General features: G+C 64.4%; 48 protein-coding genes, 1 tRNA gene and 1 pseudogene (1 of these 50 running past the window's edge). 21 read left to right on the top strand and 29 right to left on the bottom strand.

Annotated elements, in window-relative coordinates:
* Positions 1 to 916, bottom strand: the 5' portion of a protein-coding gene (locus AB4097_RS12940; RefSeq protein ID WP_442040110.1) for a glycosyl transferase. The gene continues 98 nt to the left of window position 1, outside the view; the window shows 916 of its 1,014 coding nt (coding positions 1–916); the start codon lies at positions 914 to 916; the stop codon falls past the left edge of the window.
* 1 nt (position 917) lies between these two features.
* Entirely contained in the window at positions 918 to 1,925 is a 1,008-nt protein-coding gene (locus tag AB4097_RS12935) for an NAD-dependent epimerase/dehydratase family protein (protein ID WP_442040108.1), read from the bottom strand.
* Between the two features lie 519 nt (positions 1,926 to 2,444).
* On the opposite strand from AB4097_RS12935, the gene AB4097_RS12930 reads away from it, so the two are divergent.
* Positions 2,445 to 2,792 carry a hypothetical protein gene (locus AB4097_RS12930; protein WP_442040106.1) on the top strand — a complete coding sequence of 116 codons (348 nt, stop codon included), beginning with the start codon at positions 2,445 to 2,447 and terminating at the stop codon, positions 2,790 to 2,792.
* 31 nt (positions 2,793 to 2,823) lie between these two features.
* Here AB4097_RS12930 and AB4097_RS12925 read toward each other — a convergent pair whose 3' ends face one another.
* The 3 genes from AB4097_RS12925 to AB4097_RS12915 all read right to left on the bottom strand — a co-directional run bounded on the left by AB4097_RS12925 (position 2,824) and on the right by AB4097_RS12915 (position 8,775).
* A complete protein-coding gene (locus AB4097_RS12925) occupies positions 2,824 to 3,762 on the bottom strand; it encodes an MBL fold metallo-hydrolase (RefSeq protein WP_442040104.1) in 939 nt (312 codons plus the stop codon).
* A gap of 94 nt (positions 3,763 to 3,856) precedes the next feature.
* On the bottom strand, positions 3,857 to 6,403 hold the full coding sequence (locus AB4097_RS12920) for an ABC transporter ATP-binding protein (protein WP_442040102.1): 2,547 nt from the start codon (positions 6,401 to 6,403) through the stop codon (positions 3,857 to 3,859).
* Positions 6,404 to 6,636: 233 nt separating this feature from the next.
* Entirely contained in the window at positions 6,637 to 8,775 is a 2,139-nt protein-coding gene (locus tag AB4097_RS12915; RefSeq protein ID WP_442040100.1) for a hypothetical protein, read from the bottom strand.
* 220 nt (positions 8,776 to 8,995) lie between these two features.
* Here AB4097_RS12915 and AB4097_RS12910 point away from each other — a divergent pair, with 220 nt between their 5' ends.
* The 3 genes from AB4097_RS12910 to AB4097_RS12900 all read left to right on the top strand — a co-directional run bounded on the left by AB4097_RS12910 (position 8,996) and on the right by AB4097_RS12900 (position 13,798).
* Positions 8,996 to 9,469: a DUF992 domain-containing protein gene (locus tag AB4097_RS12910; RefSeq protein ID WP_442040098.1), complete on the top strand. Its 474-nt coding sequence runs from the start codon at positions 8,996 to 8,998 to the stop codon at positions 9,467 to 9,469.
* 282 nt (positions 9,470 to 9,751) lie between these two features.
* The gene (locus AB4097_RS12905) at positions 9,752 to 11,791 is read left to right on the top strand and encodes an elongation factor G (RefSeq protein WP_442040096.1); all 2,040 of its coding nucleotides are present in this window, start codon (positions 9,752 to 9,754) and stop codon (positions 11,789 to 11,791) included.
* Positions 11,792 to 12,070: 279 nt separating this feature from the next.
* Positions 12,071 to 13,798: an AMP-binding protein gene (locus AB4097_RS12900; RefSeq protein WP_442040094.1), complete on the top strand. Its 1,728-nt coding sequence runs from the start codon at positions 12,071 to 12,073 to the stop codon at positions 13,796 to 13,798.
* Positions 13,799 to 14,069: 271 nt separating this feature from the next.
* Here AB4097_RS12900 and AB4097_RS12895 read toward each other — a convergent pair whose 3' ends face one another.
* From AB4097_RS12895 to AB4097_RS12885, 3 genes are all read right to left on the bottom strand, one after another.
* Complete coding sequence (locus AB4097_RS12895) at positions 14,070 to 14,960, bottom strand: LysR family transcriptional regulator (RefSeq protein WP_442040092.1); 891 nt, start codon at positions 14,958 to 14,960, stop codon at positions 14,070 to 14,072.
* Positions 14,961 to 15,075: 115 nt separating this feature from the next.
* A complete protein-coding gene (gene trxB, locus AB4097_RS12890) occupies positions 15,076 to 16,038 on the bottom strand; it encodes a thioredoxin-disulfide reductase (protein WP_442040090.1) in 963 nt (320 codons plus the stop codon).
* Positions 16,038 to 17,051, bottom strand: coding sequence for a mitochondrial fission ELM1 family protein (locus tag AB4097_RS12885; RefSeq protein ID WP_442040088.1), 1,014 nt, complete (start codon positions 17,049 to 17,051; stop codon positions 16,038 to 16,040). Before AB4097_RS12885 ends, trxB begins: the two co-directional genes overlap by 1 nt.
* A 163-nt stretch (positions 17,052 to 17,214) precedes the next feature.
* On the opposite strand from AB4097_RS12885, the gene AB4097_RS12880 reads away from it, so the two are divergent.
* Positions 17,215 to 17,715, top strand: coding sequence for an Lrp/AsnC family transcriptional regulator (locus AB4097_RS12880; protein ID WP_442040086.1), 501 nt, complete (start codon positions 17,215 to 17,217; stop codon positions 17,713 to 17,715).
* A 98-nt stretch (positions 17,716 to 17,813) separates the two neighbouring features.
* On the opposite strand, the gene AB4097_RS12875 is transcribed toward AB4097_RS12880, so the two are convergent.
* The 3 genes from AB4097_RS12875 to carB all read right to left on the bottom strand — a co-directional run bounded on the left by AB4097_RS12875 (position 17,814) and on the right by carB (position 22,404).
* The gene (locus tag AB4097_RS12875) at positions 17,814 to 18,317 is read right to left on the bottom strand and encodes a twin-arginine translocation signal domain-containing protein (protein ID WP_442040084.1); all 504 of its coding nucleotides are present in this window, start codon (positions 18,315 to 18,317) and stop codon (positions 17,814 to 17,816) included.
* Positions 18,318 to 18,350: 33 nt separating this feature from the next.
* Complete coding sequence (gene greA / locus AB4097_RS12870) at positions 18,351 to 18,827, bottom strand: transcription elongation factor GreA (RefSeq protein WP_152713297.1); 477 nt, start codon at positions 18,825 to 18,827, stop codon at positions 18,351 to 18,353.
* 106 nt (positions 18,828 to 18,933) lie between these two features.
* Entirely contained in the window at positions 18,934 to 22,404 is a 3,471-nt protein-coding gene (carB, locus tag AB4097_RS12865; RefSeq protein ID WP_442040081.1) for a carbamoyl-phosphate synthase large subunit, read from the bottom strand.
* 206 nt (positions 22,405 to 22,610) lie between these two features.
* On the opposite strand from carB, the gene AB4097_RS12860 reads away from it, so the two are divergent.
* The 3 genes from AB4097_RS12860 to AB4097_RS12850 all read left to right on the top strand — a co-directional run bounded on the left by AB4097_RS12860 (position 22,611) and on the right by AB4097_RS12850 (position 25,245).
* Positions 22,611 to 23,396, top strand: a complete 786-nt coding sequence (locus tag AB4097_RS12860; RefSeq protein ID WP_442040079.1) for an SDR family NAD(P)-dependent oxidoreductase — start codon at positions 22,611 to 22,613, stop codon at positions 23,394 to 23,396.
* 31 nt (positions 23,397 to 23,427) lie between these two features.
* Positions 23,428 to 23,823: a GtrA family protein gene (locus AB4097_RS12855; protein WP_442040077.1), complete on the top strand. Its 396-nt coding sequence runs from the start codon at positions 23,428 to 23,430 to the stop codon at positions 23,821 to 23,823.
* A 177-nt stretch (positions 23,824 to 24,000) separates the two neighbouring features.
* Positions 24,001 to 25,245, top strand: coding sequence for an MFS transporter (locus AB4097_RS12850; protein ID WP_442040075.1), 1,245 nt, complete (start codon positions 24,001 to 24,003; stop codon positions 25,243 to 25,245).
* Here the strand turns inward: AB4097_RS12850 and AB4097_RS12845 are convergent.
* From AB4097_RS12845 to carA, 4 genes are all read right to left on the bottom strand, one after another.
* Positions 25,209 to 25,931, bottom strand: a complete 723-nt coding sequence (locus tag AB4097_RS12845; RefSeq protein ID WP_442040073.1) for a class I SAM-dependent methyltransferase — start codon at positions 25,929 to 25,931, stop codon at positions 25,209 to 25,211. The genes AB4097_RS12850 and AB4097_RS12845 overlap by 37 nt on opposite strands.
* Positions 25,932 to 26,050: 119 nt before the next feature.
* Positions 26,051 to 26,599 carry a cupin domain-containing protein gene (locus tag AB4097_RS12840; protein ID WP_442040071.1) on the bottom strand — a complete coding sequence of 183 codons (549 nt, stop codon included), beginning with the start codon at positions 26,597 to 26,599 and terminating at the stop codon, positions 26,051 to 26,053.
* 81 nt (positions 26,600 to 26,680) lie between these two features.
* Positions 26,681 to 27,055 (bottom strand): hypothetical protein, encoded by a 375-nt coding sequence (locus AB4097_RS12835; RefSeq protein WP_442040069.1) that lies wholly within the window; start codon positions 27,053 to 27,055, stop codon positions 26,681 to 26,683.
* A gap of 129 nt (positions 27,056 to 27,184) precedes the next feature.
* The gene (carA, locus tag AB4097_RS12830) at positions 27,185 to 28,390 is read right to left on the bottom strand and encodes a glutamine-hydrolyzing carbamoyl-phosphate synthase small subunit (RefSeq protein WP_442040067.1); all 1,206 of its coding nucleotides are present in this window, start codon (positions 28,388 to 28,390) and stop codon (positions 27,185 to 27,187) included.
* A gap of 142 nt (positions 28,391 to 28,532) precedes the next feature.
* On the opposite strand from carA, the gene AB4097_RS12825 reads away from it, so the two are divergent.
* From AB4097_RS12825 to rpoD, 5 genes are all read left to right on the top strand, one after another.
* On the top strand, positions 28,533 to 28,991 hold the full coding sequence (locus tag AB4097_RS12825) for a GatB/YqeY domain-containing protein (protein ID WP_442040065.1): 459 nt from the start codon (positions 28,533 to 28,535) through the stop codon (positions 28,989 to 28,991).
* Positions 28,992 to 29,620: 629 nt separating this feature from the next.
* The gene (locus tag AB4097_RS12820; RefSeq protein ID WP_442040063.1) at positions 29,621 to 30,244 is read left to right on the top strand and encodes a LysE family translocator; all 624 of its coding nucleotides are present in this window, start codon (positions 29,621 to 29,623) and stop codon (positions 30,242 to 30,244) included.
* Positions 30,245 to 30,344: 100 nt separating this feature from the next.
* Positions 30,345 to 30,773 carry a low affinity iron permease family protein gene (locus AB4097_RS12815; RefSeq protein WP_442040061.1) on the top strand — a complete coding sequence of 143 codons (429 nt, stop codon included), beginning with the start codon at positions 30,345 to 30,347 and terminating at the stop codon, positions 30,771 to 30,773.
* Positions 30,774 to 31,181: 408 nt separating this feature from the next.
* A complete protein-coding gene (gene dnaG, locus AB4097_RS12810; RefSeq protein WP_442040059.1) occupies positions 31,182 to 33,071 on the top strand; it encodes a DNA primase in 1,890 nt (629 codons plus the stop codon).
* Between the two features lie 198 nt (positions 33,072 to 33,269).
* A complete protein-coding gene (gene rpoD / locus AB4097_RS12805; protein ID WP_442040057.1) occupies positions 33,270 to 35,267 on the top strand; it encodes an RNA polymerase sigma factor RpoD in 1,998 nt (665 codons plus the stop codon).
* A 41-nt stretch (positions 35,268 to 35,308) separates the two neighbouring features.
* On the opposite strand, the gene AB4097_RS12800 is transcribed toward rpoD, so the two are convergent.
* Complete coding sequence (locus AB4097_RS12800) at positions 35,309 to 36,568, bottom strand: MgtC/SapB family protein (RefSeq protein ID WP_442040055.1); 1,260 nt, start codon at positions 36,566 to 36,568, stop codon at positions 35,309 to 35,311.
* 167 nt (positions 36,569 to 36,735) lie between these two features.
* Between AB4097_RS12800 and AB4097_RS12795 the strand changes: the two genes are divergently transcribed.
* The 3 genes from AB4097_RS12795 to AB4097_RS12785 are packed head-to-tail and all read left to right on the top strand — an operon-like array spanning position 36,736 to position 38,357.
* The gene (locus tag AB4097_RS12795; RefSeq protein ID WP_442040053.1) at positions 36,736 to 37,137 is read left to right on the top strand and encodes a CidA/LrgA family protein; all 402 of its coding nucleotides are present in this window, start codon (positions 36,736 to 36,738) and stop codon (positions 37,135 to 37,137) included.
* Positions 37,130 to 37,852, top strand: coding sequence for an LrgB family protein (locus AB4097_RS12790; protein WP_442040051.1), 723 nt, complete (start codon positions 37,130 to 37,132; stop codon positions 37,850 to 37,852). The genes AB4097_RS12795 and AB4097_RS12790 overlap by 8 nt, the downstream gene beginning before the upstream one ends.
* Before the next feature lie 37 nt (positions 37,853 to 37,889).
* Complete coding sequence (locus AB4097_RS12785) at positions 37,890 to 38,357, top strand: DUF1801 domain-containing protein (protein ID WP_442040049.1); 468 nt, start codon at positions 37,890 to 37,892, stop codon at positions 38,355 to 38,357.
* 198 nt (positions 38,358 to 38,555) lie between these two features.
* Here AB4097_RS12785 and AB4097_RS12780 read toward each other — a convergent pair whose 3' ends face one another.
* Positions 38,556 to 39,791 carry a CAP domain-containing protein gene (locus tag AB4097_RS12780; protein WP_442040047.1) on the bottom strand — a complete coding sequence of 412 codons (1,236 nt, stop codon included), beginning with the start codon at positions 39,789 to 39,791 and terminating at the stop codon, positions 38,556 to 38,558.
* 281 nt (positions 39,792 to 40,072) lie between these two features.
* Between AB4097_RS12780 and AB4097_RS12775 the strand changes: the two genes are divergently transcribed.
* Complete coding sequence (locus AB4097_RS12775; protein ID WP_442040045.1) at positions 40,073 to 41,293, top strand: MFS transporter; 1,221 nt, start codon at positions 40,073 to 40,075, stop codon at positions 41,291 to 41,293.
* Between the two features lie 10 nt (positions 41,294 to 41,303).
* Here the strand turns inward: AB4097_RS12775 and AB4097_RS12770 are convergent, their stop codons facing one another.
* The 4 genes from AB4097_RS12770 to AB4097_RS12755 form a co-directional block, all read right to left on the bottom strand.
* Positions 41,304 to 42,068 carry an isocitrate lyase/PEP mutase family protein gene (locus tag AB4097_RS12770; RefSeq protein ID WP_442040043.1) on the bottom strand — a complete coding sequence of 255 codons (765 nt, stop codon included), beginning with the start codon at positions 42,066 to 42,068 and terminating at the stop codon, positions 41,304 to 41,306.
* A 5-nt stretch (positions 42,069 to 42,073) separates the two neighbouring features.
* Complete coding sequence (locus AB4097_RS12765; protein ID WP_442040041.1) at positions 42,074 to 43,129, bottom strand: bifunctional transcriptional activator/DNA repair enzyme AdaA; 1,056 nt, start codon at positions 43,127 to 43,129, stop codon at positions 42,074 to 42,076.
* Between the two features lie 73 nt (positions 43,130 to 43,202).
* On the bottom strand, positions 43,203 to 44,531 hold the full coding sequence (locus tag AB4097_RS12760) for a cytochrome c peroxidase (protein WP_442040039.1): 1,329 nt from the start codon (positions 44,529 to 44,531) through the stop codon (positions 43,203 to 43,205).
* A 4-nt stretch (positions 44,532 to 44,535) separates the two neighbouring features.
* Entirely contained in the window at positions 44,536 to 45,390 is an 855-nt protein-coding gene (locus AB4097_RS12755) for a hypothetical protein (protein WP_442040037.1), read from the bottom strand.
* A gap of 121 nt (positions 45,391 to 45,511) precedes the next feature.
* Here AB4097_RS12755 and AB4097_RS12750 point away from each other — a divergent pair, with 121 nt between their 5' ends.
* A complete protein-coding gene (locus AB4097_RS12750; protein WP_442040035.1) occupies positions 45,512 to 46,171 on the top strand; it encodes a Fe2+-dependent dioxygenase in 660 nt (219 codons plus the stop codon).
* A gap of 118 nt (positions 46,172 to 46,289) precedes the next feature.
* Here the strand turns inward: AB4097_RS12750 and AB4097_RS12745 are convergent, their stop codons facing one another.
* The 3 genes from AB4097_RS12745 to AB4097_RS12735 form a co-directional block, all read right to left on the bottom strand.
* Positions 46,290 to 47,123, bottom strand: coding sequence for a universal stress protein (locus AB4097_RS12745; RefSeq protein ID WP_442040034.1), 834 nt, complete (start codon positions 47,121 to 47,123; stop codon positions 46,290 to 46,292).
* A 405-nt stretch (positions 47,124 to 47,528) separates the two neighbouring features.
* Positions 47,529 to 47,792, bottom strand: a complete 264-nt coding sequence (locus tag AB4097_RS12740; protein WP_442040032.1) for a hypothetical protein — start codon at positions 47,790 to 47,792, stop codon at positions 47,529 to 47,531.
* A gap of 159 nt (positions 47,793 to 47,951) precedes the next feature.
* A tRNA-Ile gene (locus AB4097_RS12735) sits at positions 47,952 to 48,027 on the bottom strand.
* A gap of 317 nt (positions 48,028 to 48,344) precedes the next feature.
* Between AB4097_RS12735 and AB4097_RS12730 the strand changes: the two genes are divergently transcribed.
* Positions 48,345 to 49,331, top strand: a complete 987-nt coding sequence (locus AB4097_RS12730) for a glutathione S-transferase family protein (RefSeq protein WP_442040030.1) — start codon at positions 48,345 to 48,347, stop codon at positions 49,329 to 49,331.
* On the opposite strand, the gene AB4097_RS12725 is transcribed toward AB4097_RS12730, so the two are convergent.
* Complete coding sequence (locus tag AB4097_RS12725; RefSeq protein ID WP_442040154.1) at positions 49,319 to 50,494, bottom strand: adenylate/guanylate cyclase domain-containing protein; 1,176 nt, start codon at positions 50,492 to 50,494, stop codon at positions 49,319 to 49,321. The genes AB4097_RS12730 and AB4097_RS12725 overlap by 13 nt on opposite strands.
* A 177-nt stretch (positions 50,495 to 50,671) precedes the next feature.
* Here AB4097_RS12725 and AB4097_RS12720 point away from each other — a divergent pair, with 177 nt between their 5' ends.
* Positions 50,672 to 51,292: a TIGR02466 family protein gene (locus tag AB4097_RS12720; RefSeq protein ID WP_442040028.1), complete on the top strand. Its 621-nt coding sequence runs from the start codon at positions 50,672 to 50,674 to the stop codon at positions 51,290 to 51,292.
* Positions 51,293 to 51,355: 63 nt separating this feature from the next.
* Here the strand turns inward: AB4097_RS12720 and AB4097_RS12715 are convergent, their stop codons facing one another.
* Both AB4097_RS12715 and AB4097_RS12710 read right to left on the bottom strand, forming a co-directional pair.
* Positions 51,356 to 52,198: a universal stress protein gene (locus AB4097_RS12715; RefSeq protein ID WP_442040026.1), complete on the bottom strand. Its 843-nt coding sequence runs from the start codon at positions 52,196 to 52,198 to the stop codon at positions 51,356 to 51,358.
* Positions 52,199 to 52,260: 62 nt separating this feature from the next.
* Positions 52,261 to 53,244 carry a zinc-dependent alcohol dehydrogenase family protein gene (locus AB4097_RS12710; protein ID WP_442040024.1) on the bottom strand — a complete coding sequence of 328 codons (984 nt, stop codon included), beginning with the start codon at positions 53,242 to 53,244 and terminating at the stop codon, positions 52,261 to 52,263.
* A 461-nt stretch (positions 53,245 to 53,705) separates the two neighbouring features.
* Here AB4097_RS12710 and AB4097_RS12705 point away from each other — a divergent pair, with 461 nt between their 5' ends.
* Positions 53,706 to 55,103, top strand: a complete 1,398-nt coding sequence (locus AB4097_RS12705) for an MFS transporter (protein WP_442040022.1) — start codon at positions 53,706 to 53,708, stop codon at positions 55,101 to 55,103.
* A gap of 21 nt (positions 55,104 to 55,124) precedes the next feature.
* Here AB4097_RS12705 and AB4097_RS12700 read toward each other — a convergent pair whose 3' ends face one another.
* Both AB4097_RS12700 and AB4097_RS12695 read right to left on the bottom strand, forming a co-directional pair.
* Positions 55,125 to 55,766 carry a nucleotidyltransferase family protein gene (locus AB4097_RS12700; protein ID WP_442040020.1) on the bottom strand — a complete coding sequence of 214 codons (642 nt, stop codon included), beginning with the start codon at positions 55,764 to 55,766 and terminating at the stop codon, positions 55,125 to 55,127.
* A gap of 209 nt (positions 55,767 to 55,975) precedes the next feature.
* Positions 55,976 to 56,702 (bottom strand): annotated as a pseudogene (locus tag AB4097_RS12695) (hypothetical protein); the annotation flags it as partial.

The raw sequence follows: 56,702 nt of genomic DNA, 5'->3' as shown, positions 1-56,702 counted from the left end.
GCACAGCGCCCGAGGGCCAGACAAGGGTCATAGCGGCCAAGCCGGCCAGGACAAGGTTCAGGCCGAAAACATGGGCATTGACCTGAAGGACGGAGAAGCCGTTGTCGGTGGCCTTCTGGTAGAAATGGCTGCGATGCGCCTCCCACACCTTTTCACCGCGAGCGAGGCGGCGCAGCAGGGTGATGGTGGCATCCATCAGATAGTAGAGCGGGAGCAGGAGCGCCGCCGCGAGTCCTCCCGAACCGGCGAGCTGGAGCAGCATCCAGCCGACGAGGAGCCCGATGGAAAGAGAGCCGACGTCTCCCAGGAAAAGCCGGGCGACCGGTTTGTTGAACGGGGCAAAGCCGAGGAGGGCGCCGCAAAGCGCTGCTGCAAGAACTGCGATCCACATAGGAATGACGCCGATCAGCCCCGAGCCTGCGATGAACGCGGTGATTGGGATCATTTCCGCGACAGAGATCCAGTCCAGCCCATCCATAAAGTTGACGAGGTTGACGAACCAGACGCCACCTATGATGAGCAGGACCCGTTCCGCCGCCAATGGAATGTAATCCGGAAATATCCGACTCTCCGGTTCAAGAACGACTGCGGCCACGACGATGAATTGCATGACGAGACGGATCCAGGCCGGCAATGGCCGGATGTCGTCAGCCGTCCCTAGAACTGCAAACGCGACAGCTGCAGAAGCTACGATCAGGAAATAGGTGACGGGCAGCACAAGCCAGATCGACAGGAAGCCCACGACGCAGAGAGTTGCGGCCAGAACCGCAATGCCCCCACCCTGAGGTGTCGGTGCCCTATGGCTCGAACGCGCATTCGGTCGCGCCAGCGCGTAGCGGATGAGCAGGGGCTTCAATGCAAGGATCAGAACGATCGACAGAAACATCGAGGCAAGGAGGGCGAAGACGACGATCATCTCAGGCCCCGTGATAATCGCGGTACCAAGCCACGAAGCGGCGAATACCCTCTTCCAGCGACGTCGACGGCGCGAAGCCGACGTCGCGGCGTAGATCCGTCACGTCCGCGCGCGTCTCCAGAACGTCGCCGGGCGGCAGCGGCACGTCCACGCGTTTCGCTTGTCTGCCGAGGGCATTCTCGATGATCGCGACCAGACGGTTCACCTCTTCGGGCGCATCGTTGCCGATGTTGTAGATCCGGTGCGGCGCGGGGCCGGTGGCGGGATCGGGATGCTCGGCGTTCCAGGCGGGATCGGGTCTGGGCACTTTGTCGACCAGCCGCACGACTCCTTCCACGATATCGTCCACGTAGGTGAAGTCTCGCCAGACCTGCCCGGCATTGGCGACATGGATCTCGCGGCCCTCGGCAATGGCATGGGTGAACTTGTAGACCGCCATGTCGGGCCGTCCCCAGGGGCCGTAGACGGTGAAGAAGCGCAAGGCCGTGCAGGGCAGGCCGAAGAGATAGGCGTAGGAATGCGCCATCATCTCGTTGGCCTTCTTGGTGGCGGCATAGAGGCTGATCGGATGCTCGGCACTGTCGTGCTCGGAGAAGGGCAGCGTGCGGTTGGCGCCGTAGACCGAACTCGACGAGGCATAGACGAGGTGCCGGATGCTGCCGTTGCGGCAGGCTTCCAGCATGTTCACGAAGCCGACGAGGTTCGACGCCGCATAGGGCTGCGGATCGACGAAGCGCACGCCCGGCTGGGCTGCGAGATGGATCACCTTCTCGAAACGGTGGTGCTCGAACAGGTCGCGGGTCGCCTGCGCGTCGGCGAGATCCAGGCGCTCGCCCACGAAGGTGTTGTGCGGGGTCAGCTTTCCGAAGCGGGCTTCCTTCAAGCTCACGTCGTAATAGGGCGTGAAGCTGTCGACCCCGACCACCTGATGGCCGTCGGCCAGAAGCCGCTGCGCCACATGGAAGCCGATGAAACCGGCCGCACCGGTGACAAGGATGGGAGCTGACATGAACAGGCCTGCCTGATGAAGTGGCCGGCACCTTATCGCATCGCACGGAAAAGTGGACCCGGTTTTCGGCAATGCCCCGTTTGACGTTCTCCTGTCATTCCGGGGCGAGCGATAGCGAGAACCCGGAACCCATAACCGCTGACGATTCTGCGGAAGGCGCGACGCTGATCGCTCCTTCTTGAACCCTCAGCGCTTATGGGTTCCGGGTTCCGCTGCGCGGCCCCGGAATGACAGGGGAGTGTGCGGCAACGCTCTCAGATCACCCATTGACCCCGCACCCCGGTTGCGTGTTACCTCGTCACCGGAGCCGGGCGCACCCGGTTCCGGGGCGTGAGAACCCCGATCCGAGGCGGCCGGTATCGGCCGTGAACGATGCCTTCCCAACCTTACGGTCGGGGAGGCGATGGCGCATGTCCAGGGCGAAAGCCTAAAGGTCATCGCGGCCGCCCTCGGACGGCTTCTCAACTCCCCGGCCACCAGGGCTCCTGGTGGTCGCTTCACCTCAAGGGAGTTGCCGCGATGGACCAGCCTTATTCCGCGTGGGCCGATTGGCTCTCGAAGTTCCACACCTCGTCCGAATTGATCCAAGGGTTGTGGCTCGTCGCCATTCCCGTCACCGTGCTCGGCCTTGCATGGCTGGTGATGCGCGGGGTGCGCGATCTCGTCCGCCTCGCGCGCGGCGCGTGGCGCGGCCACAGCGGGTGGCGCGGCCACCTGATCTACGGCGTCTACCAGGACCCGCAGGGCCGCTGGATGGTCTATTGGCACGACCGTCAACCGCAGGAAATCGACTGGACCAACCCGCCGCCCGAGCTCATCGGGCGCGGGCAGGTGGTGCAGGGCGTGTTCCGCAGGCCGCAAGAGTGAGGATGTGAATGATTGACCTGTGGATCGACGCTTAGGTCGCGTAATCCTTCAAGGAGGCGAGTCTTGCCTCTTCGGCTTCTGCCGGAGATTCCGCGCAGTTGCCGTCCAGATCGTCTTCCAACGGCTCGAAAGCGAAGGACTGGCGCTCGCGGGCCATGAAGGCCGTGGGCATGACGGCCTGCATCTCGGCCTCGGCGGCTTTCAGGAAGGCGTCGTCGTGACCGGGATAGAGGTGGAAGATCGCCAGCGCCTTCACGCCGGCGCTCTGGGCGAGTTCGACGCCCTTCTGCCAGGTGGAATGACCCCAGCCGCGGCAATAGGAATATTCGGCGTCGGAGAACATGCCGTCGAAGACCATGAGGTCGGTGCCGCGCACGAATTCCGCGAGGCTGGGATCCGGCCACGGATCGCTGTGCTCCACGTCGCTGATGTAGCAGATGCTGCGGCCCCGGTGGCTGATGCGGAAGCCCGTGGCGCCGCCGGGATGGTTCAGGAGGTGGGTTTCGATCCGCGTTCCGTCGTCGAGAACGAGCGGGTCGCCCGCTCTGAAGCCGTGGTGCTCGAAACGGGCGGGAAGCTGGCTGAGGCGCACGGGAAAGAGCGGCGGGGCGAAGATGCGGTTCAGGGGCTCCATGGCGCTTTCCCCCTCCAGATGGCCGCAATAGGTGCGGATCACCCGTTCCTTGGAGAGGAGGGCCGGCTTGAAGAAGGGAAGGCCGCTGATATGGTCGAGATGAAGGTGGCTGAGGAGAATGTCGATCTTGTCGGGCGCGGCGGCGCCGAGATCGGTGCCGAGGGCGGAGAGACCGGTTCCCGCATCGAGGATGAACAGGCGCTCCCCGCAGCGGACCTCGACGCATGGCGTATGCGAGCCGAACTCGACGAATTGGGGGCCGGATGCGCAGGTGGAGCCGCGAATGCCCCAGAACCGGACCCGCAACGCGTCAGAGGATGCAACACGCCTTACCATTTCAGGATCATGACCAATCGAAAACCCTGCTTATGTGCGCCAGCGCACATCAATAAGCTGCCCCCGAGCGGGACGGCAGGTCAAGGTAAATATATCACGCACTCAGCGCCTCGATAGGCCTGATGCGGCGATCCACCACCGGCTCGCCCCGCTCGAAATGGATAACGACATCGAAGGGCGGTTGATCCATGGCCGGCGAGATCGACGGCGTCACGAGGATCAGCCCGCGCCCGACGAAGGCACGGCGCAGGTTGGTGACGAGCCTGTCGGCGGCAGGGCCCGGCAGGCCGTCGAGCGCCCGCTGCACCACGAGGATGCTTGGACGGCGCACGAGGCCGCGCACCAGATCGATGGCCGCAATCTCGCTCAAGGTGAGGTCGTCGCCCTGCGGATCGACCGGCGTGTCGAGCCCGATGCGCGAGACCTCGCCGTCGAGGCCCCGCTGCGTCAGGATGCGGCGTGTCACCTCCTGCACCGCCTCGAGCGCACCGGCCTGATCGGCCACGATGCGTCCGAAGAGCAGGTTGTCCTGAAGGCTGGCCGCCGCACAGAAGCGTCCCTCGTCGTAGAACTCGATCGCGGATTTCAGGCTCACCGGCAGCATGCGGGCGAAATCCGCGCGGGCGACGAGGATCTGCTCTTCCATGGAAGGTTCGAGCAGGCCGAGGCGATGCCGGCTCTCGTTGTAGCGCAAAGCGAGGCCGATCAGGCGCTCCCGGTCCCGCGAGGTCTGGTCGCTGCGTCGCTGCTCGTTCCTGCGGTCGACGAGATCCTGGAAATAGGGACGGTCCGCCGCCGAGAAGAACGAGAAGCGTTCGAAGAGCGGGGATCCGTCCGGAATGTCGGAGAAGATCTCGATCATGCTCGTGGCGATCGACAGACCCATCCGGGCCAGCGGCTTGGTGAGCTCGTTCGCCTCCAGGATTGCCCGGACGAAGGGGTGGCTCGACAGGTGGTCTTCCTGGAAGGAATCGCCGATGGGCTTTCCGAACAGCAGGTTCTCGCCGACCGTCGCATAGCGGTTGTAGCGCGTGGCGCTGAAGGGATCGACGAAGCGGTCGATCTGTTCGGCGGCGAGCGCCGCCTGCACGGCGCCGCGCGCTTCCACGATGGCGGCGGCCAGTTTCGGCTCCCGCTCCGGATCGAGGGTTCCCGAGAGGCCGCGGGCATGGGTCAGGCGGTCGAGGCCCGCGACCATGATGGCCTCGGAGAGGCGGTGCTGGAGCTCGGCCTCCGGGGCCGAGGCGCCGTAGAGCATGTTGTCCCGCAAGCTGCCCTCGATCAGCACCGTGTTGCCCGTGAAGGCGATGCGCCGGCTGCGTTCCACCGGATCGGCCGCCGAGAGTTCGATGCCACCATAGGTCAGACGTCCGAACGACGGAGGAAGCTGGCCGCTCATGAGGGCTGCGAGCAGCCGTGGGCCCGCATCCCCGTCGCCCACCAGGGCCACGTGGGACGGGAAGGCGAGGTTCAGGTTGACCGAGGTCACCCGCGCGCCGCTGGCGGGGTCGTAGGCCGAGACGCCCTGGGCCACGAGCGCGCCGCTGTCGGGGAGGCCGGCCTTGCCCTTCAGGGCCGCGCGCAGCTTCAGCGGTCCCAATCCCTTGCCGAGATCGATGAGGAGCGCCCGCGCCCTCAAGGCGAGCCGGTGCCACTGGACCACCTCGCGGGTGCCGTAGGAGGCCAGCGCCGCCGCGAGGACGCAGGCCGCGACCGTTCCGGCCGTGATGGGACGTTCCTGCGAGAACCACGCGCCCAGCGCGAGGATCGACAGGGGAGCCACCATGAGCACGGCCGCGGAGGCCGCTTCGGCCAAGGCCAGGCGGTATTCCCATCGCATCACGGGCCGATGGCTCGACACCAGCGCCTCGCGCACCCGGTTGCGCTCGTAGGGAGCGGTGCCGTGGGCGCGCAGGGCCGGGATGCGATGTTCCAGGGCCTCGAACACGGTCTCGGCCTCGTCGCCCTCCCGGTGCCGGGCGGCGGTGGCGTCGAACCGCAGCAGGGAACGCCGGGCGCTCACGATGGCGCCGAGCGACAGGACCACGGCCAGGGTGGCGCCGAGGTGCCAATCCATGACGAACACATAGGCGCAGGCAAGGCCGATCATGCCGCCCAGCTTCACCGGCATGAGAAGGCTCGAGCCCAGCACGCCGCTTTCCCGCGCCAGTCCACGGCCGGCCAGGGCCGTCACCATGGCGATCTCGTCATGGGAGGCGGACGGCACCTTGAGGATGACGTCGAGGGCGGCCGACTGGGTTTTCGTGAGCATCCTCAGGCCGATGCCGGCCACCAGCCATTCGAAGCCGACCAGGATCAGGCCGAGGAGCAGGGGGATGAGCAGGATGCCGACGATCGATGCCAGCGCGAAAGCCTCGGAACCCAGCAGGATGCCCGGGAACAGGACGAGGGGATCGGACCGGAGACCGGCCGGCGGCGAGATAATGACCCGCAGGAAGGATTCCGGGGTGTCCCAGCCGCCCGCTCCCCCGGTCGCCCGGTCGACGATCACGTGGACGAGGTCGAAGCCCACGAGGATGAGAAGGCCCGCCAGGGCCAGAAGTCCAAATCCGACGAGATGGCGAACAGGAGATGTTTTCCACGCCAGGCGCAGCGGATCGCGCTCCACGACAACTCCCAAGGGCAACTCCAACGATCAGGTTCAGGTAACGTAGATGGAACCTAAAGCATTTTTCGGCGAATGGGACGACCTTGGCTGTTAAAAAGTGCGTTGCAGCACCAGATGGCCCGAACAAGGCCGAGGGAGCAGCCCCGAAGGCAGGCTCAGGAAGGGCCGGCAAGCTCCTTCCGTTCCCGCGTTCCTGGGAGGGACGGCCGGTTGAGACCTTTCCGTCATCCCGGTCGGCCGGATCCTTAGAGCACGAACCAGCCCTTGCTGAGTTCGAGGGAGCCTTTCAGCTTGATCACGGCCTCCGCCGCCTTGTCGTTGTCGGTGTTGAGATAGACGTAAGTGGCGCTCTTCGTCTTCTCGAAACGCACCTCGCCCGCCTTGCTGAAGTCCTTCCTGCCGATGAAGGCGAACTTCTGGTCGCCGCGCTTGCGTGTGTCAGCGTCGATGGCGGAGAGGTCGATCCTGTCTCCCTGCCGCCGCGAGAAATCGAGGATGATGTCCGCCTTCTTCTTGGACGCACTTGTCTCCCGGTCGTCGAACGCGAACACGTCGCGGCCGACCCCGCCTGTGAGCCTGTCCTGGCCGAGGCCGCCGCTCAACCGGTCGTCGCCGGCTCCGCCGTTCATGACATCCGCATCCGCACTGCCGTTCATGGCGTCGGCATCCGCACCGCCATCCATGACGTCGGCGCCTGTACCGCCGTCCATGACGTCGGCACCCGCACCGCCATCGAGCCGGTCGTTGCCTCCTGCTCCGTTGAGAATGTTGCGGAACGCATCGCCGGTGAGAGTATCGTGGCCCGCGCTGCCCGAGAGCGTGTCGGCGAGCGCGGTGTTGCGCACCATGGTGCCGGTACCGACGTCAATGGTATGGGCCACGTTCCAGGTGAGCGCGCCCTCGACCAGGGTGACAGTGGCGGCCTTGGAGCCGGTCGAGGCATAGGCGTGGTTGAACGCGGCGCGTCCGGCGGTGGGTATCACAACGCTGCTGGTGCCGTCGCCCCAGGCGATGCTGGCGCTGGAGGCGTTGCCGACGGCGAGCGTCGTCTCGAGGAAGCGGCCTTCGGCGATGGCCGCCGCATGTTCTTTGTAGAACAGATCGACGCGGAAGATGTCGAATGCGTCGTTCATATCGCCAGCGATGAGGTTGGAGGCGAGGCTGCCGAATGTTACGTATCGTCCATCTAGGCTGAACTGGGCTTCTGCGCTGAGGTCATTTGCCTCTGCTCCAGTGGCGGTGGTGGAGAGACGGGTGACGGCACCGGTGCTCAGGTCCTTGACGAAGATGTCCTGTTCGCCATTGAGATCGTTGGCAACCAAGTTGGATGCGTCACTTTCAAACACAATATAACGCCCGTCCGGACTGAAGCGAGCGTTGGTGCTGCTGCCGTTTGCCTGTGTGCCATTGGCGGTGGTGGACAGGCGGGTGACGGCACCGGTGCTCAGGTCCTTGACGAAGATGTCATATTTACCGTTGGTGTCGCTACTGGCCAGGTTGGTGGCCAGGCTTTCGAACACCACGTAGCGTCCGTCGGGGCTGAACTGAGGGTTCGAGCTGTCTCCGTTGGTCTCAGCTCCGCCTAAGCCGGTGGACAGGCGTGTGACGGCGCCGGTGCTCAGATCCTTGAGGAATATATCGCGGCTATCACGATCTGTCGTGCCGGTGCCATCGCCGTCCAGGTTGGAAGCCGAGCTTTCGAACACCATGAAGTGGCCGTTTGGGCTGAACCGAGGATTCCAGCTGTCGTCGTTCGCTGCAGTTCCGTTGGCGGCGGTGGAGAGGCGGGTGACGGTACCGGTGTTCAGATCCTTGAGGAAGATATCACTTATTTTGTTGTTGGTGTCGTCGGCGACGAGGCTGGGGGCCCTGCTTGCAAACACCACATAATGTCCGTCCGGGCTGAACCGAGCATCAAAGCTATCAAGCTCTCTTCCATATTGCGGTTCTTCAACGGCTCCAACCGGGGTCGATAGACGCGTGATGGCGCCGGTGATCAGGTTCTTGAGGAAAATGTCGGTACTACGATTGTTGTCGGCACCGTCGACCAGATTGGTGGCCGTGCTTTCGAACACCACATAGTGCCCATCCGGGCTGAACCGAGGGTTATAGCTGTCTCCGTTGGTCTCAGCTCCGCCTAAGCGGGTGGACAGGCGTGTGACGGCGCCGGTGCTCAGATCCTTGAGGAAGATGTCGCTGTTATCCCTGGTGTCGCCGGCGACCAGGTTGGTGGCGCTACTATTGAACACCACGAAGCGTCCATCGGGGCTGAAGTGAGGATTACTGCTGCTCTCGTTTGCCTCGGCTCCATTGGCCGCGGTCGAGATCCGTGCCAGGACATTGGCATTGGTTGGACGGAAGACGGATTGCACGGACAGGAACATGTTGGGCCTCCTAAAGCCGCTCAAGAATCAAGGTGCTAAGCTAGGCCGATTGTCCCGTGGACCACTCTCTGAATGGAGGGGGATGGGTGCGCAGGCGCACGTCACGCCGAGGCAAGCACCAGGATTCCCATCCCCCTATCCAGGATTGACATCCTTCACATGGAACGGGGCCGTCCCTGCGCCGTTAAGCGCTAAGCTTGACCATGCTCAGGAGATCAATATGCGCCGCGCCGTTCTCTCCGTTGCCGCCCTTGCTGCTCTTGCTGCCTTCGGTGCCACCGAGGCCCAGGCTCAGAACCGGGGGCGTGTCGGTGTCCTGTCCTGCAGCGTCTCGGGCGGGATCGGCCTGATCGTCACGTCGCAGAAGACCACGCTCTGCACCTTCAATCCCCGGCGTGGGCGGCCCGAGCGCTATGTGGGGGCGATCCGCCGGTTCGGGCTCGATATCGGGGCGACGAGGCGCGGCATCCTGACCTGGGCCGTGTTCTCCCGCGGCAGCGTGGCGCCGGGGTCCCTCGCCGGCAGCTACGTGGGCGGAACCGCCGAGGCGACGGCCGGTGCCGGCGTCGGCGCCAACGTCCTGGTCGGCGGCTCGAACCGGAGCATTTCCCTCCAGCCCCTGTCCGTCAGTGGCCAGACCGGCCTCAATTTTGCCCTTGGGGTAGCCGATTTCGAACTGCGCCCGGCGCGATAGGCGGCCTGCGCGTCAAAGCCCGGCATTCCGTGTCATCCCTGCGGATGCCACAGCGGAATGACGCCGCCATGTCATCACCGGCCTTGTGCCGGTGATCCCGATTGAATGAAACGCTGAGCCTCTCAGTCCCGCCCATTTCTACGTCCACCCTCCCGCGTACAATCCCTCTTGCCATTCCGCATCGAGAGGCAGAGCATCGGTTGACGCGCCGGCTAAAAAGGGCGTCGGGTCCGATGCTTCAGAAGAGCGCGCCGATGAATGGGGCAGGGAGGATGACGTCCTATGGCACCCAACGGCAGACCAGGTTCGGGCCCGCGATGCATTGCAATCGTCGGCCCGTTTCAGAGCGGCAAGACCACGCTTCTCGAAGCCATCGTGGAGCGGTGTGGAGCGATCTCGCGCGCGGGCCGCGTGTCCAATGGCGACAGTGTCGGCGATGCGAGCGCGGAGGCCCGTGCCCATGCCATGAGCATCGAGCCCAACGTGGCGACGGTCGAGTTTCTCGGCGAGAGCATGACCTTCGTGGACTGCCCCGGCTCGACGGAATTCCTGCACGAGATGCGCAACGTCACGCCGGTCTGCGATGCGGCAATCGTCGTCTGCGAGGCGGACGAGCGCAAGATTCCGGCCCTTGAGATCATCCTGCGGGAGCTCGAAGAAGCTGATATCCCGCGCTTCCTCTTCATCAACAAGATCGATACCGCGACCCAGCGCGTCCGCGAGACGCTCGCGCTGCTGCAGCAAGCCTCGCGGACACCCTTGCTCCTGCGCCAGATCCCGCTCTGGAAGGACGGCATCGCCGTCGGCTTCATCGATCTCGCCCTGGAGCGCGCCTTCATCTATCGCGAGCACGCGCCGAGCGAGATCGTGGACCTGCCCGAGGGGGAATTGCCCCGCGAGAAGGAAGCGCGTTTCGCCATGCTCGAACGCTTGGCCGATTACGACGACGAACTCATGGAGGAACTGATCTCGGAGATCGAGCCACCGCGCGACCAGGTCTTTGACGACCTCTCCAAGGAATTGAGGGAGCGGCATGTGGTGCCGGTCCTGATCGGCTCGGCGGAGCGCGGCAACGGCATCAACCGGCTTCTCAAGGCGCTGCGCCACGAGGCGCCGACCCTGGCGGATACGCGTGCGCGCCTCGGCATTCCAGAGGAAGGTGCTCCCCTGGGGCAGGCCATGAAGACCCTGCATATGGGCCAGGGCGGCAAGCTGACCCTCGCGCGTGTCATGCGCGGCAGTTTCCATGAAGGCGACAATGTGGTCGGCTCACGCGGGGCGGATGTGCGGATCGGCAGCCTCGTCACGCTCCTCGGTAGCACGATGAACCGCAAGACGGAGGCGGTGGCCGGCGATACGGTCGGCTTCGGCCGGCTGGAGGGGATCGCGACCGGGGACGCCTTCGCGGCCGGGAAGGCACGGCCCGAGGCCATTGTCTCGTCCGCACCGCCCGAATCCGTCTACGTGCTCGCTCTCAAGGTGCGGGATCGCAAGGACGACGTACGCCTGTCGAGCGCGCTTGCCAAGATCACCGAGGAGGACCCGTCCCTGGTGGTCGAGACCCGGCCCGAGATGGGCGAGATCCGGCTTCACGGCCAGGGCGAGATGCATCTGCGCGTGGCCGTTGAGAAGCTCGCCTCGCGCTTCCAGGTCGGAGTCGAGACGGCCAAGCCCCGGGTGGCCTATTGCGAGACGATCAAGCTGCCCGCCGCCGCCCGCGGGAGGCATCGCAAGCAGACCGGCGGGCACGGCCAGTTCGGCGACGTGATGATCGAGATCAGGCCGCTGCCGCGCGGGGAGGGGTTCGCGTTCCAGGACCAGATCACCGGCGGCGTGGTGCCGCGCCAGTACATCCCGTCGGTCGAGACCGGCGTGCGGGATTCGCTCAAATGCGGGCCTCTCGGTTTCCCCGTGGTCGATCTTGCCGTGACGCTGACGGACGGCTCGTACCACACGGTGGATTCGTCCGACGCGGCCTTCCAGGCGGCCGCCAGGCTCGCCCTCGCGGAGGCCCTGCCGAAGGCCAAGCCCGTGCTGCTGGAGCCGGTGCTGTCGGTGGAGATCACGATCCCGTCCGAGGCCCTGTCCAAGGCGACGGCCCTCGTGACCGGACGGCGTGGGCAGATCCAGGGCTATGACGAACGGCCCGGATGGTCCGGCTGGCAGGTGCTGAGTGCCACCATCCCGGAATCCGAGATCGGCGACCTCATCGTGGAGCTGCGCTCGGCCACGGCCGGTGTCGGGACCTTCTCGACCCGGTTCGACCACATGGCCGAACTGAGCGGCCGCCCGGCCGACATCGTGCTGCAGAAGGCGCATTGAGCGTTTAGGGGCTGACACCCACCACGTCATGGCCGTCCCCGGACTTGATCCGGGGATCAGTCCCGGCCATCCCGCTTCTGTAGAGCGCTGCGCTTTGCACAATCGGGATCGCCGGCACAAGGCCGGTGATAACGTGAAAGGATGAGGACAAAGGCCCTCATCCAATCGTTCATCTCTAAACTATTTCCATCGACAAACGGCCTCGCCCGCGCCAAGTTATCCTCCTATGGAGACGCCATCTCCCAGGAAGCCAACCTCGCCGCGAAGCGGAGGACAACAATGACCGTGTCGACCCCGGCCCCTGCCACGGCAGGCGCGACGGATTCCCATGCCACCCGTCCCTGGCTCCAATCCTATCCCGTGCAGGTTCCCAAGACGATCGACGAGACCAGGATCGGCACGCTCAACGACATCTTCCGTCAGGCCGTCGCCGATTATCCGAACCGGGCCGCCGTCGAGAGCTTCGGCACGCGCATGACCTACGCAGTCCTGGGGCGGGAGGCCGATGCGGTCGCCTCATGGCTTCAAGGACAGGGGCTGAAGAAGGGCGACCGGGTGGCGATCATGCTGCCGAACGTCATGGCCTTTCCGGCGATCCTGTTCGGGGTGCTACTCGCCGGGGGCACGGTGGTCAACGTCAACCCGCTCTATACCCCGCGCGAGCTGACCTACCAGCTCAAGGATTCCGGGGCACGCTTCCTGTTCGTGCTCGAGAACTTCGCCGCGACAGTCGAGGAATCCCTGCCGGACCTGAATCTCGACCGGGTGGTTCTGGTCACGCCCGGCGATCTCCTCGGCCTCAAGGGAGCCATCGTCAATCTGGTCTCGCGCCATGTGAAGAAGGCGGTGAAGCCCTTCAGCCTGCCGCAGGCCGTTGCCTTCAGGACCGTCATCGTCAATGGCGCCAGGCAGAAGCCCCAGGTTGTGGCCGTATCGGCCGACGACGTCGCCTTCCTGCAATATACGGGCGGCACCACGGGCATCGCAAAGGGCGCGACCCTGCTCCACCGCAACGTGGCGGCCAACGTGCTCCAGTGCGAAGCCTGGATGCGGCCGTTCTTCGGCGACCGGGAGGACCACGTGATGGTCACCGCCCTGCCGCTCTATCACATCTTCGCCCTCACGGTCTGCGCCATGCTAATGACTCGGATCGGCGGGTGCCAGCTCCTGATTGCCAATCCGCGCGACATCCCGGGCTTCGTCAAGACCCTGCAGAAGAGCCGCATCACCCTCATGTCCGGCCTCAACACCCTCTACAACGCGCTCGCCAACGCGCCGGGCATCGAGAAGGTCGACTTCTCCCAGATGGTCTTCTCCGTCTCCGGCGGCATGGCCACCCAGGAGGCCGTGGCGAAAAAATGGAAAGCGGTGACTGGGCAGCCCATCGTCGAGGGTTACGGCCTGTCGGAGACCTCGCCGGTGGTCTGCGCCAACAGGCTCGACATCGAGGAGTTCACCGGCACCATCGGCTATCCGCTGCCCTCGACCGATGTCTCCATCCGCGCCAGCGACGGGACGGCTCTTGCGCCCGGCGAGCGAGGGGAACTCTGCGTGAAGGGACCCCAGGTCATGGCGGGCTACTGGCAGCGGCCCGACGAGACCGCGAAGGTCATGACCGAGGACGGCTGGTTCCGGACCGGCGACGTGGCGGTAATGCTGCCCGACGGTCAGATCAAGATCGTCGACCGGATGAAGGACATGGTCCTCGTGTCCGGTTTCAACGTCTATCCGAACGAAGTGGAAGACGTGATCGTCAAACATCCAGGTGTCATGGAAGCAGCCGTCATCGGCCTGCCGGACGAACATTCAGGCGAGGCGGTGGTGGCCTACGTGGTCCGCAGGGATCAGGCTCTCACCATCGAGGAGCTGCGCGAATTCTGCCGGGAGAACCTCACCGGCTACAAGGTGCCGCGCCGGATCGAATTCCGGGACACCCTTCCGAAGACCAATGTGGGCAAGGTTCTGCGCCGCGCTCTCAAGGAAGAGGTCGGGCAAGGTCGGTCTTGATCGCGACCGCGAGGCCAAAAAAAGCCGGGCACGAAGCCCGGCTAAAGTAGAGGTCCGACAAAAGTCAAAACCTTCCAGAGGGAACGGCCGACACGGCAGCGCCGGGAGGAAGAAAAGCGGTGCCGCGTTGAAATCAGCCACGGGTGATATCGACTGCTGGGCGCCTATTTGCAATGCAGCATGCCTCATAAAAGGGCTGCGCAAAGCGCATGGCTCGTGTCATCTGGCGGACAAAATTGGAGCAGCTATCGAGCTTGGCGGAGGATTCGGGTCAGAACGTCCAGCGCTGGGCCTTGGAGATCAGGAAATCGCGAAAGGCCTGAACGCGGGCAACAGAGCGCATTTCCTCGGCATAGACGAGATAACTGTCGAGTGACGGCATCTCCACGTCCCGCAGGATCTGGGTCAGGTCCGGATTGCCGACCACCGCGTAATCCGGCAGCACGGCGATGCCCGCTCCCGTCTCGACCGCCAGTTTCAGGGCCGTGATGTTGTTCACGACGTAGTGATACTGGCGCGGCTCGCGCCCCTCGCGTCCGGCTGTCGAAAGCCAGTGAACGGCCATGAGATAAGACGGTTGGTCGCCGCCGAAGGAGACGATCCGGTGCTCGTCCAGATCCTCCAGGGTCTTGGGCTCGCCGAACCGCTTCAGGTAATCGGCCGAGGCATAGACGTGGAAATGCACCGTGAAGAGGCGGCGTTGAATCAGGTCCGGCTGGGCCGGGCGACGCAGGCGGATCGCCACATCGGCCTCGCGCATGGCGAGATCCAGCTCCTCATTGGACAGGATCAGCTCGACCCGGACGTCGGGATAAAGATCCAGAAACTCGGCAATGCGCTGGGCGAGCCAGATGGAGCCGAGGCCGACGGTCGTCGTGACTTTCAATTCGCCTGAGGGCCGCTCGCTGGTCTCGACGAGACGCGCCTTCGTGGTTTCCAGCCGCATGCGCATGTCGCGCGCAGCCCGGAACAGCAGGTCGCCCTGCTCAGTCAAGATCAGGCCCCGGGCGTGGCGGTGGAAGAGGGGGGCCTTCAATTCGCGCTCGAGGGCGCTGATCTGGCGGCTGACGGCCGATTGGCTCAAACCCAGATCGTCTCCGGCTCGGGTGAAGCTGCCAGCTTCAGCGACCGTATAGAAAATCCGGATTTTATCCCAGTCCACGGCGTTCCCCTCATGCCTCGCATGCTCCTGACGCAAGGCAACTCTTATCTCTTATGAGCCGAGGGTCTGATGCAACAGGAAATCGGCCTGAGGACTAACCAGTTGTTAATAAACTTTATTCGGCAGCTTCCTGGGTGGCTTCCAGGGCGGCCAAGTAGCGCTCCGCGTCCAGGGCCGCCATGCAGCCCATGCCTGCCGAGGTGACGGCCTGCCGATAGATATCGTCCGTCACGTCGCCGGCCGCGAACACGCCGGGAATGTTGGTCTCGGTCGTGCCGGGCTTCGTCAGCAGATAACCGCCGGACTTCATGTCGAGCTGGCCGGCGAAGAGTTCCGTCGCGGGCTTGTGGCCGATCGCGATGAACACACCATCGGTCTTGAAATCCGACGCCTCGCCCGAAACGAGGTTCTTGAGCCGCACATGCGTGACGGAGGAGGGGTTTTCCGAGCCGCAGATCTCCTCGACGGCCGAGTTCCAGATCACCTCGACCTTGGGGTGCTTGAACAGGCGATCCTGCAGGATGCGCTCGGCGCGCAGGGAATCCCGGCGGTGGACCAGGGTGACCTTGGACGCAAGGTTGGCGAGGTAGAGCGCCTCCTCGACGGCCGTATTGCCGCCGCCCACCACCACGACCTCCTTGCCGCGATAGAAGAAACCGTCGCAGGTGGCACAGGCCGAGACGCCGAAGCCTTGGAACAGGCCCTCCGATGGCAGTCCCAGCCACTTGGCCTGGGCGCCGGTCGCGACGATCAGCGCGTCGCAGGTATAGGTTTCGCCAGAATCGCCCTCGAGCCGGAAGGGGCGCTGCTTCAGGTCCACCTTGGTGATGTGGTCGGAAATCATGTGGGTGCCCACATGCTCGGCCTGCATGCGCATCTGCTCCATGAGCCAGGGGCCCTGGATCACGTCGGCAAAGCCCGGGTAGTTCTCCACGTCCGTGGTGATCATGAGCTGACCGCCGGGCTGGAAACCGGAGATCATCACGGGCTCCAGCAAGGCGCGCGCCGCATAGATCGCTGCCGTATAGCCTGCCGGCCCCGAGCCGATAATGATGAGCTTGGCGTGAGAATGGGCCATCAGGGGGTCTCCAGTGATAGGGCGATGTCCGGCAGGCCGAGAGCACGGCGGTGACGCCTGAAGCCCTCGGCGATGGCCTTCGCGACCTTGGGTGTTGAATTTAGGGGTTCATAGGGCTGTCCTTCAAGACGACCCTCGAACGGATGCACAACTCCATGGGCCTTAAGGGCCTGCATGTAAACATCCAGTTTAGGATGGCCCCCCGAGGGTTCGAAGACGAGGATCGGCCGTCCCGTCACGGCGGCCTCGCCGATCATGTTGAACGAATCCGCCGTCGCGACGATGAAATCGGCCTGGGCGAGGAAATCCACATAGGGGTTCTCGTCGGTGCCGTCCCACAAGAAGCCGTTGTGCCCGGCGGCCAGACCCGTCAGCGCATCCCGCAGGGCCGGCGGCGTGCGGCGCGAAGCGGTGATCATCAGGCCAGCGCCCGTCTCAGCCACGGCCGTTAGGTGCTGGATGAAGAGGGAGACGTCGTCGTCCGTAAACCGATGATGGCGAGAGTTGCCGCCGGCCAGGACTGCGATGCGCGGACGGGGGAGATGCGCCAAGCGAGGATCGGGGTGGGTACGGGCCTCCGCGAGCTTCCCGGCCGAGATCCGATGCGGCGGGGTGAGGGTGTTGAGCACGTTGGGACCGCGCAGGCGGTCGTATTCGGGCGACCAGATGAAATCCGCCGTCTCCGGGCCTGTGCGGGGATCCTTGAGGAATACCGTGTAGGTTCGCCCACCGGTGGCTTTCTTCACGTGACGCAGGTAGGCCACAGCCCGGCGGCCCGAGGCGACGAGAAGGTCGGGGTAGGGGGGCGCGACAGGGCTGTCGGAAACCCCTGGCCGCTCACGGGGATCGATCGGCCCCCAGGGCATGAGCCAGCTGAAGGGCGGCCGCGGCTTGACTCGGCGGATCGCGGGGTTAAGGCCGAGGGCCTCCGTGACGCTCAGGGCCTGTAGCTCGTCTCCGGCCTTGCCGTCGCTCAGCACCCAGGTGATAAGACCGGTATCCTTGCGCAACATTCGATCAATGAGCCTGTGGAGTTCATGAAGTTCGTTGCGACTTAATCGCCTGTCCTTCTTGTGCAGACCCTCTACACGGTCTACTCAGCCAAGACGAGATTTTTTGACCTAATGCCGTATGGTCAGGCAAAGGCGGCTCCGCCCGTTCCCTGCCTGATCGTGCATGAGCGGAGTTACCGTGCGCGGACGCCTCGATTCCATCGACTGGGCCATTCTGAAAGAACTGCAAGCTGACGGCAGCATCACCAACGTGGAGCTCGCCCGGCGTGTCGGCCTATCGGCCCCGCCATGCCTGCGCCGTGTACGCGCGCTCGAAAGTGCCGGGATCATCAAGGCCTACCGGGCCATCCTCGACCCGAAGAACCTCGGCTTCGAGATCGTCTGCTTCGCCATGGTGCAGCTCGACATCCAGGGCAAGAAGGAGCTGCAGGAATTCGAGCAGCGGGTGAAGGAGTGGTCCATGGTCCGCGAGTGCTGGACCCTCTCGGGCGATATCGACTTCATCCTCAAATGCGTGGCTCCGAACCTCGCCTCCTTCCAGAGCTTGGTGTCCGAGCTCACCTCCCTGCCGAACGTGCGCAACGTCCGCACCGCGCTCACCCTCGACCTGATCAAGGACGAGCCGTTGGTGCCGATTGAGGACGTGGCGGAAGCCGAGGGTTGATGCGTCATCCCGGGACCACTGGACGAGAGGGGCGCCTCATACTGCGCCCGATCCCGGATTTTCGCGGCGCTTCGTCTGGGATGACATCCTTTTGAGGTTCAGATCTCCCGCCTGAGCCAGCGCACATAATGCTGGGCGATCATGACGGCGCGGCCCTGCTCGTTTGGCGTGAGCGAGCTGGTATTCACGTCGCGCACGGCCAGCATCGGATGGCTCGCCAGGACTTCGCCCCTGCGGCCCACGGCCAGGGCTTGGCCTTCCAGGGCGTCGTGCCCGCTGTTTCCCTCACCCCTGCTCCGGTATCCGGTCCCGCCGTCGGGAAACGCCGTCATCGTGACGCTCGTCAGTACCAGCACCAGGCGAGGACCGCGTGGATCGACCCGGTCGGCAAAGGAGCGTCGCAGCTCATCAAGCGCGGCCGCACCCACGAGGTCCGCGAAAGGGCCGAGGCCCTTGTCCTTCAGGGCGCTCACATCGACCGCGAAGGACGAGAATGCCTGCGGGAAGCCTTGGGCATGAGCAGGCACGACAAAACCTGCGCCGGCGAGGCCGGCACAGGCGAGAGCTTTGAGGATGTTGCGTCGGGAGAAGGGGGACATCATGGGATTTCTCATCGCTCCTGCCCCCTTTCACGATCAGGCGCCGAATTGGACGCCGACGACCTCGTAGGACTTGCCGCCGCCGGGCGTCGAGACCTCCACCGTATCGCCGATGGTCTTGCCCATCAGGGCGCGGGCGATGGGGGAGGCGACCGAGACGCGGCCCGAGCGTACATCCGCCTCGGGCTCGCCGACGATCTGATAGGTCTTCTCTTCCTCGGTGTCCTCGTCCACGAGCTTCACCGTGGCGCCGAACTTGATCCGGTCGCCGGAGAGCTTCGCGATATCGATCACTTCGGCGCGGGAAATCAGGCTTTCGAGCTCGAGGACCCGGCCTTCGTTGAGGGATTGTGCTTCCTTAGCGGCATGGTATTCGGCGTTTTCCGACAGGTCGCCAAGCGCGCGGGCTTCCGCGATCGCCTGGATGATCCGGGGGCGTTCAACCTGCTGCCGGTGCTTGAGTTCCTCCTCGAGCGCCGCAAAACCCTTGATCGTCAGAGGGACCTTGTCCATCGTTTGTCTCGTCCAAAAAGAGGTACGAGGCCGCTGTTTCCAGCGCCCTCGCATGTCAACGAAAACTTACCAGAAGCTTCGCAGTTCCAATGTGAGGCCGGATGCCTCAGGCAAAGTATTCCTGAAGCGCCCGGACTTCGAGATCGCCGCTGAGGTATGCCTTGATGCCCTCAGCCGCCGCAATCGCTCCTGCAAGAGTGGTGTAGTAAGGTATCTTATGCAAGAGGGCAGCTTGTCGTAGCGAACGGGAATCCGAGAGGGCGCCTGCTCCTTCGGTGGTATTGAAGACCAGCTGAATATCGCCGTTCTTGATGGCGTCCACCACGTGCGGACGACCTTCCAGCACCTTGTTGATCCGTGTCGCCTTGACGCCGTTTTCCTCAAGAAACTTTTGGGTTCCAGCCGTCGCCATGACCCGGAAGCCGATTTCCTCGAGCATCCGGACGGTGGGCAGGATCCGGACCTTGTCCGAGTCGCGGACCGAGACGAAGAGCGTTCCGGTCTTGGGAACCTGGCTCCCGGCGCCGAGCTGGCTCTTGGCGAAGGCTACGCCGAAGCCGCGATCGAGGCCGATCACCTCGCCGGTGGAGCGCATCTCGGGCCCAAGCAGCACGTCAACGCCCGGGAAGCGGGCGAAGGGAAAGACCGCTTCCTTGACGCCGATATGCGGCAGTTCCTTCGGGGTTAGGGCGAACTTGGCCAGAGGCTCGCCGGCCATGATACGGGCCGCGATCTTGGCGATGGGCTCGCCGATGACCTTGGCCACGAAGGGCACCGTGCGCGAGGCGCGGGGGTTCACCTCCAGCACGTAGATCACCCCGTCCTTGATGGCGTATTGCACGTTCATCAGGCCGCCCACATCGAGGCCCAGGGCCAGGGCCTTCGTCTGGCGCTCCAGCTCGGCGAGGATCTCCGGCGAGAGCGAGCGGGGCGGCAGGGAGCAGGCGGAATCGCCCGAATGGATGCCCGCCTCCTCGATATGCTCCATGATGCCGGCGATGAACACGTCCTTGCCGTCCGCAAGGCAGTCCACGTCCACCTCGATCGCGTCCGAGAGGTAGCGGTCGAAGAGCAGCGGGTTCTTGCCGAGGACCGTGTTGATCTGGCCGGTCTTGTCGTTGGGATAGCGTGCCTTGATGTCGGACGGGATCAGGCTGGGCAGGGTGCCGAGCAGGTAATCCTCGAACTGGGCCTCGTCGCGGATGATCGCCATAGCCCGGCCGCCGAGCACATAGGACGGACGAACCACGAAGGGCAGGCCGAGATCGGCCGCGATCAGGCGGGCCTGCTCCACCGAATAGGCGATGCCGTTCTTCGGCTGCTTCAGGTGCAGCTTGTCGAGGAGGCGCTTGAACCGGTCGCGGTCCTCGGCGAGGTCGATGGCGTCCGGCGAGGTGCCGAGGATCTGCACGTCCGCCTCTTCCAAGGCACGGGCGAGCTTGAGCGGGGTCTGGCCGCCGAACTGCACGATCACGCCATGGAGCGTTCCCTTCGAACGCTCGGTCTCGATGATTTCCAGCACGTCCTCCTGCGTCAGCGGCTCGAAATAGAGCCGGTCGGAGGTGTCGTAGTCGGTCGAGACCGTCTCCGGGTTGCAGTTGATCATGATGGTCTCATAGCCCGCGTCCTTGAGCGCGAAGCAGGCATGACAGCAGCAGTAATCGAACTCGATGCCCTGGCCGATCCGGTTCGGGCCGCCGCCGAGGATGATGACCTTGTTGGCGTCCGAAGGCGCAGCCTCGTCCGCGGGCTGCCCCGCAAAGGGGGCCACGTAGCTCGAATACATGTAGGCGGTGGGGGAGGCGAACTCCGCCGCGCAGGTATCGATGCGCTTGAAGACGGGTCGCACGTTCAGAGAGCGACGCGCCTCGCGCACCTCTGCTTCGGTCTTATGGACGAGAACGGCAAGACGCGCATCCGAGAAGCCCATGGCTTTCAGATGGCGGAAGGCGCCCGGCGTTTCCGGCAGGCCGTGGGCCTTCACCTTGGCTTCCAGGTCGACGATGTCCTGGAGCTGCTCGAGGAACCAGCGGTCGATCTTGCAGGATTCGTAGACCTCGTCATGGCTGATGCCGAGGCGAAGGGCCTGCGCGACCTTGAGGATCCGGTCCGGGGTCGGGGTGCCCAAAGCTGCCTTGATGGCGTTCTTGTCATCGCCCTTGCCCATGCCCTCGATCTCGATCTCGTCGAGGCCGGTGAGGCCGGTCTCCAACGAGCGCAGGGCCTTCTGGAGCGATTCCGGGAAGGAGCGTCCGATGGCCATGGCCTCGCCCACGGATTTCATGGCCGTGGTCAGTGTCGGCTCGGCGCCGGGGAACTTCTCGAAGGCGAAGCGCGGGATCTTGGTGACCACGTAGTCGATGGTCGGTTCGAAAGAGGCGGGCGTCGCGCCGCCGGTGATGTCGTTGGCAATCTCGTCGAGCGTGTAGCCGACGGCGAGCTTCGCCGCGACCTTGGCGATGGGGAAGCCAGTGGCCTTCGAGGCGAGCGCGGAGGAGCGCGACACGCGCGGGTTCATCTCGATCACGATCATGCGCCCGTTCTCCGGGTTGATCGCGAACTGCACGTTCGAGCCGCCGGTCTCGACGCCGATCTCGCGCAGCACCGCCAGAGAGGCGTCGCGCATGATCTGGTATTCCTTGTCGGTCAGCGTCAGGGCCGGGGCGACGGTGATGGAGTCGCCCGTGTGCACGCCCATCGGGTCGAAGTTCTCGATGGAGCAGATGATGATGCAGTTGTCCGCCTTGTCGCGGACGACCTCCATCTCGTACTCCTTCCATCCGAGCACGCTCTCCTCGATCAGAACCTCGTTGGTCGGGGAGGCGTCGAGGCCGCGCTCCACGATGTCGAGGAATTCCTCGCGGTTATACGCGATGCCGCCGCCGGTGCCGCCCATGGTGAAGGACGGGCGGAGGATGGCCGGCAGGCCGACCTCGGAGAGCGCGATCAGGGCCTCGCCCATGGCGTGCTCCTGGTAGCGCTTGCGGCGTTCGTTCTCGCCGGCGTCCCACTTGAGCTTATAGGCGGCGATCATCCGCTTCTTGTCGCCCGGATGCATGTCCATGGCTTCCATGCGGGCGATTTCTGCAAGATAGGCGTCCCGATCGGCCTTCTTGAGAGCCGAGGCGTTGGCGAGGCGGGATTTCGGCGTGTCGAGGCCGATCTTGGTCATGGCCTCGCGGAAGAGCTGCCGGTCCTCGGCCTTGTCGATGGCTTCCGCCGTCGCGCCGATCATTTCCACGTTGAACTTGTCGAGCACGCCCATCTTCTTGAGCGACAGGGCGCAGTTGAGCGCCGTCTGGCCGCCCATGGTGGGCAGGATCGCGTCCGGGCGCTCCTTCTCGATGATCTTGGCCACGATCTCGGGGGTGATCGGCTCCACATAGGTGGCATCCGCGAGATCGGGATCGGTCATGATCGTCGCGGGGTTCGAGTTCACTAGGACGATGCGGTAGCCTTCCTCCTTCAGGGCCTTCACGGCCTGGGTTCCCGAGTAATCGAACTCGCAGGCCTGACCGATGATGATCGGACCGGCGCCGACGATGAGAATGGAGGAGATGTCTGTCCGCTTTGGCATTGGGCCACCCAGGCGTGTCCAGCCGCGCGGCCGTAGAGCTACGGCGCTTCAAGCGCAGCCGGTATGTGATCGGATTGTAGGTTGAGAGAGGCTCTTACACGGACCTTGTGCAAATTCAAAGGCCTGAGCCATGATTTAGACAGGCAATGCCCATGCGGTACAAGCCGCAGTGTGTCTCCCTGGAGACGAACTGGGAAAGGATGGTCATGACGGAAGAGCCGCGTTGGGCGCTGATCACGGGAGCCTCCAGCGGGATCGGCGCCGAACTGGCGCGGGCTTTCGCCGGCAGGGGCTATTCCCTGGTTCTCACGGCCCGGCGGCACGAGCGCCTGGAGGCACTGAGCGCGGAGATCGGGCGGGCCCATGGCGTTCCCGTCGAGGCAATCTCCCTCGACCTCGAGGACAGGCAAGCTCCTCGGGATCTCCATGAAATGCTCCTGGAACGGGGAATCGCGGTCCATACCCTGGTCAACAACGCAGGATTCGGCCTAAGGGGATATTTCTCGTCTCTTCCGCACGAGAAGCAACTCGCCATGATCGACCTGAACGTTACGGCCCTGACCTCGCTCTGCCGCCTGATGCTGCCGAGCATGATCGAGCGCCGACGGGGAGGAATCCTGAACGTGGCCTCCATCGCGGCCTTCCAGGCCGGTCCCTACATGGCCGTCTATTACGCTACGAAGGCCTTCGTCCTGTCTCTTTCCGAGGCCCTGCACGACGAAGCCAGGCCGCATGGTGTGACCGTGACAGCGCTTTGCCCGGGGCCGACCGAGAGCGAGTTCGCTGAAACGGCGGGCCCGAAGGAAACGGGCTTCTTCAAGGGAGGCGCCATGTCCTCCGCCGAAGTCGCCTGCGCCGGGGTCGAGGGCTACGAGGCCGGGCAGGCCATCGTGATCCCTGGAGCGGGTAACCGGATCGGGGCCGTCGCGGCGAAGTTCGCTCCGCGCTCCATCTCTCGGAGGATTGCCGGCCTTCTGCAGGGAATGAGGTGACGGATGCCCGGGAAGCCGTTATCGAGAGAGCGTGACTGCATCCCACTCCCTTCATCGGCTCACCCGTCAATTCACCGCCTTCTTCGGCGTTGGCTTGGCGGCCGCCGTAGCGCATTACGGGCTCCTCATCGCTCTCGTCGAGGGCGCCGGGACGCATCCCGTGCCGGCGACGCTTGCCGGCTACGTTGCGGGAGGCCTCGTGTCCTATGCTCTCAACCGCAAGCACACTTACCAGAGCGACAGGCCCCATCGGGAGGCCACATGGCGTTTCGCTCTCGTGGCCCTCGTCGGCTTTCTCGTGACCTGGTTCCTGATGCATGCCTTCACGGTATGGCTCAAGGGTCCCTATCTTCCCTCGCAGATCATCACCACCGGCGTCGTGATGCTGTGGAGCTTCATGGCGCACAAAAAATGGACATTTGCATAGGCTCTAGGCCGACGAGGAGCTGGTTCGCCTGGTTCCAGGCTTCCAGCGCAGCCCTGGCCTGCATTCCTGCGAGTCCCGCGAATCCTTCTGCAATGCAATATGGATGCCGCAGGAGCCACGCAAAGCGGCTCCGCCGTTCATCCTACATTCGCATTGCTTGAGAAGCTTGGGGGCTTCATGTCCGACATGGCCATTGCCGAGGAGGCCTGTCTCGGACAGGGCAAGGCTCCTGCCGTTCCGCAGTCTCGCCTTGCCGTCGCCCTGATCGAACTGGCGCTTGCGGTCGGCAGCTTCGGCATCGGAACGGGCGAGTTCGCCATCATGGGCCTCCTGCCCAACGTGGCCCAGGAGTTCCACGTCACGACGCCCCAGGCCGGATATGCGATCAGCGCCTATGCGCTTGGGGTTGTCGTCGGTGCTCCCATCATCGCCGTTCTGGCCGCAAAGCTCGCCCGGCAGACGCTCCTCCTCGTCCTGATGGCCGTCTTCGCTGTCGGCAATACGGTCAGCGCCGTGGCGCCGAGCTTCGAATCCTTCGTGCTCCTGCGTTTCCTCACCGGCCTGCCGCACGGCGCTTACTTCGGCGTAGCCGCTCTCGTGGCGGCCTCCCTGGTCCCGCCGAACAAGCGGACACAGGCCGTGGCGCGGGTCATGATGGGATTGACCGTCGCGACCCTGCTCGGCACGCCCGTGGCCACCTGGTTCGGCCAGATCCTGACCTGGAGGCTCGCCTTCGGGGCCGTCGGCTTCATGGGTGCGCTGACCGTACTGCTGATCTGGCTCTTCCTGCCGAAGGACAAGGTCCAGGAGGGGGCAAGCCCGATGCGGGAACTCGGTGCCTTCAAGCGCAAGCAGGTCTGGTTCACCCTCGCCATCGGGGCCGTGGGCTTCGGCGGCCTGTTCTCGGTCTTCTCCTACATTGCCTCGACGGCGACGGAGGTCGCCCGCATGCCGGGGAGCGCCGTTCCCGTCATGATGGCCCTGTTCGGTTCCGGCATGATCGTGGGCAATCTCGTCGGCGCCTGGTTCGCCGACCGGAACCTGATGGCCACCATCGGCGGGGTGCTCGCCTGCAGCGCCGTGGTGATGACGGTGCTCTGGCTGACGGCGGAAAATCCCTACATGCTCTCGGCTTGTGTGTTCCTCGTCGGTTGCAGCGTCGCCATCGGGCCCGCCCTCCAGACCCGCCTGATGGATGTGGCCGCCGATGCGCAGACCCTGGCGGCGGCCCTCAATCACTCCGCCTTCAACATCGCCAATGCGCTCGGTGCCTGGCTCGGCGGTCTCGCGATCGCGGCCGGCTACGGCTTCGCCTCGACCGGCTGGGTCGGTGCTGCTCTGGCCGTTGCAGGGCTCGGTGTGTTCGGCCTGTCACTCATGAGCGATCAGCGCTCAGTGAGGTCGTCCACGTCGAGGGCTTGAGCGGGCCGGCCGATGAAGGTCATACGGGCCTGATTGTGCCCGAGGTTCCGCTCGGCGCGTTCGGACACGAACCCAGCCTCGTCGAGAAGGTCGATGATCTCCTCCGGGCTGTATTGAGCAAGGCCTAGCTCCTCGCGAATCTTGCGGTATTCGGAGAAGGCCGTGCGGGCGAGGCCGCCGAGTGCGGCCCTCATGAACCCGCCTTCCCACGCGAAGGAGAGCAGCGCCTTCGCGTCCGTGAGAGGGCTGAGATCGGGCGGAATGACATCGCCCAGGATCAACCTGCCGCCGGCCTTCAGCTTCTCGCGCAGGAGCTTCAGGAGTCCGCGAAACTCGTCGAGGGAGAGATACTGGACGAGTGAGTTCACCACGATGAGATTGAGCGAGGAATCGGCAAGGTCGGCAACATCGTCGGTCGCGAGAACCACGATCCCCTCGTTGCCTCGGAAACGTTCATTCAGGCGCTCGCGGACGAGCGGCGCGGCATCGCTCAGGTACAGCTTCGCGCATCTGGCCGCGACCTTGTCGGCCAGAAGCGCCTCGCCGCAGCCGTAATCCAGGACGACCGCGTCCGGGGAGGGGATGAGCCCGATGATGTCGTTGGCGATCAGGCGATAATGCAGGAGCTTGTGCCGCTCGTTCACATAGATCGGCGTGTCCTGGTTCCAGTAATCGCGCCAGTTCATCGGAAGAAGTGCCCCACGGAGTTCAAGGTGTCGCTGAAAGCGAGCTTCGACTCATGGGGCCTGTTGAGCGGTTTAGCAACCTCCCGCCGGAACTCTGGGCCGGAGGCTTAGCGGCTCCCTCAGCTCCACAGCTTCACGAGGGGCCCGTCCGCGCCATCGACCGGATCGGCATCCGGCAGGGGGACCTGGGCGATCCGCTGCTGCGAGACCGCGAGAGCATTCGGGTCGTCGCGGACGGTGTCGTAATCGGCGCCGCCCGGATAGGCGCCGACCACGGAGAAATCGTCGCTCGCGTTGATGCACGCATGGGCCACACCGGCCGGGATGACCACCACGTCGCCGGCGCTCACGGCCACGAGGTCTCCGCCCTCGCCGCCGAAGCGGACTTGGCCCGAACCCGACACGATGCCGAGCACCTCATGGGTGTTCGGGTGGTAATGGTGATAATCGTGGATGCCGTCGAGCCACGCGTTCGTCCAGCCGTTCCTGGCGAAGGTCGACTTGAAGGTCCGGACCGCGTCGTGTTCGGAGGGCGAAATCGCCCCGCGGCGCACGATCAGCGGCAGGGAGGAATTCGGCACGATGCCGTTGCTGCGGAAGACGTAGGTCTCCGTGCCGAGCGGCGCATTGTAGCCGTGCGGATCGCCGTATCCTTTCGCCTGAGCCATGCTTCTCTCCCTTAAAAAACCGGGGAGGGAACGCATGGCTATCACGAAAGATCGAGCGGGGCCGTGAAATCCTGTCTGGCCTTACATGCCGATGAACATGGCCGCGACGGCGCGGTCGATCGACAGGTAGAACATCCCGAAGGCCACGACAGCCGCGATGGCGAACTCGACGATCTGGCTCTTGAAGATGCGGAACTTGGCGAAGAGGTTCTGGCCGAAGATCGAGATCAGCCAGGCTGTCGTGAGCACCACCGGGAAGATGAAGAGATAGGACCAGGTGCTCTCGACCGGGCCCACGGCGCCGGGGTCGATCAGGGGGCGGATGTTGCGCACCCAGGGAGCGTAGAGAGCGGCGTAGAGCGACGTCAGCCAGGAGAGCGTGACGGCGATGCCGAGGTGAAACGTGAACAGGTTGTGCAGTCGGCTGAATTCGCCGGAATCGTCATCGAAATCCATTGGATGAAACCCCCAAACCAAGGTCCGGAATCATTTTGTTTTTATGGTTAATGATCGGTTACCGCGATTTGGGCGGCTGGCGCAACGGACGCGTTTGTCGCGGCGCCAGCCTTCACAAGATTGTTAGGCTCAAGCCTTCTTCTGTTCCATCAGCTGCACGAAGCGGTCGAACAGGTAATGGCTGTCCTGCGGGCCGGGAGAGGCCTCCGGGTGGTACTGCACCGAGAAGGCCGGGCGGTCGGTGAGCGAGATGCCGCAATTCGAGCCGTCGAACAGGGACACGTGGGTCTCCACGGCGTTCGAGGGCAGGGTCTCCGGGTCCACGGCGAAGCCGTGGTTCATGGAGGTGATCTCGACCTTTCCCGTGGTCTTGTCCTTCACCGGATGGTTCGCGCCGTGATGGCCCTGATGCATCTTCTTGGTCTTCGCGCCGACGGCCAGGCTCAGCATCTGGTGGCCGAGGCAGATGCCGAAGGTCGGGATCTTCTCGTCGAGCACCTTGCGGATCACCGGAACGGCGTATTCACCGGTCGCCGCCGGGTCGCCGGGACCGTTGGACAGAAACACGCCATCGGGCTTGAGCGCCAGCACGTCCTCGGCCGAGGCGGTGGCCGGGACCACCGTGACCTTGCAGCCGGCGCGGGCGAGCAGGCGCAGGATGTTGCGCTTCACCCCGTAATCGATGGCGACCACGTGATGCTTCGGGGCACCGTCCTGGTGGCCGTAGCCTTCGCCGCGCGTCCAGGTGGTCTCGTCCCAGTCGAAGCGCTGGGCGCTTGTCACGAGGGGCACGAGGTCGAGGCCGTCCATGGACGGGAGGGCGGCAGCCTTGGCCTTGAGGGCCTCGATGTCGAACTTGCCCTCGGGATCATGGGCGATGACCGCGTTCGGCATGCCCTTGTCGCGGATCAGCGCGGTGAGCGCCCGGGTGTCGATGCCCGAAAGGCCGACGATGCTGCGAGCCTTGAGCCACGCATCGAGGTCGCGGGAGGCGCGCCAGTTGGACGGTTCGGTGATGGTCGCCGCCAGTACGACGCCACGCACGCCCGAGGACGAGGCGGCGTTGACGCTCTCGATGTCTTCCTCGTTGGTGCCGACATTGCCGATATGCGGGAACGTGAAGGTGATGATCTGGCCGGCATAGGACGGGTCGGTCAGGATCTCCTGGTAGCCCGTCATCGCGGTGTTGAAGCAGACCTCGCCGGTCGCTTCGCCGACGGCGCCGATGCCGAAGCCTTCGAGAACCATTCCGTCCTGGAGCACGAGAACCGCGGTCGCGCGCGGCTCGGCCCAGCCACCCGAGGAGGACCCGGTGGTGTCTTTGTCTTGCAGCATCGTCATGATCTCTTGTAAGTCCGGGGCCAACAGGCCGTGCTTGAGCAGGCCGTGCCCGGGCCGTCCTTGAACTACCCTCGTGACTTAAGGGGCCGTTCGCGTTCCGTCAACGCTCAAGCGACCTAAAACCAAGGAGATATCCATGCTGCGCGAACGCTTTACCGCCGAGATGAAGGAAGCCATGAAGGCCGGCGACAAGGGCAGACTCGGCGCCATCCGGCTGATTCAGGCCGCTCTCAAGGACAAGGACATCGAGGCCCGCGGCAACGGCAAGGAGCCGCTCTCCGACGAGGAGATCCTGGCTCTCCTGCAGAAAATGGTGAAGCAGCGCCAGGAATCGATCACCATGTACGAGCAGGGCGGCCGCATGGAACTCGCCGATCAGGAGAAGAACGAGGTCGCGGTGATCTCCTCCTACCTGCCGCAGCAGATGGACGAGGCCGAGACCAAGGCCGCCATCGAAGCCGCCATCGCCGAGACCGGCGCCGCCTCTATGAAGGATATGGGCAAGGTCGTGGCCGCCCTTCGCGCCAAGTACGCCGGCCGCATGGATTTCGCCAAAGCCAGCGGTCTCGTGAAGGACATGCTGCCGAAGGGGTAAGTGTATCGGCCATCCTGGAGCCGCGCCGGCTTCGTCCCGGCTGACGGGGATGTGTCTCTGTCAAAGAGCCAGCACCTTGTGGCTCAGGGCTGGGAAGCCCTGAGCTGAAGGAGTCGAGGGAGGTGCGACGGGCTGCCCGGCTCGATGGTAGTGGTGGAAAACGAAGAGCCGGACGGCGCCTTCGCACGCGGTTCTTTTCAGGTGGACCAGCTGGGACGAACCCAAGGTCGACCTCCCGCGACCACAGGTGTGCGAGACCTGCGGCGGGACCGCTTCCCGCCCCACAACTGCGACGCCTCGCGAGCGCGCCCCTCGTCGGGCGGGAATACCCAACGATATAGCCGAGCTTGCAGCCGCTGTCAAGAACAAAGTGAGAACATAACGTTGCCCTGACCACCTCTGCACGTCATCACCCCCCGGACTTGATCCGGGGACCAGAGCCGGTGATCCCGATGGACTGAAATGCCGCGCCTCACAGAAGCAGGATGGCCGGGACACGCCCGGCCATGACGGCGAGGGTGTCACAACAGGAGAGAGGCGCGTATCCGCTCGTGGACGTCATCCAGATTGTGCTAAGAAAGGGATCGACCCCTCTGGGAAGTGGCAGCACGCGCAAGCATCGGTGACATATGAGCCTTGAACTCTGGTTGATCTATCTGGTCGCCGCTGTCGGCCTCTCGCTGACGCCAGGACCCAACGGGCTTTTGTCGCTGACGCACGGCGTCTGCTACGGCTTTCGGTCCACCATCTATACGGTCCTGGGCGGCGCGCTCGGGTTCTTCCTCCTCATCGCGGCGTCGCTCGCCGGCATGGGGGCTCTGCTCGCCGCCTCCGAGAAGGCCTTCACCATCGCCAAGTGGATCGGCGCCGCCTATCTCGTCTATCTCGGAATCCGCATCTGGCGCTCGCCCGCTTCGGTGCTGGACGTTGCTTCGCGGGACGAGGGTCCACGCAGGGCGAGGCCCCTGTGGATGTTCAACCAGGGTTTCCTCGTGGCGGTGTCGAACCCGAAGGCGCTGATCTTCTTCGCAGCCTTCCTGCCGCAATTCATGGTGTCGGGCGTGTCCTTTCCCGTCCAGCTCGCGATCTTCGGCGGCACCTTCGTGGTGGTGGAGATCGTCTATGAGCTGCTTCTCGCCGGCATGGCCCAGCGCATCGCACCCTGGCTCACCCGCCACGGCCGCTGGTTCAACCGCGCCGCCGGCGCAACATTCGTCGGAATCGGAGCCGCGCTGACGACCGCGAGCCGGTGAGCGCGTCCGCCGGCATCGAGGCCTTGCAGCCGTTCAGTGTTGAAATTGAACGGAAAACTGGCTCAACCGTTGTTCTTCTACAAACGTTGTGTGTTGAGCGATGGATAAACTCTTCGCCAAGTTCGCGACCACGACAGCCAGGGTGACGGGCAGTCCGGCCGCCTTCCTGCTTTGCGTGATTGTCGTGGTGGCGTGGGCGGTGTCGGGGCCCTTCTTCGATTACTCGGAGAATTGGCAGCTGGTGATCAATACGGGAACGACCATTGTGACCTTCCTGATGGTCTTCCTGATCCAGAACACGCAGAACCGCGATGGCGCCGCCGTTCAGACCAAGCTGGACGAACTGATCCGGACATCGAACGCGGACGATGCCTTCATGGGGATCGAGAAGCTGACCGACAAGGAGCTTGAGGGCCTCCACGAGCAATGCGAGCAGATGGCCAGGCAAACCCAGGCTGCTCTGGAGAAGACCAAGGCCGAACGCGCGAAGCGAGCGAATCGAAAAGGCTCGCACCGGCTCAGCGCGTGACGATGCTCCGGTCGAGCGGTTCGTGGAAGCATAACGTTGGCCATCACTAGCTGACGTGGCCAAGGACTTCCTGCGATTGCTTGAGGAAACCTTGACGATCTGGAAGCGATCGCCCGGCATGAGGCCGCCGAATCTGAACGGCTCAAGGGGTCGGCTCCTCGGCCAGAAGCCTCCTGAACCCCTCGTGAGTCCGCCGGAGAAAGGGGGCGTCCTCGATGTTCATGGCAGGCCCGTCGGGCCGAGCGTTCTGCCGTAATGCGGAAGACGTCCAGCCTTTCCATGCGAGTTGACAAAGGCGGGCAAATCATCGGCCCTGTGGATTGCGGGCACAGAAAAGCGTGGCCTTGGGGTTTTTAACCGAAGGGTAGGCGCACTAGTTTATGGAGCAGGTTTGGAGATCACCGCCTCGTGCGCTACCCGCCCCAAATCCTCGAAGAGATCCGCGCCCGTCTGCCGACCTCGTCGGTCGTCGGAAAGCGTGTGCGCCTGAAGAAGGCGGGGCGGGAATGGAAGGGGCTGTCGCCGTTCAACGCGGAGAAGACGCCGTCTTTCTACGTGAACGACCAGAAGCAGTTCTATCACTGCTTCTCCTCGGGAAAGCACGGGGACATCTTCACTTTCCTGATGGAGACGGAAGGGCTGTCCTTTCCCGAAGCCGTGGAGCGGCTGGCGGGGGAGGCGGGGGTGCCCCTGCCGACGCCCTCCCGCGAGGACCGGCAGGAGGAGGTCAAGCGCAAGAACCTCCACGACGTCATGGAACTGGCGGCGGAGTTCTTCGAGGCCTCGCTCCAGGGCCGCTTCGGCGGCAAGGCGCGGGACTATCTCGCCGGTCGCCAGTTGAGCCGCGAAACGCAAACCCGTTTCCGGATCGGTTACGCGCCGTCCGAGCGCTACGCGCTGCGCGACCATCTCGCCGGCAAGGGCGTGCCCGTCGACATGATGGTGGAGGCGGGCCTGGTCCATGCGGGCGAGGAGGGAAGGATTCCGGCGGACCGCTTTCGCGACCGGGTCATGTTCCCGATCTGCGACGTGCGCGGCCGGGTCATCGCCTTCGGCGGCCGGGCCATGAGCGCCGACGTGCCGGCGAAGTACCTCAACTCGCCCGATACGCCGCTCTTCAACAAGGGGCGGCTCCTCTATAACTACCATCTTGCCCGCCAGGCGGCCCATGAGAAGGGCACCGTGCTCGCCGTGGAAGGCTATGTGGACGTGATCTCCCTGAGCGTCGCGGGCTTTCCCCATGCGGTCGCGCCTCTCGGCACGGCCCTGACGGAGGACCAGCTCACCCTGCTCTGGCGCTTGGCGGAAGAGCCGATCCTCTGCTTCGACGGCGACAAGGCCGGGCAGCGGGCGGCCTACCGGGCGCTCGACGTCGCGCTGCCCAACCTGATGCCGGGCAAGTCCCTGCGCTTCGCCATTCTGCCTGAGGGGCAGGACCCGGACGATCTCGCCCGCGCCGGCGGAAGCGCCGCCGTGGAGCGGGTCCTGTCCTCGGCAAGGCCCCTGGTCGACGTGCTCTGGACCCGGGAGCTGGAGGCCGGCCCCCTCGATACGCCCGAGCGCCGGGCGGCCCTGGAGCGGCGCCTGCGCGAATCACTGGCGCTGATTCGCGACGAAACTCTCAAGAAATACTACCGGGAGGACATCGCGAGCCGCCTTTCAGCCCTGAATGCGGATTCACGGCCCAAAAGGTTCGATCGCCAGGGCGGGGGTGGCCGCCGGGATTTCGGCAAGCCCCAGCCCATGACGCCGAGCTCCCGCCTGAGCGTCTCGCCGCTGCTCGCCCGCAACCCGCTTTTCGCCGGCAGCACGGCCGAGAGTCCGCGGGAGGCGATGATCCTCTGCACCTTCCTGATCCATCCGGAACTCGTTCAGGATCATGTGGAAACCCTTGCGGATCTTGAACTTGAGGGCCGGTCCACCCAAATGGTGCGCAGTCTCCTGCTCGATGGAGCGGCGAGCGGCGAACCGGCCGATCCGGCCATCATGGCGGCCCGTCTCGAACGGGCCGGGCTGACCGGAACGGCGGAAAGATTGACGGCCCTGGTCCGTCCAGGCGACCGGTGGATGCTGGATCCGCACGCGGATCCGTTGCGGCTTGAGGACGCATTGAGGCAAGCCATCACCTTGCATCGCCGCGCACGCACGTTACATAGCGAACTTCGAGCTGCTGAGCGCGCACTCGCCGAAGAGGACAACGAGGCCAATCTCGCCTGGCTGCGAGAGGTCCAAAACCAACTGTCCTCCGTCGAGGGTGCCGAGGCCGACATGGACAATGCAGGGGCCCTCGGTCTCTGATGGCCGCATATGTCAGAGTACGGCAAGCTTAAGCGGTTGCGGCGGTTTGAGCAGGGGATGGTTAACGGTTAGTCAAGCGACTCACTGTTTATAATTGGCAATGAATTTCGGGTGGCGGAGCTCTGCAGGCTTGGCCGCCCATTCGCGCATCGCGGGTCCTGTAGGGGGGATGAGCGGGGCGCTGGAGTTGAGCAAAGCATGGCAACGAAGGCAACCGAACGGGACGAAGGCGAGACGACGGCTCCGGAGCAGCAGAGCGACGGGCCCCTGCTCGACCTGAGCGATGCCGCCGTTAAACGGATGATCAAGCTCGCGAAGAAGCGCGGGTATGTCACTTATGACGAACTGAACGAGGTTCTGCCTCCGGAGGAGTTCTCCTCGGAGCAGATCGAGGACGTGCTCGGCCAGCTGTCCGAGATGGGCATCAACGTCGTCGAGTCCGAGGAGACCGACGAGAACGCCCAGCCGGAAGCCGAAGAGGAGGAGCCCGACGGCGGCGACCTCGTCGAGGCGTCGCAGACCCGCGCCGTGGCGGTGCGGGAGACCACCACCAAGGAGCCGACCGACCGCACGGACGACCCGGTGCGCATGTACCTGCGCGAGATGGGTTCGGTGGAGCTTCTCTCCCGCGAGGGCGAAATCGCCATCGCCAAGCGCATCGAGGCCGGCCGCGAGGCCATGATCGCAGGCCTCTGCGAAAGCCCGCTCACCTTCCAGGCCATCATCATCTGGCGCGACGAGCTCGTCGAAGGCCGGGTGCTCCTGCGCGACATCATCGACCTCGAGGCCACCTATGCGGGTCCCGACGGCAAGGGTGCGCCCAAGGTGGAGGGCCTGGGCGAAGGGGAGGCCGAGGAGGAGACCGCCGAGGGCGAGGAGGGCATGACCCCGCCCGAGGGCGAGATGGACGACGACGACATGGAGAATAACGTGTCGCTCTCGGCCATGGAGGCCGAGCTGAAGCCGCGCGTTCTCGAGACCTTCGACTCGATCGCCGACAACTACAAGAAGCTGCGCCGCCTGCAGGTCGAGCATGTGGAACAGCGCATGCAGAACAAGCAGCTGACCCCGGCCCAGGAGCGCAAGTACAAGGAGCTCAAGGCGGATATCGTCACGGCGGTGAAGTCCCTGTCGCTGAACAACAACCGCATCGAGGCCCTGGTCGAGCAGCTCTACGACATCAACAAGCGCCTCATCTCCCATGAGGGCCGCCTGATGCGTCTGGCCGAGAGCCACGGCGTCGCCCGCGAGGAGTTCCTCAAGCACTACCAGGGCTGGGAACTCGATCCGAAATGGGTGCTGCGCGTCTCCAAGCTCGGCGGCAAGGGCTGGAAGGACTTCGTCGCCAAGGCGAAGGACGGCATCCACGACCTGCGCGAGAACATCCACAATCTGGCGAGCGAGACCGGCCTGGAGATCCAGGAGTTCCGCCGCATCGTCATGATGGTGCAGAAGGGCGAGCGCGAAGCCCGTCAGGCGAAGAAGGAAATGATCGAGGCCAACCTGCGCCTCGTGATCTCCATCGCCAAGAAATACACGAACCGCGGCCTGCAGTTCCTGGACCTGATCCAGGAGGGCAATATCGGCCTCATGAAGGCGGTCGACAAGTTCGAGTACCGGCGCGGCTACAAGTTCTCGACCTACGCCACCTGGTGGATCCGGCAGGCGATCACCCGCTCGATCGCCGACCAGGCCCGCACGATCCGCATCCCGGTGCACATGATCGAGACGATCAACAAGATCGTCCGCACGTCGCGCCAGATGCTGCACGAGATCGGCCGCGAGCCGACCCCGGAGGAACTGGCCGAAAAGCTCGCCATGCCGCTGGAGAAGGTGCGCAAGGTCCTCAAGATCGCCAAGGAGCCGATCTCCCTCGAAACGCCGATCGGCGACGAGGAGGATTCGCATCTCGGCGACTTCATCGAGGACAAGAACGCGATCCTGCCCATCGATGCGGCGATCCAGAGCAATCTTCGTGAGACGACGACGCGCGTTCTCGCATCGTTGACCCCGCGCGAGGAGCGCGTGCTGCGCATGCGCTTCGGCATCGGCATGAACACCGACCACACCCTCGAAGAGGTCGGCCAGCAGTTCTCCGTGACCCGCGAGCGTATCCGCCAGATCGAGGCGAAAGCCCTGCGCAAGCTGAAGCATCCCTCGCGGAGCCGGAAGCTCAGAAGCTTCCTCGACAATTAAGAGAATTGAGAAGGCGGACTTCAACACCCGCCTTTTTCATGTCAGCCGAATAACGCGAAAGCCGCGCCGCCCGCGGCAATCGCCGTAATGCTCGCGGCCGAGACGATCCAGCCGGCCTGTCCCGTTCCTAAGCTGAACGTCATTCCCGCCTTCACCACCGTGTTAACCGAAACCGCGATGCCGATGCCGAGCGCCGCCGTGACGAGCGTGATGCCGTTATTGGCGAGACGCGCGAGCGAGAGCGTGATCGCATCCACGTCAGCGATGCCGGAGAGCGCCGCCAGGATGGTGATGCCGACATCGCCGGCGGAATTGCCGATCACCTTCGCCAGCAGGCTGATCACCGCGATCAGGCCCGCGAGCTTCAGCGCCGTCCCGAGTTCGAAGGGGCTCCTCAAGCCGAGCTGAGGATGCTCCTTGCTTCCTCTGCCGTAGGTGAAGAACAGCAGTCCGGCCACCGCGATCAGGACAAGGCTCCCGGCGCCCAGGGGCCAGGCGAGCGGAACGAGCAGGGTGTTGTTCAGGACGCTCGCGATGACCAGCACGCGGGCGACCATCACTGATCCGGACAGAAGGATGCCGCCGGCGAGCAGCGGGCTCGCGGCGGGATGTTCGCGCGCCAACCGGGCGAGGGTAACGGTCGTCGCCGTCGAGGACGCCAATCCGCCCGCGAGCGCCGCGAGCGCCACGCCCGCCTGGCTCCCCATGATCTTCACCGCGACATAGCCGACGAAGGAGATGGCCGCGATGATGATGGCGAGCAGCCAGATTTCGAAGGGATTGACCGCATTCCAGGGGTCGACCGTCCGGTTCGGCAGCAAGGGCAACGCCAGGAACGTCATCGCGAGAAGAATGAGCGCGGACCTGATCTCCAGCCAGGTGATGGTGCGGACCCATTGGTGAAGCGGCCGCTTGAGCGCCAGGATGAGGGTGACCACGACACCCGTGGCGGTCGCGATTTCGAGGTTTCCGAGCACCGCATAGGCGCCGAGACAGAAGGTAAGCAGACCGGCGACGACGCCCGTGACGCTGAAATTCTCCTCCGCCTTCGCCTCCAGCCAGGAGAAGGCGCTGAACGCGAGAGCGAAGCCGAGGAAGGAGAGAGCGAGAAAGACCGTGCTGGTATAGCCCGCCAGAACGGCCGACAGGGCGCCGAGCAGGGCGACCAGCGTATAGGTCCGAAGGCCGGCGGTGCGTTCGCCCTCCGCCTCCTCGCGCTGCTGCCAGCCGCGTTCCAGGCCGATCAGCAGGCCGATGGCGAGGGCAACGGCAAGACGGAAAAGCAGAGACGTGTCGTTCATGATCTTGTTGCTCGGCCGACGCGACACCCGGTCGCTTCGGCCATCCGGTTGATTAGCATGGGCATGCTTCGGGAGACAGTCCAGCTTCTTCGGAAGCTGCCATCGACGCCTTGCACAAACCCTGCATCGCGGTACCTCTAGCAGGTCTCTCGCTTCCGAGGCCGATCATGATCGTCAGCCTGACCGTCATTCTTCTCTGCCAGCTGCTCGGCGAGATCGTCACCCGCGGGTTCGGATGGCCGCTTCCGGGGCCGGTGCTCGGAATGCTGCTCCTGCTCGTTGCCTTAAGCTTTCGCGACCGGATCAGGACGCGGATCCCGGAGTTCGGCCGAGCCCTCGACGCAACCGGGAAAGGGCTTTTGGCCCATCTCTCGCTGCTGTTCATTCCGGCGAGCGTCGGCGTGATCCAGCGGTTCGATGTTCTGGCGGAATACGGCATCGGGCTCGGCGTCGCTCTCGTCATCTCGACCTTCGTGACGCTCATCGTGACCGTCGTCGCCTTCGTGGTGGTGTCGCGCCTCACGGGCTCGTCGATGGAAGCGGCAGAGGAGGGCAAAGCCCGTGAGTGATCAGGCCTTCTCCCTCTGGGTCTATCTCTCGCAGACACCGCTGCTCTGGCTCGTGGTGACGCTCGGTGCCTACGTGATCGCGGACCGCATCTCGCAGGCCTTCAGGCGCCATCCTTTGTGCAATCCGGTACTGATCGCCGTAGCGGCCGTCGCCCTCGTGCTGTGGGTCACGGGTACGTCGTATCCGGTCTATTTCGAAGGCGCGAAGTTCGTTCACTTCCTGCTCGGTCCCGCGACCGTCGCGCTCGCCATTCCGCTCTACGAAAACAGGTCCATCGTACTGCGCTCCATCGTGCCGATGATGGTGGCGCTCGTTGTGGGATCCGTCGCGGCCATCGTGTCGGCCGTGACCGTCGCGCAGCTCTTCGGCATTCCCAATCCCGTTCTCATCTCGCTGGCGCCGAAATCCGTCACCGCTCCCGTGGGCATGGGGATCACGGAGGCCTTAGGCGGCGATCCGGCCCTGACCGCCATCCTGATCATGCTGACCGGCGTTGCGGGCTCCATCATGGTGACGCCGCTGATGAACGCGTTGCGTATGAAGGATTGGCGCGCCCGCGGCTTCGCGGTGGGGCTCGCCTCGCACGGCATCGGCACCGCGCGCGCCTTCCAGGTCCATTCGCTCGCCGGCACCTTCGCGGGCATCGCCATGGCGCTCAATGCGCTTGTGACGGCCCTGCTTCTGCCGCTGGTGCTGAAGCTGCTGCTGGAATAGTCTCCATGACGAGAGACACGACCGGGCGAGAATGGGCATGAAGAAAGCGACGGCAGAAGCGGTGAAAGCACAAGGCACATCGGACGAGGGTCTTGAAGGCGAGGCGCCCTCCCGGCTGATCGACGCGAAGATCGAGGAGCTGCGCGATTGGCGGGGCGAGACGCTCGCTCGGGTTCGCGCGCTCATCAAGCAGGCCGATCCGGACGTGATCGAGGAAGTGAAGTGGCGCGGCGTTCCGGTATGGTCGCATGGCGGAATCATCTGTACCGGCGAGACCTACAAGACCGTCGTGAAGATGACCTTCGCCAAGGGCGCCTCGTTGAAGGATCCGTCACGCCTCTTTAACTCCAGCCTCGACGGCAACACGAGGCGCGCCATCGACATCCATGAGGGCGACGGCATCGATGAGGAAGCGCTGAAGGCGCTCATTCGCGCGGCCGTGGCATTGAACATGTCGAAGAAGCCGGCGGCTCGTTCCGCGCGGCCGCAGAAGGCAGACTCGTAAGCCTCCGACAGCCTCGGAGAATAGTCCGACACGCACGGCCAGCCGCTCTCACGTCATCACCGGCCTGGTGCCGGTGATCCCGATTGATCGCGGCGCCGGCGCTTTTCCAATCGGGATGGCCGGGACAAGCCCGGCCATGACGGAGATGTATTTATCGGACAGCCTCTCCGATCGACGAGAGACCAATGAGGCTCCCTGTCAGAACAGGAAGTCGGAGGCTCCGATCAGCGCATGCTTCACATTGAGCAGCGTGATCGACTGGCCGTGGGTCTTGATGATCACGTCGTCCACCCTGCCGTCGCTGTCCGCATTGAACGCGCGGATGCTGAGATCCTTGAAGCTCAGGCCCGTGCCGCTCAGGTCGATGAAATCGATACCGTCCCTGAAATCGGTGATCTTGTCCGCCCCCCACTTGCCGTGGAACCGGAAGCTGTCCGCGCCCGCGCCGCCTTTCAGGGTGTCATTCCCGCTTCCGCCGGTCAGGGTGTCGTTGCCGCTGCTGCCGGAAAGAGTATCGTTCCCGCTGTCTCCGAAGAGCCGGTCGTCTCCGCCATTGCCGCTGAGCGCATCGTTCCCGGCTCCGCCATAGAGCTTGTCGCTGCCCCCATTGCCGTGGACCTTGTCGTTGCCGCCCAAGGCTTTGATCGTGTCGTCTGCGGATGTTCCCTTCAGGGTGTTGCTGCCCGCGTTGCCCTTCATCATGGTCGATACGGCCGGGGCTCCCTGTGCCGGGTTGATCAGGTCGAGTTTCACGTTCGAGGAGCCGATGGCCACCTGCTTGGTCACGGGGGCATAGCCGCCGCCCGAGAAGGTGACCGAATAGGTGCCCGCCGCAAGCGCCAGGCTGTAGCCGCCGGCGCTTTGCGTCGTCGTGCTGTATTGGGCGCCGGTCGCGCTGACGGCGGTCACGGTCAGTCCGCCGAGACCTTCGCCGATATCGTAGAAACGGTCGCCGTCCTTGTCGGCCATGCCGACGCCGGTGAGGAACACCGCCGTGCCCGACTTGGCGAAGTTCTCCGTGACGAAGGCGCCGTCCCAGCTCTGGTAGGGGCCGGTGTCGAAGCCGATGCCGACTTCGCTCAAGGTCCCGTTGAGGATGTTGGCCTTGTGGCCGGGGCTGTTCATCAGGTTCGTGTGCAGGAGTTCGACCTCGTCCTGGAGGCCCTCCGGCGCCCGCGTGCTGACCCAGGCGATGTTCTCCGCCGAGGCCCAGGTGCCGGAGAAGGCATAACCGGCCTGGGTCATCCGCTCGGTCGGCGTCGAGCCGCCCGATCCCGTATGCGAGAACGTGTCCGTCGCGATCATCCAGCTGCTGTGCGAATCGGCCGAGTCGTTCAGGCTGGCGTTGAAGGCAAGCGGCTGAGCACCGGTCGCGGCGCGCTCGCGATTGAGCAATTCGAGCATGAGCTGCTCATAAGCCGTGGCTTGCGACATGAAATACCCCTTGGTTTTTATGATTTTCCCGCTTCCGGGTTAAAGTCCTGAATCGGGTTTAAAAGCCAAATAGGAAAAAGTTGTGACCTTGAATGCAATGTTGCGCTTGATCGCGATGCGGATTCTCGAAACATGCAGGAGGGAGCCCGCCCTACCTGCGCCGTAACCCAGCCCTGCAGGATGAGAGGGAGATCAGGAACCTATTCTGGTTTATAGCGAAAGCTGGAAATGCCTTACGGCCAGGCTTGTCTGCAAGCGTGGCAGGATCACGAAGAACAACGATGACCAAACAAACGCCAGCCATGTCCCTTTCGGCACGTTCCCTCTCGCCGGAAAGGATTGCGGTCCCGATCCTCGCCGCCATCAGCGTGTCGCATCTGCTGAACGACCTCATCCAGTCGCTGCTGCCGGCGATCTACCCGATCCTCAAACGGGATTTTCACCTCGATTTCGGACAGATCGGGTTTCTGACGCTCACCTTCCAACTCACCGCTTCGCTACTCCAGCCCATGATCGGCACGTTCACGGACCGCAAGCCGCAGCCGTTCTCCCTGGTCGTCGGCATGGGTTTCACCCTCATCGGCCTCCTGACGCTCTCTCGGGCAGGTTCCTATCCGGTCCTGCTCCTGGCGGCCGCCCTCATCGGCATGGGGTCGTCGGTCTTCCACCCGGAATCCTCCCGCGTGGCGCGCTTGGCCTCGGGCGGGCGGCACGGCTTGGCCCAGTCCGTGTTCCAGGTCGGCGGCAATGCCGGAAGCGCGCTGGGGCCGCTGCTTGCGGCCTTCATCGTCGTCCCGTTCGGACAGCCGAGCATCGCCTGGTTTTCCGCCGTGGCCTTGCTGGCAATGCTGATCCTCTTCGTGGTGGGGCGCTGGTATCAGGCGAAACTCGCGGATCTGCGCGCCAAGCCGCGCGCGGTTGAGACGGGATCGGTGTTTTCGAAACGCCGCATCGTGATCTCCCTTGCGATCCTGGTGCTGCTGATCTTCTCGAAGGACTTTTACGTCGCGAGCTTCACCAACTATTTCACGTTTTACCTGATCTCCAAGTTCCAGCTTCCTGTGCAGGACGCGCAGATCCACCTCTTCATCTTCCTCGGATCGCTCGCCGTCGGCACGTTGCTCGGCGGTCCTCTCGGCGACAGGGTTGGCCGGCGCTATGTGATCTGGTTCTCGATCCTCGGCGTTCTGCCCTTCACGCTCATGCTGCCCTTCGCCAATCTGTTTTGGACAACGGTGCTGAGCATGATCATCGGCGTGGTTCTGGCCTCCGCTTTCTCGTCCATCGTCGTCTACGCCATCGAACTCGTGCCGGGCCGCGTCGGCATGATCTCCGGCTTCTTCTTCGGCTTCTCGTTCGGCATGGCAGGGATCGGCGCCGCAGCGCTCGGACATCTCGCCGACGTCACGAGCATCGCGACGGTTTACACATTCTGCTCGTTCCTGCCGGCTTTGGGACTTCTCGCGTATTTCCTCCCGAAGATCGAGAGGAAGCACGCGTAAGCTCCGGCTGTCAAAGTAAGGCCGCCCTCGCGGCGTCCTCCAGGGCCTTCATCGCCATGCGATACGGGCCTGGGCCATGGCTGATGCGCGCGACGCCGAGTTCCGCGAGCCGGGCAGCCGAAGGAGTCTTCGCGTTGGCCATGATGTTCACCGGCAGGGACGAACGTTCCACGACGCGGGCGATCAGCGATTCATCGATCAGACCCGGCACGAAGAACCCGTCCGCACCGACATCGGCATAGGCGCGGCCCCGTTCCACAGCGCCGGCGACGAGGCTCTCGTGCTCATCCGCGGGCGCGATCAGGAACACGTCCGTCCGCGCATTCAGAAAAGCCGGGACACCGAGCCCGTCCGCCGCCTCCCGGACGGCCCTGAGACGCGCGGCCTGTTCCGACGCTTCGCGCAGCGGGCTTGTTTCCCGAACGCCGTCCTCGATGTTGAAGCCGATGGCGCCGGCCTGCACCGTGCGGGCGATGGTTGCCCCGACCTCTTCGGGAGTGGCCCCGTAGCCGCTTTCCAGATCGATAGTCACAGGCAGATCCGTCGCCGCCACGATGCGCTCCAGATTGGAGAGGGCGAGGTCGAACGGCATGAATTCGCCATCCTCGAAACCATGGGCGGCCGCGACCGACCAGCTGCCGGTGGCGAGAGCCTTCGCGCCGCTCGCCGCAACCGCTTTGGCGCTGCCCGCATCCCAGACATTGAACAGATTGATCGGGCGGCCGGAAACGTGGAGAGCCTTGAACGCCCCGGCCTTCGTGACTTGATCCGTCATGTGTTTCACCCCTTGGGTAGCGTTGTTGCGACGCGTCGCTCGTGTTCGAGCAGCCATTGCTTGCGCCAGATCTTGCCGCCGTAGCCGGTCAATGATCCATCGGCACCGATCACGCGATGGCAGGGCACGATGATCGCCACCTGATTGGCGCCGTTCGCCCGCGCCACGGCACGGGGCGCATCGGGTCGGCCGATGAGATGCGCGATCTCGCCGTAGCTGCGCGTGGCACCAGCCGGGATCCGGCGCAGGGCATCCCACACCGTCGTCTCGAATGGCGTTCCCTTCTGAACGATAGGAACATCGAAGGAGACGGAACGGCCGGCAAAATACTGCTCCACTTGGTGGGAGAGCGTGTCGAGCATCGGATGTTGCCCGAAGCAGATCGGACCGACGCGCTTGCGCAGGCGCTCAATCTCGGCCGGAAGCGCCTTGCGCTCAGCAAATTCGAGCAGGTGGACGCCCGTGTCGTCCACGACCGCGAGCATCGCCCCGATGGGCGTGTCGAGCCATTGCGCCGTCAGGATCTGACGCGCCGGCGTGCGGATCGGCGCATCGCCGATGAGCCTGCCGATGGCGTCGCGAAAACCGCTGCCGGATTCATAGCCGGCGTCGAGCTGGGCATCCATCACGGAGCCTCCCTGCTGCAAAGTGTTCACTGCAAGCCCTAAGCGCTGCGAGCGCGCATATTGCGCGAAGGTGACGCCGTACTCACGCTGGAAGGCGCGGCGCACGGTGGAGGGATCGTAGCCGAGAGCGCGTAAATCCTCGGCGCTCCAACGCCGTTCCGGCTCGGCCCTGATCCTGTCCCTCAAGGTTTCGAAGACGCCGCTCGTCGGCCGCCTGCTGTCGAGGGGTTTGCAGCGGAGGCAGGGGCGAAAGCCCGCATCCTGCGCGGCGTCCTTGCAGGAGAAGAACACCACGTTGCGGCGCTTCGGCTTGCGGGCCGGGCAGGTCAGGCGGCAGAAGATGCCTGTCGTCTTCACACCCACATAGGCGAAACCCTCGTAGGAAGGATCGCGGGCGATCAGGGCGGCAAAGAGAGTGTCGTCATCGCGGAGCATTGGCATGACCCTGTTTTAGCGCAGCCGCCGGGCTCATGTCGCCGGAAATGAGGCGTGTATTTTCGTTTGCCGTTCAGCGCGCCTGGGCGACGTCCACGCTCAGGCGCATGTCCGGATGGATCCCGCAGATCACATCGTAATGGCCCGGGCTGTCGAACCCGATGGTGACCGTGTCGCCGGGGTTCTGGGCGTCCGAGTTGAAGCTCTTGCCCGGCCCGTCCAGGCGCACGTTGTGGACACGGGTGTCGTCGTTGACGATGCGCAGGGCTTCGCCCAGCTTCAGGATGATCGTGCCCGGCGTGAAGCGCTTGTCCTTCTGGCTGACGGTCGATGCGGGGACAGCTTCAGCCGTTGCACCCCAGGACATAGCTTTCGTGGGAAGGCTTGCGGGGCGGGGAGGGTCGTCGCTGGACAGGGTGTCGAGGAAGGCGACGAGTTGCGCGCGCTCTTCGTTGTCAAGTTCGATCCGGCGCGGCAGGTCGGCCGAAAGAGTGGGGCGCTCCACCACGTGCTCCGCATAATGCGCGACCACATCGTCGAACGTGGCGAGGGAGCCGTCATGCATGTAGGGCGCGGACCAGACCCGCTCGCGCAGGCTCGGCGTCTTGAAGGCGTGGTTCGCGGCGCTGACGCCGAGGATGGGGCCGCGCCCCTTGTCCTCGCTCGGCAGGCCGATGTCGTGGAAGGCTTCATCGGTGAACCGCCAGCCCTGGTGGCAGGCTACGCAGCCGGCCTTGCCGACGAAGAGCGAGAAACCCGCAAGCTCATCCGGTTCCAGAGCCTTGTCGTCGCCCTTGACCCATCGGTCGAAGCGGGTTTCCGGCGAGACGAGCGTCCGCTGAAAGGCCGCGAGCGCCTTTGCCAGGTTGGCCTGAGTCACGGCCGGATCGTCCGGAAAGGCGAAGGCGAACGCCTTGCGCATCTGCGGATCGGAATCGAGCGCCCGCAGGGCCGTCTGCAGGTTGCCGGCCATCTCGCGCTCGTTTTCGATCGGCCCCATGGCCTGGTCTTCCAGGCTCGATGCCCGGCCGTCCCAGAAGAAGGAGAGGCCCCAGGCGAGATTCCACAGGGGAGGCGTGCGCCGGTCGAGAGGCTGTCCGTCATGGCCCACATGGCGGTCGATCCCGTCGGAAAAGGAAAGATCCGCCTGATGGCAGCTCGAGCACGCCATGTCGCCGGATCCCGACAGGCGGGTGTCCTCGAAAAGCTTCGCGCCGAGCGCGATCTTTTCCGGGGTGGCCGAGTTCTCCGCAGGCGTCGGAGCATGGTTCGGACGTGCAAAAGCCTGCCTCCAATGCCCGACGTCGAGCGGAGCGGGCTTGTCGGCCGCTCCGCCCAGCACGCTTGCAAGCACGAGGCCCGCAAGCGCCCGACCGATTCTTGCGAGGGCCTCGCGCGGCATGAGATCAGTGGAAGTTGCTGAGCTGCAGCTCGAACTTCGCGACGGCGCTCAGGAACTGTCCGGAATCCTTCACCGCCTGCTTCGGCGGCGTCACGGCCGGGAAGGTCGCCTTCAGGTCGTCGAGGCTCGCCTGCAAGGCCTTGACCGCGTCGGCGCTCTTGGCGGAAGCGGCCGGCATGACCGTTCCGACAAGGCGATCCACCTCGAACACGAAGCCGCGCGCATCCTGGTACTCGACCACGTTGGCGATACGGCCCTTCTCGACGGCTTCCTCGTATTCGTCGGCGGCCTGCTGCAGCACTTCGAGGGCCGTTTCGAGCACGAAGTAAGTGCCGTCCGCTTCCTTGGCCTTCACGGCCGTCTCGGCCGCGGCGAGGCGCTCGTCGAGCGCGGCGCGGGCGCGAGTGTAAGCTTCCTTGTTCTTGGCCTTCACGGTCTGCGACAGGGACTTCAGGGCAACCTGGAACGGCGCGATGTTGAGGCTCTTCAGCTGGTCGCGGATGCTGCCGTAGATCTCTTCCTCCGGATGCAGGAAGTGGGGCAGGGCGTCGGCCCAGCGGCCGGCCTCGATCAGCTCCGCGCCGACGGTGAGGTGGCCGCGAATCATCTCGATGCCGCGATAGACATGGAGGGGCGCCGGCAGCGGCGTTGCGCGGGCTCCACCCTCGTCGCCCTCGCCGCCGGCCGTGGCCGCAGGAGCGGCATGGCCCTGATGCTGGGCGAGCTGAAGCAGGGGCTGGCCGGCCTTGACCTCGATTCCGGCCTGCGGCTGAGCAGGCAGAGCCGTCGCATGCGCGGCGACCGGCGCGACAACAAGGGCGGCGGAGCTCAGGCCCGCCCAGAACTTCCGTTTCTTCATGGGTCCCCCCTCGGCACGCAAGCTGCCGCGCGGTAGTTTAGAAAAGTTAAAAACTGTGTGTCTTTACAAGAGGTTAGCTACATAATATGGCGAGGTCTGGCAAGCCCGAAGGTCCTCTCCCATGCTGATCACGATTGCGGACGTCCTCTCCCCGGCCGATCTCGAAGAGGTCCGGGCGATGCTGGGCTCCATGCGCTTCGAGGACGGTCGCGCGACGGCGGGGTGGAGCGCCCGGCTGGTCAAGGACAACGAGCAGGCTCGTGAGGGCGCGGCTCTCACCCTGCTCCGGGAGAAGGTGTCGACGGCCATTCTGGGCAACGAGGTCTTCAGCCTCGCAGTGCGGCCTAAGACCCTTACGCCGCTGACCTTCGCTCGTTACGGCGCAGGCAGGGAATATGGCTCTCACGTGGACAATCCGCTGATGAACGGCATCCGCACGGACGTGTCCTTCACGCTCTTCCTTGCCGATCCGGATACTTACGACGGCGGGGAGCTCGTGATCGAGTCCGTGTCCGGCGAGGAGGACGTGAAGCTCCCGGCCGGGCATCTGGTAGCCTACGATTCGACGAGCCTGCACCGGGTCGCTCCCGTCACGCGGGGAGAGCGGACGGTCGCGGTCGGCTGGGCGCAGAGCTATGTGCGCGACAGCGCCCGGCGCGAGCTTCTGTTCGACCTCGAGACCGCCAAGCGCAACCTGTTCACGCGGTCGGGCAAGACTCCGGAGTTCGACCTGCTGGCGAAGAGCAGCGCCAATCTGTTCCGCATGTGGGCGGAGGTTTAGATGACATAACTCTCCGCGAACACGTGGCAGAAGTGCCCACCGCCGGAGGTCCGATGATCTTGAATGATGGCGACGCGCGTCATGCCTGCGTCCGCATTCCAAGAATCTTCGGGCGAACTCAATGCGCGATCAGCAGAGGGCTTGTCGCGGTATGGAGGAGATCCCGCGTCGCGCCTCCGAAAACCTGCTCTCTCATTCGAGCGTGACCGTATCCGCCCATGACGACGAGATCAGCCGACAGGCGGCTTGCCTCATCCAGGATGACGCCGCCGATGCTGCGGTTTCCGCTTTCGACCGAGACGATTTCCGCGACCACACCATGGCGTGCGAGATGGAGTTCCACCTCGTTCCACGTTTCAGTATCCTCCGGAGGGTCAACGACGAGAACGATCGTGCGTGCCGCCTGCTCGATAAAGTCCAATCCCTCGCGCAGGGCACGGGCGGCCTCGCGGCTGCCGTTCCAGGCCACCAGCACGGTCCGGATCGGCCCTTGCCGATGGCGTCCGGGCGGCACGAGCAGGAGTGCCCGTCCACTGCCGAAGAGCACCGCTTCGGCGAGATCCGACCAATCGATCTTGTCGAGTTCGCGGTGAGGCCGTGTGGCGATGAAGAGGTCGGCACAACGCGCCAGTTCCGCGACCTCGGCGGACAGGACACCATAAGTCCCCTCGAGGCGACGGAACCCGTTCGGCGCCTGAAGGCTGGCCAGCCGCTCCGTCAGACGCTTCTCGGTCACGTCGCCGTCCCGCCGGGCGCGCTCGTCGAGTTCCGCGAGGACCTGTATGGCGGCCGCGCCCCCATCCATCGGAATGGGAGCGGTGATGTCCGACAGCAGGTTGGTGAAAATGCCGATCAGATGGGCCTGGCCTGCCGCCGCGATCGCCTGCCCATACTCCAACCGGATCTCGTCCTCGGCGCTCCCGTCGAGATGAACCATAATGTCCTTGGTCATCGCATCGCTCCTCCATCGGCTCGGACACGGCTGATGCCGGAGCCGTTGATGACTATCATGGGATCAACATCGGGACCTTGCTTTGATCTGGAGCAATCTGTCCAAGGCAGGCGGCATCGTGGCCGTGGGTCATGGCGGGATCGCCACCTTCAGCATGTGCTTTCATGATAGCACAGGGCAGTGCCGGGTCCGCTCCCGTGGCCGGATGGTGCCTCGATCATGCGCGAGCCGTCTTGGAAGATGAGCTGTTTGTACGGGTGGCGATCCCTGCAAGGTCGGCGGCGCGCCTTTTATTGTCACGCAAGATCCCAGGTCGGCGACGCCGTTCCGACATCGGTTGCAGGCTTGAAGGCGCCGGTCGACGGCCGGAGCCTTCAAGCCTGAACGTTGCACGTGCCGACCTGTTCACATGCTGTGATGGGTCGTGCGGTGGTGCTTCTTGGTGGTATGATGCTTGCTGACGCTGCCGGTGGTCATGCCGAGCTGCTTCTGCTGAAGCAGCATCGAGCGCTCACGGTCCCGCCTGGCCGTGTCCCGGTAAGTCGACGGATTCGTCGTCTGGGATCCGCTTCCGCCCGGAACCGGTGGCGGAGGATTCTGAGCCATGGCGGTGGCAGCACCAAGAGCGATGGCGGCGACGGTGACAGTACCCAACAATATACGACGCATGGGGATCTCCTTGCGATCAGATGCCCCTGGAGTGATGCTTATTGGTCAAAATCCAACGCGACGTATTCCGGAAGGTTGCGGCCAAGATGCAAGATGCGGGACAGAACCCGGCAGGCCATTGAACGCCTGCTATTGAGCCGCCTTGCGTCTTGAAGGAAGTGGTGGGCCCGGCAGGACTCGAACCTGCAACCAGACCGTTATGAGCGGCCGGCTCTAACCATTGAGCTACAGGCCCTTCCGAGGAAGGCAAGGGATCGTCCGAGGGGAAGCCCGTCGCCACCCCTTGTCGTGGCGGCAGGCCATGCCCTTGCCATGAGCGGAACTCAGGTGAGAGGGCGCTCCGGAAGAGACCGGAGATGATTCATGTTCCTGTAATACATCTCACGGTCCGTCAAGCCGGTTTTATCCTGCGGCTCTGCCCGGCGGTCACACTATCCCGGCGCCGGGATGGATCTGTCCCCTTGACGCCGGCGGGGATCCTCCATCTGTCTGCTTTCCCGGCTGGGTCGAGCCATTCCCATGCGGGGGGCGGGACGACGGGTGGAGGATGAGATGGGTTTGCTGATCGACGGGGTCTGGCACGACCAATGGTACGACACCAAGGGCACCGGCGGGCGCTTCGTCCGCAAACCGTCGGTCTTCCGCAACTGGGTCACCGCCGACGGCTCGCCCGGTCCGACGGGGGAGGGCGGGTTCAAGGCGGAGCCGGGGCGCTATCATCTCTATGTGTCGCTCGCCTGTCCCTGGGCGCATCGCACCCTGATCATGCACAAGCTGAAAGGCCTGGAGGGGATGATCGACATCTCCGTCGTGCACTGGCGCATGCTCGAGCATGGCTGGACCTTCGAGGACGGGCCGGACGTCGTTCCCGACCCCATCAACCAGGCGCAATACCTCTATCAGGTCTACACGGCGGCGGTGCCCGACTATACCGGCCGCGTGACGGTTCCCGTCCTCTGGGACAAGGCGACGGGCACCATCGTGAACAACGAATCCGCCGAGATCATCCGCATGATGAACTCGGCCTTCGACGGCTTGGGGGCCAAGCCGGGCGATTACTGGCCCGACGACCTGCGCACCGAGATCGATACCCTGAACGGGCGCATCTACGACACAGTCAACAACGGGGTCTACAAAGCCGGTTTCGCGACGACGCAGCAGGCCTATGAAGAGGCGGTCCGTCCGCTTTTCGAAACGCTCGACGTCGTCGACGAGCGCCTGTCCTCCCGCCGCTATCTCTGCGACGACAGGCTGACCGAGGCCGACATTCGGCTCTTCACCACATTGGTGCGCTTCGATCCTGTCTATGTCGGCCATTTCAAATGCAACCTGCGCCGCATCGGGGATTACCCGAATCTCTCGGGCTATCTACGCGACATCTACCAGACGGGTGGCATCGCCGAGACCGTGAACATGACGCACATCAAAGGGCATTATTACGAGAGCCACAGGACCATCAATCCCACGGGAATCGTGCCGCTCGGTCCGATCCTGAATCTCGATACGCCGCATGGGCGCGATGCTTTTCAGGGCTTGTAAACCTCGATCGCCTCCGCGAAGCCTTCGACTTCGTGAGCGCCGAGCGGTGTGGGGTTGCCCCAGAGATGCTCGACGAAGGGTTTTGACATGAGCAGCGGTTCGCCCAGTCTCTTGTTCAACTCCGCGATGCGGCTGGCGAGGTTCACGTCGCGCCCGATCACCGTGAAGTCGAGGCGCTGGCCGGAGCCCACATTGCCGTAGGCCGCATCGCCATGATGAAGGGCCAGGCCGGCATTGATCGGCACCGGAAAGCGGCCCTCGTTGTTGGCCGCCTCGATGCGCCGAAGCGCCTTGGTTGCCGCCGTGAGCGCAGATTGCGCGGCGCCGCCCGTGTCGTCGCCCTTGTCGCGCACGATGGCGAGAAGCCCATCGCCCAGATATTTCAGCACCTCGCCGCCCTCGTCCTCGATGGGCGGCACGAGGCAGTCGAAGTAATTGTTCAACAATTCGACCGCGCTTTCCGGGCTCAGGGTCGACGAGATATGCGTGTAGTCGCGCATGTCGGCGAACAGGATAGCCGAACGGATCCGCGTCACCTGTCCGCGCTGAATCGCGCCGGAGAGGATCGCCTTGTGCGGGTCGTCGCCCACATAGATGCGCAGGACCTCATCGAGCCGGTTGCTCGTCGCGCGCAGCTCGGTCACGAGGGAAAAGGACGGGATCACCATGCGCAGGATCGTCAGCTCGCGCGTGCCGAAACCCTGCGGCGCTCGCGTCGCGAAGGAGATCGCGTTCTCGGCCCCGCTGGTGAAGCGGATCGGAATGGTGACGTAGTGGCGGTAGCCCGCTTCCTTCAGCTCCGGGATGATCGGGAAGAGATCGTCGGGGGTCGTCGCGAGATCGAGGACGAGCCACTCCCCTGTGCGGTTCACATGGGCGAAGGGGCTCGTCTGGTAGACGGTCTCCCGGCGGTCCCCGTGCGGCAGGTAGCGCACCACGGTCCCTTCTTCCCGGGTCCAGAACCGCCCGATCCCGGCATATTCCGAATGCAGCGTCTCGATGGCGGACACCGCCCGGTCGACGGGCAGGCCGAGCTCAATCAGGCGGTTGAGGAAGCCCGACAGAACCTCGTTCGAATCCTCCATCTGGCCCGCCACCGTGATCAGCCAGTCCCGCAGGGCGATGACCCGCGCGAGGCTTTCCGCGTCGAGGCTTCGAGCCATGGTCAGGAGATCGTCCGAGGAGCCCGGCAGGAGGGAGGATGACATCATAAGGCCAAGGTGTGTTGCCCGGGTGGATCCTTCAACCCACGAGGAATCTTTCCAGATGGAAAGCTGGTATGCCTTTTGCGAAAGGGCAATGGCTTTGACAGAGGCCGGCAGCCGGAATAGAGCCAAGCCATGCCAAGCATCGATACGCTTTTCGTCACCAAAGTCTACCGCGCCGAGATGACGGGCGCCAAGGCCGAACTCCGCAATGTGGAGCTGGAGGCAGCCTGCCTGTCCATTGCCGAGGACGACGAGGCCGGCCAGCGCTGGTGCGCCAAGCATGGCTATCCGGGCTACACGTCCTATGCCTCCCTGAACGACCTGCCCTGGCGGGTGCCGGTGTTCGGCGAGCTTCTGAAGGAGCTCGACAAGCATGTGGCGAGCTTCGCCAAGGAGCTGGAATTCGACCTTCAGGGCCGCAAGCTCGTGCTCGACAGCCTGTGGATCAACATTCTCCCGCCGGGCGGCATCCACACGTCCCACATTCACCCGCATTCGGTGATCAGCGGCACCTATTACGTGACGATCCCGGAGGGCGCGAGCGCGCTCAAGCTCGAGGACCCGCGCCTCGGCTTCATGATGGCCGCTCCTCCGCGCAAGGCCAAGGCCCGCCAAGAGAACCGGCAATTCGCCTATATGAAGCCCGTCCCCGGCACGGTACTGCTCTGGGAAAGCTGGCTGCGCCACGAGGTCCCCCTGAACGAGGCCGAAAGCGAGCGCATCAGCGTCAGCTTCAACTACTCCTGGCAGTAGGACCCGGCGGGAGACATCTAACCTCTTTCGTGGGGAGCATGCTTGGACGCCAAGCTCCTTTCGTCAGTAGGAGAGAAACAGGGGGACCGGGGCGTTCTTGAGCAGTGACTGGGTCGTGCCGCCGAGCATCATCTCGCGCAGGCGTGAATGGACGTAGGCGCCCATCACGATCATGTCGGCACGGGTGAGATGCGCATGGTTGCGCAAGGTCTCGGCCACGTCTCCATTCACGGCCGGAAGGGACAGGACGCTGACGGCCACGCCGTGGCGGGCGAGGTGTGGAGCAATCTCCGCGCCCGGCACCGTGTGCCCCAGGTCCTTCTCCCCGGTGACGCTGATCAGTTCGACCTGTGAGGCGGCCCGCAGGAACGGCATGGCATCGTTGAGGGCGCGCGCCGCCTTGGCGCTGCCATCCCACGCCACGATGATCCGATCACCCTCAAATGCCTCTCGGCCCACGGGCACGACGACGAGAGGTCGCCCGCTCTCCATCAGGACGGCTTCGATCAATCCCCGGTCGACGGCGAGGGAGATCGGCTCGAGGTCGAGAATGGTCAGATCGTGGGTGCGGGCGAGGGAGGTGAAGCTCCTGATAAGGGCCGGATAGGCAAGCTGCGGCGCCTGCGCGGTGCAGGCGATCCCCGATGCCGCCGCGGCGCGCTGCGAGGCTTCGGCGGCCGCATGAGCGAGAGCGTTCAGCCGGCGGTTCTCGGTGGCCACGAGCCCTTCCGCAAAGGCGCTGACGAAGGCATGGGTCAGAGTGACTTTCAGGGACGCCGCCTGAACGGTGACATGGGCGTTCGCCTGCCTGGCGAGCGAAAGCCCGTAGGGCAGGGCGGAGGAGCGCTCCTCGGCATCTCCTTCTTCCGTAATCCCGATCAGGATGCTGCGGATGTTCTGGATCATGAAATCCTCTCTTTGAACGTTCGGTTCTTTGCTCGGCTGCAATGACATCTGTTTCGTCCTCTTCAGGGGATCAGAACCGCAGCTCCTTGGAGCCGTCCCGATCGCAGGTCGTCCAGGGCCTCGTTGGCGGCGGTCAGGGGATAGGGTACCGTCTGCGTTCTGATATGAGCCTTGGGGACGACCGCCAGGAAATCCTGTGCGTCCTGGCGGGTCAGGTTGGCGACGGACAGGATCTGCCGCTCCTCCCAGAGAAGCCGGTAGGGAAATTGCGGGATGTCGCTCATGTGGATGCCGCCGCAGACGACGCGTCCGCCCTTCCTCACGGCGCGCAGCGCAACAGGCACGAGTTCGCCCACGGGCGCGAAGATGATCGCCGCATCCAGGCGCTCGGGAGGCTCCTGATCGGAGCCGCCGGCCCAGACCGCCCCGAGGGAGCAGGCGAAATCCTGAGCCGCACGATCGCCAGGGCGCGTGAAGGCAAAGACGCGACGACCTTGCCATTGGCAGACTTGGGCAATGATGTGAGCCGCCGCTCCGAATCCGAAGAGCCCGATCCTCTCGCCCGGGCCCGCAGCCACCAGGGAGCGCCAGCCGATCAGACCGGCGCAGAGGAGGGGCGCCAAAGCGACCGGATCGCCGTCCTCGGCTAAGCTGAAAGCATAGGCGTCATCGGCGATGGCATGGGAGGCGAAGCCGCCGTCCCGGGTGTATCCGGTAAACAGCGGCTCGTCGCACAGGTTCTCGTGTCCCGACCGACAATAGGGGCAATGTCCGCAGGTATGGCCGAGCCATGGAATGCCGACGCGCTCGCCTAACGCGCGGTTGCGGATTCCGGGACCGAGCGCTTCCACCCGTCCGACGATCTCGTGGCCTGGAACGACGGGAAGCTTGGGATGCGGCAGGTCGCCATCCACCACGTGAAGGTCGGTCCGGCACACCGCGCAGGCTTCCACAGCTACGCGGATCTCGCCTGCTCCGGGCGCCGGGAGCGGGCGCTCCTCCAGGATCAGAGGCGTGCGCACTTGGTGGAGCACCATGGCCTTCATGGCATAGCCTCAATGAAGAAACACTGCTTTTATCCACATCTGCGAATGCTCCGCCCTGACGATCATGGGGGCCTCCGCCATTCTTTTGGTTCGTGAGAGGATCGCCCATTCTCAGCGAACACATGAGAAACATGGGCTATCCTCGTCACGGAGCATTGACCAAGATCAATGGACACGGCCTGACCTTGTCGGCAGCATCTTGGTCAACGGCTCGCATTCGTTCAGAGCGCGGACTGTCGTTTTACAGAGGCTTTGCCGCTTCCGGCTCACGCGATTGCGACAAAGGGTTTGAATTCATTGGTTCACAGCCGTTTCAGCATACGTTAGGTCACTGGCGACAGGCCTTGCGCTCGGTGGCGGCTTCCGGTCGCTGCTGCGCCTGGAGCATCATGCAAGCTCGGCCGGGGCTGGCACGATTCCCGAAGATCCCACCCGACCCGGCCGATCGACAGCACATCACCATGGACACAGCTTCAACCCGGACTTCGCCTGCGGCAGGCTTCACGGACGGCCTGCCCAATCCCGAGCGTCTCCTGGCCTTCCTTGCCATTGCCATTGCTCTCACCATGGCGGTTCTTGACAGCGCGATCGTCAACGTGGCCCTGCCGGTGATGGCGCGGGAGCTTCAGGTGGATCCGGCCACGACCGTCTGGGCGGTCAATGCCTATCAGCTGGCCATCACCGTTTCCCTTCTGCCCCTGGCTTCCCTTGGCGATTCCCTGGGCTATCGGCGGATCTACTGGGCCGGGCTCCTGGTGTTCACCCTGGCGTCACTCGGATGTGCCCTCGCCGGATCCTTCCCGATGCTGATCGCCGCGCGTGTTCTTCAAGGCTTCGGCGCGGCTGGAATCATGAGCGTCAACATCGCTCTCGTGCGTTTCATCTATCCGGCGAAACTCCTGGGCAGGGGCGTCGGGAACACCGCTCTTGTGGTCGCCATCTCGTCGGCCGCCGGTCCTACGGTGGCGGCGGCCATCCTGTCGGTTGCATCCTGGTCCTGGCTCTTCCTGATCAATGTGCCCCTCGGTATCTTCGCGCTCATCGTGGCGGCCCGGACATTGCCCGATACGCCCCGTTCGGCTTGGCGGCTCGACGGGTGGAGCGTCGTTCTCAATGCCCTGACCTTCGGCCTCCTGATCACCGGGATCGACGCCCTCAGCACCGGCAACCTCACATATCCGGTCATTGCCATCGCAGGCGCGGTCGTGGCGGGGTTCGTCTTCGTGCGCTACCAGCTGTCGCTGTCGAAGCCGCTGCTGCCTCTCGATCTCCTGCGGGTGCCGGTCTTCGCCCTGTCGATGATGACCTCGATCTGTTCGTTCGCCACGCAGGCGCTCGCCACCCTGGCGCTTCCGTTCTACTTCCATGACGAGTTGGGCCGGAGTGTTGCCGAGACTGGCATGCTCATGACTCCCTGGCCCTTGGCCATCGCCGTGGCGGCCCCCATCGCCGGCCGTCTGGCCGACCGCTTCTCGCCCGGCCTGCTGGGCGGGCTCGGGCTTGCCACTCTCTCGGCCGGCTTGGCCCTCGTCGCCATGCTGCCGGACCATCCATCGACCGCGGATATGGTCTGGCGGTTGACGATCTGCGGCCTGGGATTCGGCCTGTTCCAGTCTCCCAACAACAAGGCCATCATCACCAGCGCGCCGCCGGAACGCAGCGGTGGGGCCAGCGGAATGCAATCGTCGGCCCGGCTCGTGGGTCAGTCCCTCGGTGCGGCCCTGGCGGCGGTTCTCTTCGGCCTGGTTTCCGGCAGCCCGACGACCATCATCCTGTGGCTGGGAGCGGCCCTGTCGCTGGTGGGCTGTGTGACGAGCAGCCTTCGGATCCTCAGGGGCGGCAGGCCCTCCGGACGGTGAGTTCGTCCCGGCGGTGTTCCTCTAGCTCTGGTGTGGTTCGCGGCTGACACGGCCGAAATCCGCCCGCGTATCGACGTCCTGAAGGATCGCCGGATCGTCGACCGGGTATTCCAGCACGTCGGATCGGCCGCGCAGGATCGGCCCTGCGCCGCTATCGCCTGAAAGCTGTTCGATCTGGCCTGCGAGGTCGCGCGAGAGCACGACCGGGTTGCCACGCCGACCGTCGATGGTCGGAACCAGTGCCATCGGTGCGCCCATGCGCTGCCATTCAAGCACAAGGGTGTCGATCAGGCTGGTCTTGACGAGGGGCATGTCCCCCAGGAGAACGACGGCCGCCTGCGCCTCGGACGGCAGGGCCGCAAACCCGGTCTTCAGCGATGTCGAAAGGCCGTCCATGAAAGCGGCATTCCGGACGATGTGGACCGGCAGCCCTGCCAACACCTCCTCGACCGCAGCGGCCTGATGGCCCGTGACCACGATCACGGGGTCTGCCAATGACCCGAGGGCGGCGTCGGCCACATGCTGCACCAGAGGCCGCTCGGCCAGTCGAGCCAGCAGTTTCGGGTCCTGCCCGAAGCGTGTGCCCCGCCCGGCGGCGAGGATGATAGCCGCGACATTGCTCATTGGCCCGATATGGTCCCAGGTCCGGCGACCCGTCAACATGCCGCCATCCGTGGGGCTTCACGGAACGGGTTTCCGCTTCGCCGGATTTCAGACATCAACGCCTGTGCCGAGATGCTCATCGATCGAGGCCGATTGCGATCCCGTATACGCCGTCCCCGGTCCGGCGCAGGAGTGATGTCAAGCCGCCATAAGGAAACGCGGGCCCGGTTCGACCGGGCCCGCATCATGCATGATAAGGCAGATTATCGTTAGATGACGAAGAAGTCGGCAGCGGTCAGGGCAGCCTTGTTCTCGATCACCGCGATCTTCACGGCAGCACCCGAACCTGAACCGTCGGCGTCGTAGGAAAGATCGCCCGTAGTCTTGTCGTAGATGATGTGATCGTTCTTCTCCTTGGCCGTGTCATTCACCTCGAAGTAGCGCGGGGACAATGCACCAGTCTTGGTCAGCTCCGTGAAGATGCTGTGATCGAGCTGAATCGTGTTGTCGGCCGTATCGAAGTCGGCGATGACCTTGACGCCCTTTCCGAGAGCCGTGTCGAAGACGAATGCGCCATGCGCATTGCTCGTCAGCGAATCGCCGGCATCTGCGGCTGCCGAATCCTCCGAGGGGGTCGGCATCGGCTGCGCCGGGGCCGGAGCCGCCGACGCGGATGCCTTCGCCGGCGCCGTGATGGAATCAGGGCTGCCGTAGACGGTGTTGGAACCGACCGTCGAGTTCACCAGACCGGTGTTGGCACCATAGGTGCTGTAATGCACGTCGCCCACGCCGCCGAGCACGTTGTTGGTAATCACCAGACCCGAGGACGGGAGCTGACGATCCCCACTCTCGTTGGCGATCTCGATGCCCGTCGCCGGCTTGCCGCTGCGGTAGAAATCGGTGTCGTAGGTGTGTGCCACGGTGTTGGACTGCACCACCGCACCCTGCGCGTTGTCGAGATAGATGCCGACGCTGAAGCTGTCGTAGACCTTGTTG

It is taken from the genome of Microvirga sp. 2MCAF35, assembly GCF_052115545.1.
Lineage (GTDB): Bacteria > Pseudomonadota > Alphaproteobacteria > Rhizobiales > Beijerinckiaceae > Microvirga.
This window is presented reverse-complemented; position numbering and strand designations above follow the sequence as displayed.

Coding starts and splice junctions, on each gene's coding strand:
- AB4097_RS12750 (WP_442040035.1), top strand. CDS start 45,512: ATGCTGATCACGATTGCGGACGTCCTCTCCCCGGCCGATCTCGAAGAG.
- AB4097_RS12935 (WP_442040108.1), bottom strand. CDS start 1,925: ATGTCAGCTCCCATCCTTGTCACCGGTGCGGCCGGTTTCATCGGCTTC.
- AB4097_RS12885 (WP_442040088.1), bottom strand. CDS start 17,051: ATGTTGCGCAAGGATACCGGTCTTATCACCTGGGTGCTGAGCGACGGC.
- AB4097_RS12705 (WP_442040022.1), top strand. CDS start 53,706: ATGGACACAGCTTCAACCCGGACTTCGCCTGCGGCAGGCTTCACGGAC.
- AB4097_RS12780 (WP_442040047.1), bottom strand. CDS start 39,791: ATGTCGCAAGCCACGGCTTATGAGCAGCTCATGCTCGAATTGCTCAAT.
- AB4097_RS12880 (WP_442040086.1), top strand. CDS start 17,215: ATGAGCGGAGTTACCGTGCGCGGACGCCTCGATTCCATCGACTGGGCC.
- AB4097_RS12795 (WP_442040053.1), top strand. CDS start 36,736: ATGATCGTCAGCCTGACCGTCATTCTTCTCTGCCAGCTGCTCGGCGAG.
- AB4097_RS12835 (WP_442040069.1), bottom strand. CDS start 27,055: ATGGATTTCGATGACGATTCCGGCGAATTCAGCCGACTGCACAACCTG.
- AB4097_RS12755 (WP_442040037.1), bottom strand. CDS start 45,390: ATGAAGAAACGGAAGTTCTGGGCGGGCCTGAGCTCCGCCGCCCTTGTT.
- AB4097_RS12900 (WP_442040094.1), top strand. CDS start 12,071: ATGACCGTGTCGACCCCGGCCCCTGCCACGGCAGGCGCGACGGATTCC.
- AB4097_RS12700 (WP_442040020.1), bottom strand. CDS start 55,766: ATGTTGACGGGTCGCCGGACCTGGGACCATATCGGGCCAATGAGCAAT.
- AB4097_RS12775 (WP_442040045.1), top strand. CDS start 40,073: ATGACCAAACAAACGCCAGCCATGTCCCTTTCGGCACGTTCCCTCTCG.
- AB4097_RS12785 (WP_442040049.1), top strand. CDS start 37,890: ATGAAGAAAGCGACGGCAGAAGCGGTGAAAGCACAAGGCACATCGGAC.
- AB4097_RS12730 (WP_442040030.1), top strand. CDS start 48,345: ATGGGTTTGCTGATCGACGGGGTCTGGCACGACCAATGGTACGACACC.
- greA (WP_152713297.1), bottom strand. CDS start 18,827: ATGGACAAGGTCCCTCTGACGATCAAGGGTTTTGCGGCGCTCGAGGAG.
- AB4097_RS12840 (WP_442040071.1), bottom strand. CDS start 26,599: ATGGCTCAGGCGAAAGGATACGGCGATCCGCACGGCTACAATGCGCCG.
- AB4097_RS12860 (WP_442040079.1), top strand. CDS start 22,611: ATGACGGAAGAGCCGCGTTGGGCGCTGATCACGGGAGCCTCCAGCGGG.
- carA (WP_442040067.1), bottom strand. CDS start 28,390: ATGCTGCAAGACAAAGACACCACCGGGTCCTCCTCGGGTGGCTGGGCC.
- rpoD (WP_442040057.1), top strand. CDS start 33,270: ATGGCAACGAAGGCAACCGAACGGGACGAAGGCGAGACGACGGCTCCG.
- AB4097_RS12765 (WP_442040041.1), bottom strand. CDS start 43,129: ATGCTCCGCGATGACGACACTCTCTTTGCCGCCCTGATCGCCCGCGAT.
- AB4097_RS12825 (WP_442040065.1), top strand. CDS start 28,533: ATGCTGCGCGAACGCTTTACCGCCGAGATGAAGGAAGCCATGAAGGCC.
- AB4097_RS12745 (WP_442040034.1), bottom strand. CDS start 47,123: ATGACCAAGGACATTATGGTTCATCTCGACGGGAGCGCCGAGGACGAG.
- AB4097_RS12760 (WP_442040039.1), bottom strand. CDS start 44,531: ATGCCGCGCGAGGCCCTCGCAAGAATCGGTCGGGCGCTTGCGGGCCTC.
- AB4097_RS12915 (WP_442040100.1), bottom strand. CDS start 8,775: ATGTTCCTGTCCGTGCAATCCGTCTTCCGTCCAACCAATGCCAATGTC.
- AB4097_RS12820 (WP_442040063.1), top strand. CDS start 29,621: ATGAGCCTTGAACTCTGGTTGATCTATCTGGTCGCCGCTGTCGGCCTC.
- AB4097_RS12720 (WP_442040028.1), top strand. CDS start 50,672: ATGCCAAGCATCGATACGCTTTTCGTCACCAAAGTCTACCGCGCCGAG.
- AB4097_RS12875 (WP_442040084.1), bottom strand. CDS start 18,317: ATGATGTCCCCCTTCTCCCGACGCAACATCCTCAAAGCTCTCGCCTGT.
- AB4097_RS12845 (WP_442040073.1), bottom strand. CDS start 25,931: ATGAACTGGCGCGATTACTGGAACCAGGACACGCCGATCTATGTGAAC.
- trxB (WP_442040090.1), bottom strand. CDS start 16,038: ATGGCCCATTCTCACGCCAAGCTCATCATTATCGGCTCGGGGCCGGCA.
- AB4097_RS12925 (WP_442040104.1), bottom strand. CDS start 3,762: ATGGTAAGGCGTGTTGCATCCTCTGACGCGTTGCGGGTCCGGTTCTGG.
- AB4097_RS12905 (WP_442040096.1), top strand. CDS start 9,752: ATGGCACCCAACGGCAGACCAGGTTCGGGCCCGCGATGCATTGCAATC.
- carB (WP_442040081.1), bottom strand. CDS start 22,404: ATGCCAAAGCGGACAGACATCTCCTCCATTCTCATCGTCGGCGCCGGT.
- AB4097_RS12725 (WP_442040154.1), bottom strand. CDS start 50,494: ATGGCTCGAAGCCTCGACGCGGAAAGCCTCGCGCGGGTCATCGCCCTG.
- AB4097_RS12930 (WP_442040106.1), top strand. CDS start 2,445: ATGGACCAGCCTTATTCCGCGTGGGCCGATTGGCTCTCGAAGTTCCAC.
- AB4097_RS12910 (WP_442040098.1), top strand. CDS start 8,996: ATGCGCCGCGCCGTTCTCTCCGTTGCCGCCCTTGCTGCTCTTGCTGCC.
- AB4097_RS12850 (WP_442040075.1), top strand. CDS start 24,001: ATGTCCGACATGGCCATTGCCGAGGAGGCCTGTCTCGGACAGGGCAAG.
- AB4097_RS12770 (WP_442040043.1), bottom strand. CDS start 42,068: ATGACGGATCAAGTCACGAAGGCCGGGGCGTTCAAGGCTCTCCACGTT.
- AB4097_RS12815 (WP_442040061.1), top strand. CDS start 30,345: ATGGATAAACTCTTCGCCAAGTTCGCGACCACGACAGCCAGGGTGACG.
- AB4097_RS12710 (WP_442040024.1), bottom strand. CDS start 53,244: ATGAAGGCCATGGTGCTCCACCAAGTGCGCACGCCTCTGATCCTGGAG.
- AB4097_RS12740 (WP_442040032.1), bottom strand. CDS start 47,792: ATGCGTCGTATATTGTTGGGTACTGTCACCGTCGCCGCCATCGCTCTT.
- AB4097_RS12800 (WP_442040055.1), bottom strand. CDS start 36,568: ATGAACGACACGTCTCTGCTTTTCCGTCTTGCCGTTGCCCTCGCCATC.
- AB4097_RS12715 (WP_442040026.1), bottom strand. CDS start 52,198: ATGATCCAGAACATCCGCAGCATCCTGATCGGGATTACGGAAGAAGGA.